This window comes from Peribacillus sp. N1, from assembly GCF_054600815.1.
This window is the reverse complement of sequence record NZ_BAAHZO010000003.1, coordinates 171,495-229,165: the sequence shown is the minus strand read 5'-3', so window position 1 is coordinate 229,165 and position 57,671 is coordinate 171,495. Positions and strand designations below refer to the sequence as shown.

Annotated in this window: 54 protein-coding genes, 1 other RNA gene and 2 riboswitches (1 of these 57 only partly in view); of the genes, 41 read left to right on the top strand and 14 right to left on the bottom strand. The window is 41.8% G+C overall.

The features are described from left to right. The first annotated feature begins 35 nt into the window (after positions 1-35). The 4 genes from ACYP5M_RS14030 to ssrA all read left to right on the top strand — a co-directional run bounded on the left by ACYP5M_RS14030 (position 36) and on the right by ssrA (position 4,189). Complete coding sequence (locus ACYP5M_RS14030) at positions 36-782, top strand: alpha/beta hydrolase (protein ID WP_101223705.1); 747 nt, start codon at positions 36-38, stop codon at positions 780-782. A 30-nt stretch (positions 783-812) separates the two neighbouring features. Then, positions 813-3,170, top strand: a complete 2,358-nt coding sequence (rnr, locus tag ACYP5M_RS14025) for a ribonuclease R (protein WP_101223704.1) — start codon at positions 813-815, stop codon at positions 3,168-3,170. 66 nt (positions 3,171-3,236) lie between these two features. Further along, positions 3,237-3,704: an SsrA-binding protein SmpB gene (gene smpB, locus ACYP5M_RS14020; RefSeq protein ID WP_101223703.1), complete on the top strand. Its 468-nt coding sequence runs from the start codon at positions 3,237-3,239 to the stop codon at positions 3,702-3,704. Positions 3,705-3,827: 123 nt separating this feature from the next. Then, positions 3,828-4,189, top strand: a transfer-messenger RNA (tmRNA) gene (ssrA, locus tag ACYP5M_RS14015). Positions 4,190-4,515: 326 nt separating this feature from the next. On the opposite strand, the gene ACYP5M_RS14010 is transcribed toward ssrA, so the two are convergent. Continuing rightward, positions 4,516-4,842, bottom strand: coding sequence for a winged helix-turn-helix transcriptional regulator (locus tag ACYP5M_RS14010; RefSeq protein WP_434168078.1), 327 nt, complete (start codon positions 4,840-4,842; stop codon positions 4,516-4,518). A 248-nt stretch (positions 4,843-5,090) separates the two neighbouring features. Between ACYP5M_RS14010 and ACYP5M_RS14005 the strand changes: the two genes are divergently transcribed. Further along, positions 5,091-5,429: an LLM class flavin-dependent oxidoreductase gene (locus ACYP5M_RS14005; protein WP_434168077.1), complete on the top strand. Its 339-nt coding sequence runs from the start codon at positions 5,091-5,093 to the stop codon at positions 5,427-5,429. 91 nt (positions 5,430-5,520) lie between these two features. After that, positions 5,521-6,261 carry an NADPH-dependent F420 reductase gene (locus ACYP5M_RS14000; protein WP_434168076.1) on the top strand — a complete coding sequence of 247 codons (741 nt, stop codon included), beginning with the start codon at positions 5,521-5,523 and terminating at the stop codon, positions 6,259-6,261. A gap of 324 nt (positions 6,262-6,585) precedes the next feature. Here the strand turns inward: ACYP5M_RS14000 and ACYP5M_RS13995 are convergent, their stop codons facing one another. The 4 genes from ACYP5M_RS13995 to fdhF all read right to left on the bottom strand — a co-directional run bounded on the left by ACYP5M_RS13995 (position 6,586) and on the right by fdhF (position 11,301). Then, entirely contained in the window at positions 6,586-7,017 is a 432-nt protein-coding gene (locus ACYP5M_RS13995; protein WP_434168075.1) for a hypothetical protein, read from the bottom strand. A gap of 154 nt (positions 7,018-7,171) precedes the next feature. Beyond that, complete coding sequence (locus ACYP5M_RS13990; protein ID WP_434168074.1) at positions 7,172-7,564, bottom strand: hypothetical protein; 393 nt, start codon at positions 7,562-7,564, stop codon at positions 7,172-7,174. Between the two features lie 302 nt (positions 7,565-7,866). Then, a complete protein-coding gene (locus ACYP5M_RS13985; RefSeq protein ID WP_063595796.1) occupies positions 7,867-8,343 on the bottom strand; it encodes a helical membrane plugin domain-containing protein in 477 nt (158 codons plus the stop codon). Between the two features lie 18 nt (positions 8,344-8,361). Next, the gene (gene fdhF / locus ACYP5M_RS13980; protein WP_459735179.1) at positions 8,362-11,301 is read right to left on the bottom strand and encodes a formate dehydrogenase subunit alpha; all 2,940 of its coding nucleotides are present in this window, start codon (positions 11,299-11,301) and stop codon (positions 8,362-8,364) included. Positions 11,302-11,634: 333 nt separating this feature from the next. Between fdhF and ACYP5M_RS13975 the strand changes: the two genes are divergently transcribed. The 17 genes from ACYP5M_RS13975 to ACYP5M_RS13895 all read left to right on the top strand — a co-directional run bounded on the left by ACYP5M_RS13975 (position 11,635) and on the right by ACYP5M_RS13895 (position 28,077). Further along, positions 11,635-11,997 (top strand): Na-translocating system protein MpsC family protein, encoded by a 363-nt coding sequence (locus ACYP5M_RS13975; protein WP_459735178.1) that lies wholly within the window; start codon positions 11,635-11,637, stop codon positions 11,995-11,997. Between the two features lie 54 nt (positions 11,998-12,051). Further along, on the top strand, positions 12,052-12,849 hold the full coding sequence (gene fdhD, locus ACYP5M_RS13970; RefSeq protein ID WP_459735177.1) for a formate dehydrogenase accessory sulfurtransferase FdhD: 798 nt from the start codon (positions 12,052-12,054) through the stop codon (positions 12,847-12,849). A 148-nt stretch (positions 12,850-12,997) separates the two neighbouring features. Beyond that, on the top strand, positions 12,998-13,870 hold the full coding sequence (locus ACYP5M_RS13965; RefSeq protein ID WP_101223699.1) for a LysR family transcriptional regulator: 873 nt from the start codon (positions 12,998-13,000) through the stop codon (positions 13,868-13,870). 158 nt (positions 13,871-14,028) lie between these two features. Continuing rightward, positions 14,029-14,955, top strand: coding sequence for an AEC family transporter (locus ACYP5M_RS13960; RefSeq protein ID WP_101223999.1), 927 nt, complete (start codon positions 14,029-14,031; stop codon positions 14,953-14,955). A gap of 296 nt (positions 14,956-15,251) precedes the next feature. After that, positions 15,252-16,274: a Bug family tripartite tricarboxylate transporter substrate binding protein gene (locus ACYP5M_RS13955; protein WP_101223698.1), complete on the top strand. Its 1,023-nt coding sequence runs from the start codon at positions 15,252-15,254 to the stop codon at positions 16,272-16,274. A gap of 57 nt (positions 16,275-16,331) precedes the next feature. Further along, positions 16,332-16,787: a tripartite tricarboxylate transporter TctB family protein gene (locus ACYP5M_RS13950; protein WP_101223697.1), complete on the top strand. Its 456-nt coding sequence runs from the start codon at positions 16,332-16,334 to the stop codon at positions 16,785-16,787. Positions 16,788-16,805: 18 nt separating this feature from the next. Continuing rightward, on the top strand, positions 16,806-18,332 hold the full coding sequence (locus ACYP5M_RS13945; RefSeq protein ID WP_459735176.1) for a tripartite tricarboxylate transporter permease: 1,527 nt from the start codon (positions 16,806-16,808) through the stop codon (positions 18,330-18,332). 79 nt (positions 18,333-18,411) lie between these two features. Next, a complete protein-coding gene (locus ACYP5M_RS13940; protein WP_459735175.1) occupies positions 18,412-20,004 on the top strand; it encodes an ATP-binding protein in 1,593 nt (530 codons plus the stop codon). Further along, on the top strand, positions 20,001-20,708 hold the full coding sequence (locus tag ACYP5M_RS13935; RefSeq protein WP_402943600.1) for a response regulator: 708 nt from the start codon (positions 20,001-20,003) through the stop codon (positions 20,706-20,708). Before ACYP5M_RS13940 ends, ACYP5M_RS13935 begins: the two co-directional genes overlap by 4 nt. A gap of 290 nt (positions 20,709-20,998) precedes the next feature. Next, positions 20,999-22,051, top strand: coding sequence for a Delta(5) desaturase DesA (desA, locus tag ACYP5M_RS13930; RefSeq protein ID WP_459735174.1), 1,053 nt, complete (start codon positions 20,999-21,001; stop codon positions 22,049-22,051). 94 nt (positions 22,052-22,145) lie between these two features. After that, positions 22,146-23,267, top strand: a complete 1,122-nt coding sequence (locus ACYP5M_RS13925; protein WP_101223692.1) for a sensor histidine kinase — start codon at positions 22,146-22,148, stop codon at positions 23,265-23,267. Positions 23,268-23,279: 12 nt separating this feature from the next. Next, positions 23,280-23,888 carry a response regulator gene (locus ACYP5M_RS13920; protein WP_459735173.1) on the top strand — a complete coding sequence of 203 codons (609 nt, stop codon included), beginning with the start codon at positions 23,280-23,282 and terminating at the stop codon, positions 23,886-23,888. Between the two features lie 100 nt (positions 23,889-23,988). Next, positions 23,989-24,510, top strand: a complete 522-nt coding sequence (msrA, locus tag ACYP5M_RS13915) for a peptide-methionine (S)-S-oxide reductase MsrA (protein WP_101223690.1) — start codon at positions 23,989-23,991, stop codon at positions 24,508-24,510. Positions 24,511-24,667: 157 nt separating this feature from the next. Beyond that, positions 24,668-25,363 carry a response regulator transcription factor gene (locus ACYP5M_RS13910; RefSeq protein ID WP_101223998.1) on the top strand — a complete coding sequence of 232 codons (696 nt, stop codon included), beginning with the start codon at positions 24,668-24,670 and terminating at the stop codon, positions 25,361-25,363. Beyond that, entirely contained in the window at positions 25,360-26,715 is a 1,356-nt protein-coding gene (locus ACYP5M_RS13905; protein WP_452444665.1) for a sensor histidine kinase, read from the top strand. Before ACYP5M_RS13910 ends, ACYP5M_RS13905 begins: the two co-directional genes overlap by 4 nt. 65 nt (positions 26,716-26,780) lie before the next feature. After that, positions 26,781-27,329 carry a PepSY domain-containing protein gene (locus tag ACYP5M_RS13900; protein WP_452444664.1) on the top strand — a complete coding sequence of 183 codons (549 nt, stop codon included), beginning with the start codon at positions 26,781-26,783 and terminating at the stop codon, positions 27,327-27,329. Between the two features lie 265 nt (positions 27,330-27,594). Then, complete coding sequence (locus ACYP5M_RS13895) at positions 27,595-28,077, top strand: tetratricopeptide repeat protein (RefSeq protein ID WP_459735172.1); 483 nt, start codon at positions 27,595-27,597, stop codon at positions 28,075-28,077. Between the two features lie 226 nt (positions 28,078-28,303). Here the strand turns inward: ACYP5M_RS13895 and shc are convergent, their stop codons facing one another. From shc to ACYP5M_RS13880, 3 genes are all read right to left on the bottom strand, one after another. Then, positions 28,304-30,199 carry a squalene--hopene cyclase gene (shc, locus tag ACYP5M_RS13890; protein ID WP_260358727.1) on the bottom strand — a complete coding sequence of 632 codons (1,896 nt, stop codon included), beginning with the start codon at positions 30,197-30,199 and terminating at the stop codon, positions 28,304-28,306. A 142-nt stretch (positions 30,200-30,341) separates the two neighbouring features. Then, entirely contained in the window at positions 30,342-31,991 is a 1,650-nt protein-coding gene (locus ACYP5M_RS13885) for a M14 family metallopeptidase (RefSeq protein WP_260358725.1), read from the bottom strand. A 218-nt stretch (positions 31,992-32,209) separates the two neighbouring features. Then, entirely contained in the window at positions 32,210-32,551 is a 342-nt protein-coding gene (locus ACYP5M_RS13880) for a DUF1450 domain-containing protein (protein WP_157831059.1), read from the bottom strand. A gap of 271 nt (positions 32,552-32,822) precedes the next feature. Between ACYP5M_RS13880 and ACYP5M_RS13875 the strand changes: the two genes are divergently transcribed. From ACYP5M_RS13875 to ACYP5M_RS13855, 5 genes are all read left to right on the top strand, one after another. Next, positions 32,823-33,773, top strand: a complete 951-nt coding sequence (locus tag ACYP5M_RS13875; protein WP_452444661.1) for an ABC transporter permease — start codon at positions 32,823-32,825, stop codon at positions 33,771-33,773. Next, complete coding sequence (locus ACYP5M_RS13870) at positions 33,766-34,713, top strand: iron chelate uptake ABC transporter family permease subunit (protein ID WP_101223683.1); 948 nt, start codon at positions 33,766-33,768, stop codon at positions 34,711-34,713. Before ACYP5M_RS13875 ends, ACYP5M_RS13870 begins: the two co-directional genes overlap by 8 nt. Further along, a complete protein-coding gene (locus tag ACYP5M_RS13865) occupies positions 34,707-35,465 on the top strand; it encodes an iron ABC transporter ATP-binding protein (protein ID WP_101223682.1) in 759 nt (252 codons plus the stop codon). Before ACYP5M_RS13870 ends, ACYP5M_RS13865 begins: the two co-directional genes overlap by 7 nt. A gap of 212 nt (positions 35,466-35,677) precedes the next feature. Then, positions 35,678-36,622, top strand: a complete 945-nt coding sequence (locus ACYP5M_RS13860; protein ID WP_434169740.1) for a siderophore ABC transporter substrate-binding protein — start codon at positions 35,678-35,680, stop codon at positions 36,620-36,622. Positions 36,623-37,719: 1,097 nt separating this feature from the next. Beyond that, complete coding sequence (locus tag ACYP5M_RS13855) at positions 37,720-39,687, top strand: LTA synthase family protein (protein ID WP_101223681.1); 1,968 nt, start codon at positions 37,720-37,722, stop codon at positions 39,685-39,687. Positions 39,688-39,742: 55 nt separating this feature from the next. Here ACYP5M_RS13855 and ACYP5M_RS13850 read toward each other — a convergent pair whose 3' ends face one another. Continuing rightward, positions 39,743-40,363: an RraA family protein gene (locus ACYP5M_RS13850; RefSeq protein WP_459735170.1), complete on the bottom strand. Its 621-nt coding sequence runs from the start codon at positions 40,361-40,363 to the stop codon at positions 39,743-39,745. 377 nt (positions 40,364-40,740) lie between these two features. After that, positions 40,741-40,920, bottom strand: coding sequence for a hypothetical protein (locus ACYP5M_RS13845; protein WP_101223679.1), 180 nt, complete (start codon positions 40,918-40,920; stop codon positions 40,741-40,743). A 118-nt stretch (positions 40,921-41,038) separates the two neighbouring features. Between ACYP5M_RS13845 and ACYP5M_RS13840 the strand changes: the two genes are divergently transcribed. The 7 genes from ACYP5M_RS13840 (at position 41,039) to ACYP5M_RS13810 (ending at position 48,093) form a co-directional block, all read left to right on the top strand. After that, on the top strand, positions 41,039-41,368 hold the full coding sequence (locus ACYP5M_RS13840; protein ID WP_101223678.1) for a DUF948 domain-containing protein: 330 nt from the start codon (positions 41,039-41,041) through the stop codon (positions 41,366-41,368). A gap of 40 nt (positions 41,369-41,408) precedes the next feature. Further along, positions 41,409-41,507, top strand: a riboswitch (guanidine-I (ykkC/yxkD leader). Between the two features lie 48 nt (positions 41,508-41,555). After that, positions 41,556-41,876, top strand: a complete 321-nt coding sequence (gene sugE / locus ACYP5M_RS13835; protein ID WP_459735169.1) for a quaternary ammonium compound efflux SMR transporter SugE — start codon at positions 41,556-41,558, stop codon at positions 41,874-41,876. Between the two features lie 54 nt (positions 41,877-41,930). Then, entirely contained in the window at positions 41,931-42,464 is a 534-nt protein-coding gene (locus ACYP5M_RS13830) for a YhcN/YlaJ family sporulation lipoprotein (protein ID WP_101223676.1), read from the top strand. Between the two features lie 150 nt (positions 42,465-42,614). Beyond that, positions 42,615-44,126 carry a spore germination protein gene (locus ACYP5M_RS13825; protein ID WP_101223675.1) on the top strand — a complete coding sequence of 504 codons (1,512 nt, stop codon included), beginning with the start codon at positions 42,615-42,617 and terminating at the stop codon, positions 44,124-44,126. A 23-nt stretch (positions 44,127-44,149) separates the two neighbouring features. Next, positions 44,150-45,250 carry a GerAB/ArcD/ProY family transporter gene (locus ACYP5M_RS13820; protein WP_459735168.1) on the top strand — a complete coding sequence of 367 codons (1,101 nt, stop codon included), beginning with the start codon at positions 44,150-44,152 and terminating at the stop codon, positions 45,248-45,250. Beyond that, on the top strand, positions 45,247-46,329 hold the full coding sequence (locus ACYP5M_RS13815; RefSeq protein WP_459735167.1) for a Ger(x)C family spore germination protein: 1,083 nt from the start codon (positions 45,247-45,249) through the stop codon (positions 46,327-46,329). Before ACYP5M_RS13820 ends, ACYP5M_RS13815 begins: the two co-directional genes overlap by 4 nt. A gap of 84 nt (positions 46,330-46,413) precedes the next feature. Then, a complete protein-coding gene (locus ACYP5M_RS13810; RefSeq protein WP_459735166.1) occupies positions 46,414-48,093 on the top strand; it encodes a glycoside hydrolase family 13 protein in 1,680 nt (559 codons plus the stop codon). 48 nt (positions 48,094-48,141) lie between these two features. Here the strand turns inward: ACYP5M_RS13810 and ACYP5M_RS13805 are convergent, their stop codons facing one another. Then, positions 48,142-49,593, bottom strand: coding sequence for an amino acid permease (locus ACYP5M_RS13805; protein ID WP_230176186.1), 1,452 nt, complete (start codon positions 49,591-49,593; stop codon positions 48,142-48,144). 96 nt (positions 49,594-49,689) lie between these two features. Beyond that, a riboswitch (Lysine riboswitch) is annotated at positions 49,690-49,875 on the bottom strand. A 254-nt stretch (positions 49,876-50,129) separates the two neighbouring features. Next, a complete protein-coding gene (locus ACYP5M_RS13800; protein ID WP_101223671.1) occupies positions 50,130-51,092 on the bottom strand; it encodes a LacI family DNA-binding transcriptional regulator in 963 nt (320 codons plus the stop codon). Between the two features lie 646 nt (positions 51,093-51,738). On the opposite strand from ACYP5M_RS13800, the gene ACYP5M_RS13795 reads away from it, so the two are divergent. From ACYP5M_RS13795 to ACYP5M_RS13775, 5 genes are all read left to right on the top strand, one after another. Further along, positions 51,739-52,662, top strand: coding sequence for a metal ABC transporter solute-binding protein, Zn/Mn family (locus ACYP5M_RS13795; RefSeq protein WP_101223670.1), 924 nt, complete (start codon positions 51,739-51,741; stop codon positions 52,660-52,662). A gap of 12 nt (positions 52,663-52,674) precedes the next feature. Next, positions 52,675-53,430, top strand: a complete 756-nt coding sequence (locus tag ACYP5M_RS13790; RefSeq protein ID WP_101223669.1) for a metal ABC transporter ATP-binding protein — start codon at positions 52,675-52,677, stop codon at positions 53,428-53,430. Between the two features lie 10 nt (positions 53,431-53,440). Further along, on the top strand, positions 53,441-54,364 hold the full coding sequence (locus tag ACYP5M_RS13785) for a metal ABC transporter permease (RefSeq protein WP_101223668.1): 924 nt from the start codon (positions 53,441-53,443) through the stop codon (positions 54,362-54,364). After that, positions 54,361-55,242 (top strand): metal ABC transporter permease, encoded by an 882-nt coding sequence (locus tag ACYP5M_RS13780; protein ID WP_101223667.1) that lies wholly within the window; start codon positions 54,361-54,363, stop codon positions 55,240-55,242. Before ACYP5M_RS13785 ends, ACYP5M_RS13780 begins: the two co-directional genes overlap by 4 nt. Positions 55,243-55,389: 147 nt before the next feature. Then, a complete protein-coding gene (locus ACYP5M_RS13775; RefSeq protein ID WP_101223666.1) occupies positions 55,390-56,562 on the top strand; it encodes an FtsW/RodA/SpoVE family cell cycle protein in 1,173 nt (390 codons plus the stop codon). Between the two features lie 80 nt (positions 56,563-56,642). Here the strand turns inward: ACYP5M_RS13775 and ACYP5M_RS13770 are convergent, their stop codons facing one another. Continuing rightward, positions 56,643-56,978 carry a spore coat protein gene (locus ACYP5M_RS13770; RefSeq protein ID WP_459735165.1) on the bottom strand — a complete coding sequence of 112 codons (336 nt, stop codon included), beginning with the start codon at positions 56,976-56,978 and terminating at the stop codon, positions 56,643-56,645. Positions 56,979-56,991: 13 nt separating this feature from the next. After that, positions 56,992-57,270 (bottom strand): hypothetical protein, encoded by a 279-nt coding sequence (locus ACYP5M_RS13765; RefSeq protein ID WP_101223664.1) that lies wholly within the window; start codon positions 57,268-57,270, stop codon positions 56,992-56,994. 199 nt (positions 57,271-57,469) lie between these two features. Here ACYP5M_RS13765 and ACYP5M_RS13760 point away from each other — a divergent pair, with 199 nt between their 5' ends. Next, positions 57,470-57,671 carry the start of a proline dehydrogenase family protein gene (locus tag ACYP5M_RS13760; protein ID WP_402944053.1) on the top strand. The gene runs 665 nt beyond the window's last position, so 202 of the gene's 867 nt are visible here — the first part of the coding sequence; it begins with the start codon at positions 57,470-57,472; the stop codon falls past the right edge of the window.

Here is a 57,671-nt window from a genome sequence, read left to right as displayed (position 1 = left end):
TAAAATTCTATTTACTGATAAAGGAGCTTAAGATCATGAAAATAAAGCTGCAGCAGCCCTTTACTTTTGAAGGCGGAAAAAGAGCTGTCTTACTTTTACATGGATTTACGGGGAATTCAGCGGATGTACGGATGCTAGGGCGTTACTTGGAGAAACAGGGATACACCTGCCATGCCCCGCACTATAAAGGGCATGGCGTACCCCCAGAGGAGCTGGTGAAAACGGGTCCGGAAGATTGGTGGAAAGATGTAATGATGGCCTACGATTTCCTGAAAAGCAAAGGCCATGAAGAAATTGCTGTTGCCGGACTATCATTAGGAGGCGTATTTTCTCTTAAATTAGGTTACACTGTACCTATAAAGGGTATCGTATCAATGTGTGCGCCTATGTATATCAAAAGTGAAGAAATGATGTTTAAAGGAGTATTGGAGTACGCCAGAGAATTTAAGAAGTATGAAGGAAAAACTCAAGAGCAAATAGAGCTTGAAATGGACCTCCTTGCCGATAAACCGATGAATACATTGAAAGCCCTTCAGGAATTGATAACGGATGTACGAGAGCACGTCGACCTTATATACGCGCCGACATTTGTGGTGCAGGGCAGGCATGATGATGTTATCAATCCAAAAAGTGCCGATATTATTATTGATGCCATTGAATCACCGGTCAAAAAAATCAAGTGGTATGAAGAATCCGGTCATGTCATAACTCTTGATAAAGAAAAGGACCAGCTGCATGAAGATGTATTGGAATTTTTAGAAAGTCTGGATTGGGCCGAATAACAAAAATATACCCTGAATAGGAGGGTTTTCATGGAAGATAACATTCAAGAACATATTAATAAGCTTCTGACATACATGACGGATGAAGCGTATAAGCCCTTAACGGTACAAGAACTGGAAGAGGCTTTGAAAATCGAAGACTCGGCAGATTTCAAGAATTTCGTTAAGGCTCTAGTAAAGATGGAAGAAAAGGGATTGGTGGTCAGAACGAGGAGCAATCGTTACGGGCTGCCGCAAAAGATGAATTTGTTCCGTGGTAAATTAACAGGACACGCTAAGGGATTCGCCTTTGTCACACCTGAAGATAACCCTGGAATGGATGATATTTTCATTCCGCCGAATGAAACGGGCACAGCGATGCATGGAGATGTCGTCATGGTACGAGTATCTTCGGAAACATCGGGCTCAAGGCAAGAAGGCACGGTCATCAGAATTCTTGAACGCGGTATTACACAAGTGGTCGGTACATACTCCGAAAGTAAAAGTTTTGGTTTCGTCATCCCTGATGATAAAAAGATCGCAAACGATATTTTCATTCCGCAGCATGCTTCACATGGAGCGGTAGAGGGCCATAAGGTTGTCGTCAAGCTTACTTCTTATCCTGAAGGACGCATAAGTGCCGAAGGTGAAGTCATTGAGATTCTTGGACATAAAAATGATCCTGGTGTAGATATTCTTTCCGTGATCCATAAATATGGTTTGCCAATGGAGTTCCCGGATGACGTCATGGAACAAGCCAATGCCGTTTCGGATACCATTGAAGAAAGTGAAATTGGAAGCCGCAGGGATTTGCGCAATGATGTTTTGGTCACGATTGATGGAGCGGATGCAAAGGACCTGGATGATGCCGTCACTGTTTCCAAACTTGAAAATGGCAATTATAAGCTGGGTGTTCATATTGCTGATGTCAGCCATTATGTGAAGGAAGGATCACCAATCGATAAGGAAGCCTTGGAAAGAGGGACGAGCGTTTATTTGGTGGACAGGGTCATCCCGATGATCCCGCATCGTTTATCGAATGGCATTTGTTCCTTGAACCCACAAGTCGATCGCTTTACACTCTCTTGTGAAATGGAAATTACGCCAGATGGCAAAGTCGTCAACCATGAGATTTTTGAAAGTGTCATTAAGACGACGGAACGTATGACATATGGAAATGTGAACAAAATCCTTGTCGATAAAGATGAAGAACAGCTCGAACGCTATGAAGCGTTGGTGCCGATGTTCCAGGACATGGAGAAGTTAGCTGCCATCCTGCGCAAGAACCGGATGAACCGCGGTGCGATTGACTTTGATTTCAATGAAGCTAAAGTCATCGTTGATGAAGAAGGCCATCCGACTGATGTGGTTTTACGTGAAAGGTCGGTTGCCGAAAAGCTGATTGAAGAGTTCATGCTTGCGGCTAATGAAACCGTTGCAGAGCATTTCCACCGTCTTGACGTACCGTTCATTTACCGTATTCATGAAGATCCCAAGCCGGAAAAACTGCAGCGTTTCTTTGAATTCATAACGAACTTCGGATATATTGTCCGGGGATCGGCCAATGACGTTCACCCTAAGGCGTTACAGGAAATCATTGAGGCGGTAGCCGGTAAACCGGAAGAAACGGTCATATCCACCGTCATGCTCCGTTCCATGCAACAGGCGAAATATGATCCGGAGAGCTTAGGTCACTTTGGTTTATCTGCTGAGTTTTATACACATTTCACATCGCCGATTCGCCGTTACCCGGATTTGATCGTGCACAGGTTGATCAGGACCTACTTGGTGGAAGGTAAACTGGATGAAGCTACGAAGGAGAAATGGAATGCCAATTTACCTGAGATTGCCGATCATACATCGAAACGTGAACGTCGCTCAGTCGATGCTGAGCGGGAAACGGATGATCTGAAGAAAGCGGAATATATGCTGGATAAAATCGGCGAAGAGTATACCGGGATCATTGGTTCGGTTACGAATTTCGGGATGTTCGTCGAGCTGCCGAACACCATTGAAGGACTTGTCCATGTCAGCTTCATGACGGATGATTATTACCGCTTCGATGAGCGTCAGCTTGCAATGATCGGGGAACGTACCGGTAATGTGTTCCGGATTGGCGATGAGATCGACGTACGTGTTTCCAACGTCAATAAAGAGGAACGCGCCATCGATTTTGAAATTATCGGCATGAAGGTAAGCCGTCCGCGTCCATCTGGCGAGAAGAAAATATTCAAAGCCAATTCAGGTGAACGTAAACGCGGCCGTGGAGGCAATGGAGGACGTAATGAAGGTAAAGGCGGCGGCCGTAATGGAGATTCGCCTTCTAATGGGAGAAAATCGAAAAAGAAGAAAAAATTCTTTGAAAATGCGCCAGCTGCCAAGCGCAAGAGAAAACCAAAAAAGAGATAAAGATTGAGGCGGGGGATGATCATTTCATCCTCTTGCCGCGATTGGATGTAAAAAGGGGAGAGTTAGATGCCAAAAGGTTCAGGTAAACAACTAGCACAAAATAAAAAGGCTTATCATGATTTTTTTATTGAACAAACGTTTGAAGCCGGAATCGTTTTGAAGGGAACCGAAATCAAGGCCATCCGTGCGGCCCGAGTGAATTTAAAGGATGCCTTCGCTAAAATAGAAAATGGAGAAATCTATCTTTATAATATGCATGTAAGCCCTTATGAGCAGGGAAACCAGTTTAACCATGACCCGTTGCGGACACGGAAGCTTCTTTTGCATAAGAAGGAAATCAGTAAACTGATCGGTGTAACAAAGGAAACAGGCTACACGATCGTACCGTTGAAAATGTATTTGAAAAATGGCTTTGCCAAGGTTTTAATCGGTCTGGGTAAAGGGAAGAAGCAATATGACAAGCGTGAAGACCTGAAGAAGAAGGAAGCGAAGCGTGATATTGAACGTGCATTCCGTGATCGACAGAAGATGTAGAACTGCCAAGACCTTACAATTGATTTTTTGAGCCAATCTGTTATAATTAATCCTGTACCGATGACAATTGAATATCAGCCAACTTGCTGACTATTCTTCTCTCGTACGCTCCATTTATATCATGGGGACGTTACGGATTCGACAGGGATAGTTCGAGCTTAAGTTGCGAGTCGAGGGGATCGGCCTCGTTAAAACGTCAACGCCTATAACTGGCAAACAAAACAACAACCTAGCTTTCGCTGCTTAATAACAGTCGATAGCTGTTCCTCCCTCCATGGCCCACGTGGTAGGGTAAGGGACTCACTCTAAGTGGGATACGCCGGAATCCACCGTCTGAGGATGAAGGAAGAGACCAATCAGACTAGCTGCTCTGCCGCCTGTCGATAGGCTAATGAGTTCGCGAAATGCGAATATATCGACTACACTCGTAGAAGCTTAAGTGCCGTTATGTCTGGACGTGGGTTCGACTCCCACCGTCTCCACCAATACATATATTGGTGGTTTTTTATTTGGTTTTGTAAAATTAAGCATAAATTGTCCAGTTGGACAATTTATGCTTAATTTTTTATATGGACAACTTATGGTTAATTTTTTTAAACAAGGCTTTGTTAAAGATTAATGTTGATTTTTGAACAAATAAAAGAGACCACCTAATAAGTGGTCTTCTTTAGTGCATCCTATGGAACTAACGCACCCGTTAGCTTAATAAATAATGAATAACAAAATATGAGAAACGAATCCCCTAATAGTAACGCTAATCGTGTTTAGCGACTATCAAAAAACAAGTATATCAAGTAATTATCGAATGGGTTTAATCCTTCAAATTCTCTTCCCCCCAATCATGCATTGCCTCTATAATTGGAAAAAATTTTGATCCTAAATCTGTTAATGAATACTCTACTTTTGGCGGAACTACCTTGAATACTTCACGATGGATTAATTTATCCTGCTCCAGTTCCCTCAACTGTTTTGTCAACATGGACTCAGTAATCTCCGGAAAACATCGACGGATCTCTCCAAAACGCCTAGGCTCCTCTGAAAGATACCATAGTAGTAAGAGTTTCCATTTCCCTCCTAACATTTGTTGAACTTTTGATAAAGCACAGTCAGGTGTACGGAACTTAGTATTTTTAGTCATATTGCTCCTCCTAAAATTTCCAATTGAAATCTCATTACTATCAAAAAACATAGTACCTATTAAAAATAACAGTACTTGTGATTATCACTTAAAAGAAATAAGGTAATAGTACCACATTTGCTGTGGTTTTAAAATAATTTGTTTCATGTGAGGAATGGAAATTGAAGGGCTCAACTTTACGTGAGCATTTAGGAGTACCTTATCAATATGGACGTGAAAACAATCAATAGAAAGGATGTAGGCAGAACATGGTTCAACGTTTATCTATATTGGATATGGCTCCAGTCGATCTAGAAACATCAGCCAAACAAGCTTTAATAAATTCGGTTAAACTAGCGAGTAAAGCGGATGAACTAGGTTACGAACGCTTTTGGGTCACGGAGCATCATAATATTTCCTCCGTAGCCAGCGCTTCGCCCGAACTTTTAATCGGTCAAATAGCTGCGAATACGCAGCGCATAAGGGTTGGTTCAGGTGGCGTCATGCTTCCCAATCATTCTCCGTTGAAAGTAGCTGAGAACTTCAAACTACAATTAAGAGGATATGACCATCCTTCAGAGTCGTTGTCTGATGATTCAAACTTATGATGACTAGCAAATCATAATAACGAATGAACAGGAAAACACTAGGTGAGAGGAATTATTAATCTAATACAAAAATTTGGAGGATAGAAATATTATGAAAATTGGATTTATTGGAGTAGGTCAAGTCGGGCAGAAATTAGGTTCACTATTCAACAAACTTGGTCATGAAGTAGCTATTTCGAGTTCGCGCAGTCCTGAAGCCTTGGCAGACACGGCCACGCAAATAGGCGCACAAGCTATGACTGTAAACGAAGTTATGACTTGGGGTGACATTATTGTCCTCTCAACACCGATGAATGTTGTTCCTTCATTTGCTACGAATAACCTGCAAGGGAAAATTCTGGTCGACACGAATAATTATGGCCCCATACGAGATGGGGATATTCAAGAAATATTAGACGGGAAACCAACCACACAGTGGGTTTCTGAACATTTTCCAGGAGCACGTATAGTAAAGGCATTCAACAATATTATGATGAATGAATTTGACGAATACGCTCGTCCAAAGGGTGCTGTACAACGGTTTGCACTACCGGTTTGTAGTGACGATAATGAAGCGAAGGTATTAATCATGAATATAATTGAGGATCTCGGTTATGACGCTTATGATGCAGGCTCAATTGCTGAAAGCTGGAGACAACAGAGCTTTCAGCCTGCCTATTGTATTTTTTCAGAGCTTCCGGAATTGAAACAATTGCTTGCTGAAGCTGAATTACCTATCCCATCAGTTATATTGAAAGCAAATAGCATTGAAGAAACAATAAAGATATTTGCGAATCATAAACGAGATACGCAGCAGAGAGCTGATGCCATGGCTTTGTCACGAAAAGCATAAACGAGTACAGGAACAAGGGATTTGAATATCTCCCATACGCTTCTTGTTGCAATCCATCTATAGCACTTAATTAACAACATTCTGGAGTAGGTGCATAAATTTGAAACCAAAAAACGCGAAGATTGCTTCTTTATTGAATTGATACACCATTAACACGTTAAGCTAACGGGGAACGTTAGTTCAATGACAGAAGGGGAGATTGCCGCGGCAATCTCCCCTTCGTTTCGTTGTCATATCGTTCAAATTTCTTAGCATACGGTTTTCCTGGCGACTACACATGGCAACCAATCAGGTGGCATCAGCAAGTTCGGGCCGATAAGCTACTCAGTCAATGACTCTTAGCGTACGATTATTTCCGTTTCGTGAGGGGACCCCAGTTACTTCATCTAAATTATTACATTTACCGACTATTACCCTAATTTCGGCTTTTCCATTACTATCATCTACACGACCTGTAGTACTTACGGTTAAAGAGTCACTACCACTAAACTCTTTTGAGTCAATAAATTCACTTGGATTTCCAGCCTCATCTTCCTCATAAACTGTAACAAAATAGTCATTATACGAAAGGGCTTGAGTTACTTCAACCTTAATATTTCCACTAGCTGATACAGCTTTATGTATTGAACCTTTTCCTGTATCTAAGAATAAAGGATTTGCATATACAGCATCCCATTCACCAGCGCCCATAGGGTCTACTTTGACTGTCTTTGCAAATGCTGAAGTTTGAATTGCCAAGGTAGCAGCAAGAATCATAAATCCACGTTTTATCTTTTATCAAACCTCCCCTCAGAACCATTATTGGGATGGAAAGAGATGGTTTAAATTGAATGTATGATTATTGTAAGAATCATACATTTAAAAGGCCGCCAATTGGCGGCCTTCTTATGGCCCTAACACACCGGTTAGTTCAAGAAGGATCAGCTTCTATAAACTGTTCATAATACTTTTTAGGGTTACTTATTTTGTTTTTAATGAAAAATTCAGCCTGGTTTTTAACCATATCAATATAGTCACTATCACTTTCACCCTTACGAGTATTCTCGACACTGCCTTCGACGTTAACATAATTTGATTGTACATTTACAATTACCGTCATAATTTTCTTATCTTTAAACGAAACTGTTCCAATAACTTCTTTATTTTCTAAATCAACAGAAGGATAGTCCACTGTTATCCCAGAGGATTTGTACACAGTAAACCCTGGTATTGGTACCATTGGTCTAATATATTTAAATGTAATATAAAGACCAATGCCAACAATCGGTATCAACAAAATTTTCAAGACAAGCGAACCACCCATTACTGTCCTCCTAACAACAATTCTCTTTCCTAAATAATACCATAAAGTTGAAGTTCCTTCTTAAACTAACCTGCCCCGTTAGTTCATCAAGAAAATCAACAACATCGACAACAGCCTTTAACAGAGCCTTAAACAAAGCAATTCGTATTCTAATTCCTTAATTTTTTCTTCTTGATTCATTAAATCATCCACTCCAATGCTAACTTTATCCAATACGCTACACTTTCAGCAGTTTTCAGCAACTAAGCCCAATGATAGAACAAAGACTCAAAAGAAGCTTCTCTTGAGTCTTTGTTCCGAGTCTATTCTTTTAATTCCTTGCCCATCCCCTTAAGGAAGTGGACGCCAAAGCCGATCGCCCGGTTTATGTCTGGATCATTCAATGTTTTCATTAAATCCAAAACGCCGATCTTTTTATCGGCCTGAAGGAACTTGTTTCCTTCATCGATTCCTGCAAGTGCACTGTTAAGCAGTTTCGTGGATTGTGCGGCATCGGCGTTCATCAGGGCTCCTGTTGCCCCCATAAGGGTATTGATCAGGTTTGTGACAGGTTGCCTTGTGATTTGTTGAAGAGCGATTTTGGCAATTTGTTCTTTTCCTTGAAGCATGGAGGTCGCGGCTTCGAATACTCCAGAGTCATTCAGTTCATTGACGATTTTAAACATATTGTTCAAGGCATCTTCATTATCGGTGATCAGCGTTTTCAGTTCCTCCAGTTTTTGAAGCTTTATTTCTTCCTCAGTAATGGGATTATGGATTTCCGTAATAGGAGCTGCCATGATCTTCAACCTCCTTTTTTATTTATCCGTTAAGTGAACATACCCTGGACGTGCCCACTTACGTTCAACCTCGACACCATTTTGAGGATGGCGTTTTTTGTTCCGTGGATTGGTACCCGGTAATGGGATATCCCCGCTTGCGCTTAATACTTCCATGCGGACCATCGTCTGTTTGTAAGCAGGCGTGCTTGTGCGTTGATCATAGATAGGACCGGTCAGAAAGTTAATGGCAGAGTCTTTATCAACGGAGTTCATCGGTAAAAATAGCTCATTATTTTTAACGCGGTCTGTGATCAGGGCTTTTAACTTAACGGCCCCGAATGGAGACACTAAGCGAACGAGTCCGCCATCACTGACTTTACGTTCTTTGGCAAGTTCTGGTGAAACCTCAACGAAAATATCAGGTACTTTCGATTGGATTCCATTGGATTTGTTCGTCATATTTCCTTCATGGAAATGCTCCAGCATGCGTCCATTATTGATATGAAGGTCATATTCTTTCGGGAATTTATGCGGCTCCACCCAGTCAGCCAGTGCAAAGCGCGCTTTCTTATCAGGGAAGTTGAAGCCATCCACATAAAGAAGCGGCGTGCTTGATCCATCATGGCTTCCCCATAGGAAGCTGTTCCATCCTTCCAGCACCTCGTAATTCGCTTGGCTGAATATCGGTGACAGGCTTGCCATTTCATCATAGATTTCACCAGGGTGAGTGTAGTTCCAATTTGCACCTAAGCGGTTTGCGATCTCCTGAGTGATTTCCCAGTCCGCCTTAGAATCTCCCATAGTGGGAAGGGCTTTATATAAGCGCTGTACACGGCGCTCCGTATTGGTGAACGTTCCGTCTTTTTCAAGAGATGGAGCTCCGGGCAATACCACGTCGGCATATTGGGCGGTCCTTGAAAGGAAAATATCCTGGACAACAAAGAAATCCAAGCCGGATAACACTTTATCAACATGGTTTGCATCCGCATCAACAAGTGCCATATCTTCACCTACTAGATACATGGCCTTCATGTCGCCTTTTTCTATCGCTTTAAGCATTTCAATATTGTTCAAGCCTGGTTTGCCATCGATCTTCACTCCATAAGCTTTTTCGAATTTAGCACGTGCCACGTCATCGGTAACATGCTGATATCCCGGAAGCCATGTTGGAAGGGTGCCCATATCGCAAGCGCCCTGTACATTGTTATGGCCGCGAAGCGGATAAGCTCCCGCTCCTGGGCGACGGTAGTTGCCTGTAGCTAATAGCAGGTTGGAAATTGCAGCCGAAGTATCGGAAGCACCGGTGTTTTGTGTAACGCCCATTCCCCAAAGAATGCATGTTCCGTCTGCATCGCGAATGGTTTCAGCTATTTGGATCAATGTTTCTTTTGAAATACCTGTGTGTGTTTCTGCATATTCCAGGGTATATTTTTCAAGTACTTCTTTATAATCGTCGAAGAAGTTAACATTTTCATTGATGAATTCTTGATCATGCCAGCCTTGATCGATCATATATTTTGTAACCGCCATCAACCATACTTGATCCGTTCCTTGTTTTGGACTGATATGGATATCGGAACGCTCTGCCATTTCGTTTTTGCGGATGTCAGCTACGATCAGTTTTTGTCCGTGAAGCTTGTGAGCCCGTTTAACGCGTGTCGCGAGTACGGGATGGCCTTCTGCCGGGTTGGCACCAACGATGATGACAAGACCTGCTGCGGCGATATCTTTGATCGTACCGGCATCTCCGCCCATGCCGACTGTACGGAACAGTCCGTCTGTTGCCGGAGATTGACAGTAACGAGAGCAATTGTCCACGTTATTCGTTTCGAACATTTGCCGTGCCAGTTTTTGAATTACATAGTTTTCTTCATTCGTGATCTTGGAAGAGGAAATGAAGCCTACTGAATTTCCGCCGTATTGCTGTTTGATCGAACCGAGTCTGGATGCAACCAAATCAAGTGCTTCATCCCAGCTTGATTCAACGAATCTTCCATTTTTCCGAATCAGGGGCTTTGTCAAACGTTTTTCCGAGTTTACGAAGTCCCAACCGAATTTCCCTTTGACACATGTGGATATCGCATTGACGGGTGCTTCATGAGTAGGTTGGACTTTAAGGATTTTACGGTCTTTTGTCCAGACTTCGAATGTGCATCCTACCCCACAGAACGTACAGACCGTTTTTGTCTTCTTCGTTCGTGTATCACGCATTGCCGCTTCAATCTCCGAAATGGCAAAAATCCCGCTGTATCCAGGCTCCACTTCTTTGACAAGGTCTATCATTGGTTCAAGCATATCGTTTTTCAAACCTGACATGAAACCGGCCTCGCCCAGCATCGATTTTTCCATTAATGCATTACATGGACAAATGGTTACACACTGTCCGCAGCCTACACAAGATGAGTTATTGATTTCCGTTCCTTCATCCCAGATTACCCGAGGGCGTTCTGCTTCCCAATCGATGGACAGCGTCTCGTTGACCTGAAGGTTTTGGCAGACTTCAACACATTGCCCGCATGCGATGCATTGATTGGCATCATAGCGGTAAAATGGATGGGACATATCGACGGCACCCAATTTCACTTTCGGTGTGTAAGGATATTTTTGGTGTTCAATTTCCATTAATTCTGCCGTGTTATGCAGTTTGCAATTTCCGTTATTATTATCACATACAGTACAGTATAAAGAGTGGTTTTCCAGGATACGGTCCATGGCCTCGGTTTGGGCTTCTTTTGCCTTGCTTGAGTCCAAGGCTATATCCATGCCGCTCACTGCTTTTGTCGAACATGATCGGACGAGTTTCCCATTAACTTCGACGATGCATGTGTCGCATGTTTGGATCGGGTCCACCTCAGGAACATAACAGATCTGTGGATGAGCCATCTCATTTTGGTTGATGACCTCCAGTATTGTCGCTCCTTCATTAGTGGTATAATCCTTCCCGTTGATTTTGATGGTGATGTTTGAATCGCTCATTATATTTCCCCCTTTTATAGCCAAAAAGACGCAAAAAAACCACCATGATTACACCTCCGTCTCTGAACGGAAATGTAGGTCATGGTGGAATAGTTTAATAGCAAAGCTTGCCAATATACCAATCCATACCATAATGGATAATTTTAAAAAAGATAGGACAAAACAGTACACTATTATGCTCCCAACTTTCATCATTGTTATTATACCTTTAATTATTAAAAGAAACAATCCTGGAAAGAGGGTATCATTCCCAAATTCCTTTCGTTTTTCTTCGCGTTGATTTATGATAAGAAAATTGAGAACTTAATTTTCTTGAATTGGAGTGACGCAACGGTGTCAAAAGTTATCCATGAATTCAATGATATGATTCGTAAGCTGCGCAAGGAACTATTCGGTAAAGGACCAGAACGCATACACACGGTTTTCGTGGAAAATATGGCCGTTTCTACGTTATATGGAAATTTGACTCCTACGGAAATGTTCATATCAAGATCGGAGGAAGGAAGGGACATGGTCCATTCTGCACGAACCAAAATGGTTCAGGATGTGTATTCGGAGAGTCCTCCTGATGGAATGGAAGAACTGGTTGGAGCTAAACTGCTTTATTTGTTTTCAGACATAAAAATCAAAGAGAACATAGCGATTTCCGTATTCGTTTTTGATAAGAATATTGCGGACAAACTCAACGGGCATTGACCATGGTCCTACATATTGGTCAATTGGCTCCTGGATATTAAAAGGAGTGGGAACATGAAAGCGATTGAAATCAAGAGGGACATCATCCGGATAACCAAAGGTAACATCGAGCGTACGGAAGATGCGATTGTAACGGAGTATCCCGTTACTGTCAAAGTAAATGGTCAGGAATTCGTCACAATGGTTTGTACACCCGAATACATCGAGGATATGGTGATTGGTTATTTGGCTTCGGAAGGCATCATCAAAAAATATGATGAAATAAAAGAAATCTGGGTCCAGGAAAAAGAAGGCTTTGTTCATGTGAAGACAGATAAAGTGAATCCTTACTTCCAGGATTTTCAAAATAAGCGGTATATTACATCATGCTGCGGAATGAGCAGACAAGGTTTCGTCTTTGTGAATGATGCATTGACTGCCAAGAAAATGGATCATATTTCGGTGAAACTGACTCCTGATGACTGCTTCCGCTTGATGAAGGATTTACAAAATTCTGCCGTCACCTTCCAGAACACAGGTGGAGTCCACAATGCCGCTTTATGTGATGTCGATGGCCTCGTATTAAGCAGGATGGACATCGGACGGCATAACGCATTGGACAAAATATACGGCTATTGCCTGAAAAATGGTATTTCGATAGAAGGAAAAGCTATCGTGTTCAGCGGCCGGATTTCATCGGAAATTCTCTTGAAGGTGGCGAAAATCGGCTGTGAGCTGATACTCTCGAAATCGGCTCCAACCGAATTGGCCTTGGAGTTGGCTGAAGGATTGGGAATCACCACGGTCGGATTCATTCGTAATGATTCACTGAATATCTACACATGCCCTGAAAGAATTCAATTGAATGAATGATCATCATTCGCTTAAAAGGTACTTATCGGAAAGTCCTTGCCAACATGGCTTGGGCTTTTTGTGTACTTGTAAAAGGATATATCCAACAGGCATTTTGTGGTACAGTTTGGATAAAACATTCAAGGAAATGCGTATCGGGGGAAGGGTTATGAACGAAAGGGATTGGCATATTTTAAAGGTGTTGCATGAACACAAGAATATTACTAAAACGGCGCAAAGTTTATATATCTCGCAGCCTTCTTTAACGAAACGGATTCAACAAATAGAGAAGGAATTCAATCTAAAAATTGTGGAGCGGGGAACAAGGGGAGTGCAATTCACGCCTCAAGGGGAATATTTGGCCATCTGTGCAGATGAGATGCTGATCAGGCTCCGGCAGATAAAAGAGACGGCATTCAATATGGGTCAGGAAATCAGTGGAACATTACGGCTGGGTGTTTCCAACTATATTACGCTGCATAAATTGCCAGGCCTGCTGAAATTATTTCGTGAGCGATATCCCAAAGTGGATTTCCATGTGACAACTGGATGGAGTAAAGAAGTGCTGAACCTCATTTACAAGGAGGAAGTGCATGTCGGAATCGTTCGGGGGGACTATCAATGGTCAGGATCAAGGCATCATCTTTTTGAGGAAACGATTTGCATTGCTTCCAAGGAAGAAATCGAAGTCCGGAACCTGCCTTTTTTGCCGAGGATCGATTATGGGACAGATGCTCTTTTGAAAACAATGATCGATAATTGGTGGCGAGACAATTTTTCCGGACCTCCTTTGGTGGGGATGGAAGTGGACAAAGGTGATACATGCAAAGAAATGGTCAGGAATGGCCTGGGATATGGCATCCTTCCCAGTGTTTTATTGGAGAAGGACCAAAATCTCCGTCAAATGGACCTTAAGGATAAGCAAGGTAATCCCCTTATCAGGAATACGTGGATGTTATATCATGAAAAGTCGCTGGAATTAAAGCTGGTCAAGGAGTTTGTCGAATTTGTCAAAGGCGTCGATTTCATGAGGGACATTTAACCGGAAGCGCAGAAACCTCTGTGCTTTTTTGTCATTCCTTTTTTGAATGGATAACGATAATTTATTGGTATTTTAATTATGGTTATCCCGGCATTATGATAAATGGAGATGTAAATGTAAATCATCAGGTATTGCCTAAGGAATGGAGAGGAAGTCAAGTGAGTGTCCTGTTTCTGATCGTATTGAATGTCATTGTGCCGGTCTTTTTCCTCATAGGGGCGGGGGCCATTCTGCATCGTAAATTCAAGTTGGATATGAATACGCTGTCTAAATTGAATCACTTCCTGCTCATGCCGGCCATTAGCTTTATTAATATTTATCAAAGTAAAATGGGCGGGGGGATGATCTTCCAGATATTCAGCTTCCTTGCTCTTCAAGCAGTAAGTCTCATCATCGTGAGTACAGTGATTGCTAAACTTGCCAGGTTTGATCAAAGCCTTTCGGCCACGTTTAAAAATAGTGTAGTCCTGAATAACTCAGCCAATTTCGGATTACCCGTCAGCCAGATGGTTTTTCACGGAAATCCTCTTGGGCTGTCGATACAAGTCATCGTGATCATCTTTCAAAACCTGTTGACCTATACCTATGGATTGATGAATTCCGTTTCCGTCCATACAAAAAGTGCGAAGGGCGCCATTCGCGAGTTCTTGAAGAACCCCGTCATTTATGCTTTATTACTCGGTTTTCTATTACATTCCTTTTCTTTCGACATTCCGCTGTTCTTATGGACCCCGATTGAAAATATCGCGAGTGCCTTCATAGCCATTGCCTTGATTACATTGGGTGCACAGAGTGCCTATTTGAAAATGACGCAATTTCCGCTTCCGCTTATACTTAGCTTGATTGGCCGTTTAATACTCTCGCCATCCATCGCCTTCCTGATCATCCTCATGCTGGGCTTGGAAGGGACTGTCGCCCAAGGGTTGTTTATCGCAAGCTCATTTCCCACATCAAGAAACAGCGCATTATTCGCTTTGGAATATGACAACCATCCGGAGTATGCGGCACAGGCAGTCTTGATGTCGACTTTATTCAGCAGCATAACGGTAACGATGGTCGTATATCTATCAAAAATACTATTCTAGCAGGGCTGCTCAAAAGTGCAGTCTCTAACTGTAAACAAACTCGATGAAAATCGAGTTTGTTTACAGTTTATAGTGTTTGTAAAACCGAACCGTAATTTCCACTCCAATCACTTTGTTTTATTTAAATCTAAAAACTTGGACTGCTCTGAAGGAGCAGTCTTTTCCCCCTTTTCCTGCTATAAAACTTTATGAACAATATGGAAGTTATGGAAGTTATGCATTTTAGTTGGGCAATCAAATAAAAGGAAGATATTTTTGTAGAATTAAGAAAACGCTTTCAAAAAAGGGGGATTATTATGTTTTCTCGTAAAAAGATTTCAGCGGTCATATTGGCGGGTTCGTTAGCTTTAAGTTTAGGTGCATGCAGCAGTTCGGGTACATCAGGAGAAAAGAAAGAAAGTACAGGTTATCCGAAAAAAGCCATAACGGTCGTTGCTCCATCGGGCGCAGGCGGGGGATGGGATTTAACCGCCCGTTCATTTACAAAGGTCTTGGGTGAGACAAAACTGGTTAACCAGCCATTAACCGTCGAAAACAAACCCGGTGGCGGGGGCGCTGTCTTCATGGCGGATTATGCAACACAGCAAGCTGATAACAATGACATGTTGTTCGTGAATTCACCGCCTGTCATCATCAATAACCTCAAAAAAGAAGGCAACAGTCCTTATGGATATAAAAATACGACTCCTTTGGCGCAGCTGACAAAGGATTATGGGGCAATAGTGGTAAAGGCAGATTCTGAATTCAAGGATTTGAAATCAGTGCTGGAAGCAGTGAAAAAAGATCCGCGTAAATTGACCTTCGCAGGAGGATCGGCTCCGGGATCCATGGATCATTTGATTTCCATTCTTCCAGCATATGAATATGGCTTGAATCCAACCGAACTTAAATACGTTTCGTACGACGGTGGAGGGGAAGCGATTACGGCATTGCTTGGCGGAAATGCAGATGTGATCGGAACTGATGCATCCAGTGTCAGGGAATTTTTAAAGGCAGGAAAGATTAGAGTGTTGGCCGTAACCTCGACGGAACGTTTAGGTGGAGATCTAAAAGACATACCGACGGCAAAGGAACAGGGTGTTGATGCTGAATTCACGATTTGGAGAGGCGTTTTTGGACCTCAGAATATGTCTGGTGAAGCGAAAGCCTTTTGGGACGGAACCATTGAGAAGCTAGTTGAAACTTCTGAATGGAAAAAGGAAGTGGAAGTTCAAGGATGGGAACAAGAGTATAAAAATAGTGAAGAATTCAGCAAGTTTTTAGAAGAACAGGAGAAACAGGTGCAGCAATTATTGGAAGCCTTAGGCATGGAAAAATAATCGAGAAGAAGGGGGTGCTTTCACCTTCTTCTTATTTTCTGAAATGGAGGGATTGTGATGGATGTTAAATTTGATCGCTTTGCATCTGTAGCCTTTCTGGCTGTCGGAGTGCTGTTTATGATAGGAAGCAGAAAGCTGGCCAGTTCTTCTTATGGAAGTTCGGTAGGACCGGACATTTTCCCTTTTGTATTGGGACTCGTTCTTGCTGTTTTAAGTATTCGCCTGTTTTATGAGGCATTTCGGAGCAATGTACAGGAATCGGGTAAGGGAAAGCTGGAATATAAACCTTTTATCATCATTCTGCTCTCCACCTTGATTTATATTTTGACATTGGAAACGATAGGATATGTCATTACGACCTTTCTGTTTTTGTTTGTTTGCTTTCAAACGATGGAGCGAAATAAATGGGTGACATCGCTCATCATATCCGCAGGATTTTCCGGAATCATCTATTATTTATTCGTGAATGTTTTAAAGGGAACACTGCCGGGTTGGCCAATCTGGTTTTCATAAAGGGGAGGGGGATGTGAAGTGGGCACTTTTGATTATTTGATGCATGGTTTTGAAACGGCACTAACTTGGTATAATATACTTTTTGCATTTGTCGGAGTATTGATCGGTACGGCTGTCGGCGTTTTGCCGGGGATCGGGCCGATGAGCGGTGTGGCTCTTTTAATTCCGGTAACCGCTTCGATTACAGGGGGACTTCCCCCAGAGCAAGCGGCAACAAGCGCCATCATTTTACTTGCAGGTGTTTATTATGGAGCGATGTATGGAGGATCGACGACTTCAATCCTATTGAATACTCCTGGTGAATCTTCTTCTGTCGTCACCACACTGGATGGATACCAAATGGCCAAGAAGGGAAGAGCCGGGAGTGCTTTATCGATTTCGGCAATCGGTTCCTTCGTCGGAGGGATTGTCACCCTTGTCGCCATGATTGCCTTGGCTCAGCCATTATCGACGATTGCCATTAAATTCGGTCCGGCTGAGTATTTTTCGCTCATGCTTCTAGGGTTGGCGGCAGTCAGCGGCCTCGCGGGAAAATCCGTAACCAAGGCACTGATCATGACGGTTTGCGGTTTGTTGATCGGGACAATAGGCATCGATAATGTATCCGGGATCGCCCGTTTTACATTCCACATTCCTTGGCTGTATCAAGGGGTCGAATTCCTGACGATCGCAGTAGGCCTATTCGCCCTTGGGGAAGTATTCAAGACAATCCTGGAAAAAGACGAGGATGATGGGGAAATTGCAAAGATCAATAATTTGATTCCTTCAAAAGAAGAATTCAAGGAATCTGCAGGGCCGATTGCGAGGGGATCGCTCTTAGGTTTCTTTGTAGGAATCCTGCCAGGTGCAGGGGCCACTCTTGCTTCCTTCTTCTCATACCTTATGGAAAAACGGATATCAAAAAAACCCGGGAGATTTGGTACGGGGGCAATCGCTGGAGTGGCTGGTCCTGAAACGGCCAATAATGCGGCTTCTGGCGGAGCGATGATTCCATTATTGACGCTGGGAATTCCGGGTTCAGGTACAACGGCGATTTTAATGGGTGCGTTGATGATGTACAATGTTCAGCCAGGTCCATTATTATTCGAAGACCATCCCCAGGTGGCCTGGGGACTTATCGCCAGTATGTTCATCGGGAATCTGATGCTCCTCATCCTTAATCTCCCGCTCGTTAAGGTTTTTGCGAAAATCATTGAAACGCCAAAGAAGTATTTGATACCAATCATTATCGCGATCTCCATTTTTGGCGTTTATGCGGTACAAGTATCGACTTATGATTTATTGCTATTACTAGGATGCGGGATCTTGGGATATTTCTTAAGTAAAAATGATTATCCAATCGCCCCGTTGGTCTTAGGACTGGTTTTAGGACCGATGATAGAAAATAATATGCGCAGGGCACTGACGATATCCGATGGTGATTACAGTTTGTTTTTCACTCGGCCGCTTTCGCTGACATTCCTGGTCGTAACGGCATTATGGCTGCTCATTCCGGTTTTACTCAAGAAGAGAGGGAAGGATGTTGTCATCAATATTGAAGGTTAACCAATATTTTCTGAATGTTGTGAAAAAACTCCTTTTTTAAAGGGGTTTTTTTTTATATGATGTAAGTAGAGGTGATTGAATGCGTTTACACACCAAGTTGATGCTGGGCATCTGTACGTTAATCATCTTAATGGGTGGAATCTTTGAAGTTATTTTCATAAATATCCTGGAAAATAACCTGAAGCAGGAAACAGGGGAAAAAGCATTGTCGGTTGCCCAGACCATTTCTTTGCTGCCTGAAATTAAACAAGCTTTTAGAACGGACAATCCTTCTGTAATCATCCAGCCCATCGCGGAAAAAATTCGCAGGCAGATCGATGCGGAATTCATAGTAATAGGGGATGAGAATGAAACAAGGCTGTCCCATCCAGATCCAAACTTGATCGGGAAGAAAATGGTAGGGGGAGATAACGCCGAGGTGTGGGATGGGAAATCCATCATCACGGAGTCCACTGGGACATTGGGACCTTCCATTAGGGGGAAATCCCCGATCATCGCCAATGAAAAGGTCATAGGTGTCGTCTCCGTTGGCTACCTTCAGGACGATATTGAAAAAGAATTGTCCAGTATACAAAGAAAGATCGTCTGGATCATCTCTTTTATATTAGTTGGCGGTTTGTTGGTAGCCTTCTTCATTTCATTCAATATAAAAAAGGCGATATTGGGCCTGGAGCCGAAAGAGATCGCCTGGATGTTTCAAGAGAAGCATGCCATTTTGGAATCCATTCATGAAGGCATCATTGCCATTGATGTTCATGGAAAAATCACGGTCGTCAATGAAACGGCGCATAAAATCCTTCATATTCCTAAAGACGTCATGCTTCGCGGGCAAAAAATCGAAGAAGTCATAACTCATACACATTTGCTTGATGTAGTCAGCACGGCACGGGCCGAGTATGATCAGGAATTCATGATTGACGGTGAAGTTTTTTTGGCTAGCCGGATTCCGATCTTGAATGGACAGGGAGAAATCATTGGTGCAGTTGCAAGTTTGAGAAATAAATCGGAACTATCCAATCTCCTTCAGGAACTATCACATGTAAAGGCGTATGCAGAAGGGCTTAGGGCCCAGACACATGAATATTCGAACCGGCTCTATACACTGCTAGGCTTGATTCAACTCGGTTCATATAAAGAAGCAATGGATTTCATATCGAAGGAAGTCGATGTCACCCAAGGCTTCATTCACTTTCTAATGAAGGAAGTACCTGATCCGATCATTGCTGGGTTCATCTTAGGGAAGGTAAGTTTAGCCAGTGAGCTGAAAATTGATTTTACCATTGATAGAGAAAGCAGTTTTAAAGATATTCCATCTGTAATAGATCGAGATTTATTGGTGACGATCATCGGCAATCTCATCAATAATGCCTTTGAAGCTGTACGGGAAAACGAAAGGGAGGAAAAGAGGGTATCGTTGTTCGTCACGGACTTGGGTAAAGAGTTGATCATAGAGGTTGAAGATAATGGAAAAGGGATGAACTCAAATGTTACCGAATTGATTTTCCAGGACGGTTTTACGACGAAAAGCCATCAAACCAATTCAGGTATAGGTTTGAGCCTTGTTCAGGAAGCGATTGATGGATTAGGGGGATATATCACTTTTTCGACGAAAGAAGAGGAATATACGATTTTTACTGTTGCACTGCCAAAAAATAGAGGGGTGATTAAATGATGGCCATTCGCGATATAGAAGTTTTGATCGTAGAAGATGACCTGCGGATTGCGGAGATACAAAAGCTGTTCATCGAAAAGATTGAGGGGTTTCAAACGATCGGAATCGCGTCAAGCTATGACGAGGCTAAAAGCTTCATCGAAATCATGCAGCCGGATCTATTGCTGCTCGATATGTATTTTCCGGATATGAATGGACTCGATATCCTGAAGGAAATCAAGCAGCAAAGCAAACAAATGGATGTCATCATGATAACGGCGGCTAAAGAAATCGAAAAAGTCCAGGAAGCCATCAAAATCGGCATATTTGATTATATTATCAAGCCTGTCGCATTTGAACGTTTCAAGCAGTCCTTACGCAGGTATCAAGAGTATCACATTAAACTGTCTGAATTGGAAAAGGGCAATTTTCCTGTAACGCAGCAACAGGTGGATAAGCTTTTGCGAAAGGAAATGAATGAAAAAGAGAGGGAACAGACTTTACTGCCAAAAGGGATCGATCGGATGACTTTGGAGAAGGTGATGGTTGTGTTGGGGAAATCCTCCCCGGGTTTAACTGCCGAAATAGTGGCAAAGGAAATCGGTGTGAGCAGGACAACGGCAAGGCGTTATCTGGAGCACTTGATGTCAGAGGAAAAAATTGATGCCGATTTAACATATGGCACGGTAGGACGTCCTGAAAGGGTTTATGCCATCAAGATATAAATGGGTTCGCCAAGCGGCGGATCCTTTTTTATTTGCTCGAATAAATGTAAGGCTATTTCTTGGAATCAGATTGATGGGATTTCATCGTTTTTTTAAGTGTAAAAATGATGAATGAGGAAAAAATACGTGTGAAAAGTTTTGAAGCAGACAAGTATATGACAAGTGTCATGGCAAGGATTTGACGTTTATGACTATAGAAAATCGGTTATTATTCCTATACTTAAAGAAGAGATGCAAGCATAACCGATCCATTTAAACACTTTATTCCTATATTTTTTGAGGAGGAAATCATGAGTAATCATAATCAAAAACAATTGAGAAAAGATGTTGCCCCTTTTGAAAAATCCAATACTAAATCAAGCGTGAAACAGCTCATAAATACATTTCCGCCATTTTTCCTGTTATGGTTTTTAGCTTATCAAAGCTTAACCATTTCATACTGGCTGACACTTGCATTGGCCGTTCTTGCTTCAGGATTCGTAGTCAGGATTTTCATCATTTTCCATGATTGCTGTCATCAATCGTTTTTCAAAAGCAGGAAAGCGAATAGCATCCTGGGTACAATCAGTGGGATCGTTACATTATTTCCGTATGAGCAATGGAAGCATAGCCATTCCATACATCATGCAACAAGCAGTAATTTAAACAAACGCGGTACAGGGGATATTTGGATCATGACCGTTGATGAATATATCGCCGCTACATTCTGGGGGCGTCTTGCTTACCGTTTATATAGAAATCCGATCGTCATGTTTGGATTGGGTCCATTTTATCTATTCCTTGTATCGAACCGTCTGAATAAAAAGGGCGCTAAAAAGAAAGAACGGATGAATACGTATTTGACAAATGCTGCAATCGTGGCAATTTATGGTCTTTTATGCTTGGCTATCGGATGGCAGGCATTCCTGATGATTCAGGTACCGATGCTTTTTGTAACGGGATCACTGGGCATCTGGCTGTTTTATGTACAGCATCAGTTCGAAGATTCTTATTTCGAAGAGGAATCTGAATGGGATTACGTGAAGGCTGCCATTGATGGAAGTTCTTATTATAAACTTCCAAAGGTTTTGCAATGGGTAACTGGTAATATCGGTTTTCATCACGTGCATCACCTTAGTCCAAGAGTGCCGAACTATAATCTGGAAAAAGTCCATGAATCCACCCTGCCTTTGCAGCAGGCAACGACAATCACCCTTAGTTCAAGTTTAAAATCACTTCGCTTCCGCCTTTATGATGGCGAAAACAAGACGTTTGTCAGTTTTAAAGAGATTAAGGACCGTCTAAATGAAACAAAATCAAAAATTGAACTCAATACTGAACGTCCAAGTCTTCAAAAAAAATAAATTGTTCACCAAAAAACCATTCGATTCCCATTGGATGGTTTTTTGATGAAACTCCTTAGTATATACTAGGATAAAAAGAAATAGAGGCGGCGCCATGCAAAGTTGGTATCATATCTTTCCGAAAAACACAGGGCTGAGCCCTTATGTCTGGATCATTTTTTGTATCCTTCCTTTTTATTTCATCTTCAAATCCTCTTCGATGTTGGAGATAGTCTTTGGAATCGTCATGATCATATTGTTTTTCATATCATATGGTCTCTCATTCGTTTCGAAGGGATGGCCCGTATACGTATGGACCGCGATACAAATAATCATTTCGATATCGATGACCATATTTTTCAGCTACATTTACTTTTCACTTTTTTTAGCATTCTTTATTGGGAATGTTCAAAATAAGGTTGGCTTTTTCGTATTATATTCAATCCAGCTATTGGCTACCATCGTGTCTGTCAATATTGGCTTCATCATGAAAGACCCTACCTTCTTTTCGCAATTTCCCTTTATGCTCATTTGTGTGGTAGGTGTGATCCTGCTCCCTTTCAACACGTATAATCGGAATAAACGGGGCATGCTGGAAGAACAATTGGAGGACGCTCATAAAAGAATATCAGAGCTTGGCAAAATGGAAGAACGTCAGCGGATTGCCCGTGACTTACATGATACACTTGGCCAAAAGCTGTCTTTGATTGGCTTGAAAAGTGACCTTGCAGGGAAGTTGATCGATTTGAATCCGGAGACGGCCAAGAAGGAAATCAAGGATATCCGTCAAACGGCGAGGACGGCACTCAAGGAAGTACGTGAAATGGTGTCGGAAATGCGTGGGTCCAAGCTAAGCGATGAAATCATCCGGGTCAAGCAAATATTGAAAGCCGCAGAGATAGAATTCAATTTGGAAGGGACCACGGAATTGCAAGAAACCCCATTGCTTGTTGAAACGGTTTTGAGCATGTGCTTGAAGGAAGCTGTGACCAATATCGTCAAACATAGCGGTGCCGACTGCTGTAATATCGTCATCGAAGAATTACAAACAGGGGTGACGATCACAGTACAGGATAATGGAGTGGGACTTTCACATAGATCAGAGTATATTAAAGGCAATGGACTTCAAGGAATGAAAGAAAGGCTAGAATTTGTTAATGGCAGCCTGGATATTAAATCAACAGAGGGAACGACACTTTATATAAGGGTTCCGAATGCTATAAAAAATAATGGATAGGTGGGATTAACCTTGATTCGAATCGTAATTGCCGAAGATCAGCGGATGCTGCTTGGCGCGTTAGGTTCCATCCTTGATTTGGAAAGTGATCTGGAAGTTGTAGGAAAAGCGAGCAATGGGGAAGAAGCAATGAATCTCGTCAATCAATTAAAGCCGGATATCTGCATAACAGATATTGAAATGCCAGTTAAAACCGGGCTCGATGTAGCGGAGGAGATCAAGGATCAAGGCCACCGATGCAAGGTCATCATTTTAACCACCTTTGCACGTCCTGGGTATTTTGAAAGAGCCAGAAAGGCCGAGGTAGGCGGATATCTTCTGAAGGATAGCCCAAGTGACGAACTGGCGAACTCTATCCGTGTCATCATGGATGGTCGGCGCATTTATGCTCCTGAGCTGGTGGATATGGCTTTCGAAGAAGAAAACCCTTTGACTGAACGAGAGTGCCAAGTGCTCAAATTGATCGCGGATGGTAAGACCACAAAGGAAATCGCAAGCCAGCTTTATCTGACCAATGGAACGGTACGTAATTATATATCGGTCATCCTTGATAAATTGGATGTGAGCAACCGCGTTGAAGCGATTGTAAGATTCAAGGAAAAAGGCTGGTCAAAAGATTGATCAAAGGTAAATCCATGGCGGCTTCGCAAATCAAAAAAGCGCAGTGTCAGAATTGAATATGGTATATTAATTTTTATTACATACGGAGAGGATGACCATTATGCAAAAGGCTACATTTGCTGGAGGCTGTTTTTGGTGCATGGTGACACCATTTGAAGAACAACCGGGGATTGGGGGAATCGTATCCGGTTATACGGGAGGACATGTTGAAAACCCGACTTACGAGGAAGTGAAGACGGGAACTACGGGGCATTATGAAGTCGTGGAAATCACTTTCGATCCTCAGTTATTTCCTTATGAAAGATTGCTGGAGCTATATTGGCAGCAAATCGATCCAACCGACGATGGCGGTCAATTCCATGACAGAGGAAGCCAATATCGGACGGCCATCTTCTATCATGATGAAGCTCAAGAAAAACTGGCTCTTGAAGCGAAAGAAAAGGTAGCAGGCAGCGGGAAGTTCCAGAAACCAATCGTAACGGAAATCCTTCCGGCCCAAACCTTTTATCCTGCCGAGGAATACCATCAAGGCTATCATAAAAAAAACAAAGATGATTATAAAGCGGACCGTGCGAAATCGGGACGTGATGAATTCATTGACCAGCATTGGAACGGTGAATGAAATGGATCGGGTGTGCTTACACATCCGGTTCTTTTTTTGACCTTTTAAAGGTACAAAAATTTAAATCATTATTTCATCGGATTTTTATGCGCAGGGGTCAATTTCTCATGATATTTTCATATTTCTTCAGTACACTAAGGGGTAGGTGGTGATGATCATGAATAAGAGAATTTTAATAATAGAAGATGAAGAAAAAATAGCGAGGATTCTCCAGTTGGAACTTAATCATGAGGGTTATCAAACAGAATCGGCTTTTACCGGAAAGGCTGGTCTGGAAAGGGCAGAAGCCGAAGAGTGGGATTTAATCTTATTGGATGTGATGCTGCCCGAGTTGAATGGCATAGAAGTACTTAGGCGTTACCGGAAAAAGAATGGATCGACACCGGTCATCCTCCTAACCGCAAGGGATGCTGTGCCAGACAAGGTGAATGGCCTGGACCATGGTGCGAATGATTATGTAACGAAACCGTTTGAAATTGAAGAGCTGCTTGCACGGATCCGTGCTTGTTTTCGTACCAATGTACGGGAGAGCCAATCAGAAGTGGAAGTGGATGAACTAAAAATCCATGATCTGAAGTTGAACCTCGGTACAAGGGACATTCACAGGCAAGGCAATAGGATTGAGTTGACTTCCCGCGAGTTCGATTTGCTGGTTTATCTTTTGCAAAATAAAAATCAAGTACTTTCAAGGGAGCAAATCCTGACCCATGTATGGGGATATGACTTTGCAGGGGATACGAATGTGGTTGATGTGTATATCCGTTATTTGCGCAAAAAGATAGATTATCCCTTTGAGGTGCAGCTCATCCATACTTACCGCGGGGTAGGTTACAGCTTGAAGGAGCCAGTATGAAGATTCGGACGAAAATCCAATCGTATTCCAGTCTTTTTTTAAGTGTCATGCTTATCTTGTTGAGTATCATCGTTTTAATCGCCTTCCTTTGGATATCGTTAGAGAGGGAACGGGATCTGCTTGAAGATCAAGCTTCATTAATAGAAGAAAATATCCTGACGAAAGATTTGATTTCCGGTGATTCCGATTTAATGGAGCCATATATCCCGGACGATGGAATGGTGCGGATATTCGACACGGATGGAAGGCTGGTAAAATCATTTACGGATGAAGAGGACCTTAAGGGGCTTGCGGTTAAAGCCATTGACGAGAAAGGATATGATTTTGCCAAAGTTGACGGTGAATATGTATTGACCTACCGTTTTCCTTATCCTGATGAGGGGAAGAAGCTGGGGATGATCGAGGTCACACAGCCGCAGGATACCCTCCTTGATAATTTATCGACGCTTGCCCTCGTTTTGGGCGGTGCATCCTTTTTTGTCATTCTGTTATCGATTCTTGCCGGTAAGTGGCTGGCCAACCTGATCCTCAAACCGATATCGGTCATGAGCGGAACGATGAAGGATATTGAGAAAAGCGGGGAATTCAAACGGATACCGCTATCGGATCAATCAAAGGACGAGCTGCAGGTGATGGGGGCGGCATTCAACAGGATGATGGAAAGGCTGGAAAGGAATTATAACCAACAGCAGCAATTCCTTTCAGATGCTTCACATGAATTGAAAACACCGATTACGGTCATCGAAAGCTACTCCTCTCTATTGAAACGCTGGGGCATGAAGGATGAAGCGATTCAGGAAGAGGCAGTGGAGGCAATCCATCATGAAGCCATCCGGATGAAAAAACTGACGGAGCATCTTTTGCAGTCAGCTTCCCAAATGGAACCTTCAGAAGATGTGGAAGGGAAAATAGAACTCATTTCATTTTGTGAAGGGATTGCCCAAACATTCAGAAGGACGGGAAATCGTGAAATAACGATAGAGTCAGAGTTTAAGGAAATCTATGCAATGACCATTTCCAGTAAGCTTGAACAGGTGATTGTCATCCTATTGGACAATGCAATGAAATACAGTCAATCAAGTATACAAATCATGATAAAGCGGCAGGATAATGAAATTGTCATCGGTGTGAAAGATCACGGTGGAGGGATATCACCAGAACATCTCCCCCATGTATTTGACCGTTTTTATCGCGTTGATTCATCGAGGGCAAGGAAAACGGGAGGCAATGGACTCGGGCTTTCCATCGCCCGGACGCTTGTAGAGTCATTCGACGGTAAATTGGAGATTCAAAGTGAGGTGGGAGAGGGAACGTTGGTGACTCTTACTCTTTCTCATCAAATTCTAATCTAACGCTCATGTTCGTTTCATGAAGGGTGCTTATTATTAAGGTAACAACTTAAAGGAGGAATTCATTCATGAAAAAACAGTGGAGTACGATTAAAGAAGGCATCATTCAAAGGAAAAAGGTAATCATGACGGTGTCCATAGCTTCCGTATTGCTTTTCGGCGGTGCTGCTGGAACGGCAGTATATGCAGTCAATAAGGGGAACCTATCCGAGGATGAGGCTGTCAAAATGATTTCAGAAAAACTAGGCGGGGAAGTTACTCAATTTGAAAAGGATTGGGACCAGCCGATGACATATGAGATGACCGTTAAAACAAAAGAAGGCTATCAAGACGTTGATGTTGATGCTGAAAAGGGAGAGATTCTTTCTCAGGAGATGGAAGAGGATGACGATGAGGATATGAGCACACAACAAGCCGTGGAAACTGCAAAAGTCAGCAGTGATCAAGCTGAAAAGATTGCCTTGAAAGCGGTGGATGGTCAAGTAACGGATATGGAGCTTGATTCAGAGAATGGCACCCTTGTGTACGAGCTGGAAATAAAACAAGGACAAAAGGAATATGATGTTGTGGTGGATGCAACCACAGGTAAAGTATTGAAAAACCAATTGGATGATTAATCAGCAATATTTGATATATGAATGCTCTTGAACTGAATTGTATGAAAGGATTTGCCAAGTGGCAGATCCTTTTTTTAATTGCGATTATGAATCTCAAGCGAAATTAGGCGGAAGGAAGTAGAAACTTCCTTTCGATGAAGAGGCCTATGGGTGGGAGAACCAACATGTAGCTGATGATACTCTGAAAACATCTGCGGTTATAAAGGAATTAAAAAGAAGAAACGCGAATAGAGGCAATAAGAATTTATTCAATGGAGGATTGATTATGGGGAATTTGGAAGAGGCACTGTCATTAAGGAAAAGGAAAGAATTCGAAAAATCCAATCGATTATTGATGGGTCTGGCAAAGCAAAATCCCGGTGATGCAGTCATACAGTATCAGTGTGCCTGGAGTTTGGATATTCTCGGACTTGAGGTAAAGGCGGTGCCCTATTATGAAGCGGCACTCGAATTAGGTTTGCCGGAGGAGGATGCAAAAGGGGCCTACCTCGGGTTGGGCAGTACATATCGCACCATAGGGGAATATGAAAAATCAAGACGGACATTGGAATCCGGGCTGGCGAAGTTTCCTGGGGATAAGGCTTTATTGGTATTCAGGGCCATGGCATTTTATAATTTGGGCCAACATGATCTTGCGATGGAATCTCTATTGAAGATCATTGCCGAAACGTCGAGGGATCGAGAAATACAATCTTATGCTAAGGCCATAAAATTTTATAGTGATAAACTGGATAAAGTTTTCACATAATCGTGATCATCCCCAAACTATCCACAAAGCCTGTATAAACCAAGTCATCCTTACATCGCTGAAATGAATTAATCAACAATATGACGGGGGATTTCTGGCATTTGGCACTTTTACGGATAAATGAATGTGGATAACCCCGGATTGTGGATAACTTTTTGGTATTATCCACTACTTTTCCACAGGTCATCCACATATTCACCTTTAATATGATAATAAACACTCGCGATTAAGTCTTCAGGAACTTTTTATTGTAATGACTTAAGGCTAAAAGGGGATAAATATAGCGATAGCTATGATAATGGATATACAAGAAATCTGCCATTCCCTGGCCTGCAGGATAATCATTGGTCCAGCTTTCTTGTTGACCTGCACGGATGAGATAGTCAATTCCTTTTTCGATCTCGGCTGTCGGCTTTTCTGACGCCGATATCAACGCATCCACAGCCCAGGCTGTATGTGTCAGTGTGCTTGTTCCGAGGGGGATATATCGTTGCTTGATATCACTGTAACAGGATTCACCCCAGCCGCCATCTTCATTTTGGATTTTCTTCAACCAAGTTAGGGCTTTTTGGATGGATGGATGTCCAGTGGATTGCCCTGCTGCCTTCATGCCGGTCAGTGCAGACCAAGTGCCATATAGATAGCAGATGCCCCAGCGCCCATACCAGGAGCCATCACGCTTCTGGTCTTCCAATAGCCAATCCACCGCTCTTTTACTGACTTCTTCCGACTTTTTCATATTTGTATAGTTCCCCAGGAATTCCAGCGTCCTTCCTGTCAGATCAGCGGTAGAAGGGTCAGTCAGGAGATATTTCGAACCCTCAATAGGAAGAAGCTGCAGCCATTTATGGTCGTTATTCCGTTCGAAGGCTGGAAATCCGCCATCATCATTTTGCATGGATATCGTGAAGGAGACACCGCGCTGCCAGCTGTCCCGATTATCCGGTTTTGCTTGAAGTTGTTTAGCCAGCGCCCGCAGGGAGGCGGTCGTATCATCGACATCCGGATTCATGGTATTTAAATCCGAGAACCCCCAGCCGCCTGGAATCGCGTTAGGATTATGGATCAGCCAATCTCCATACATATAATGCTGGCGTGACAGTAAGTACTGATTAGCGGACATTACCGCTTTGTCTTTGGAAGGTATGCCCGCTTCTTGAAGGGCGTAGCTTATTAAGGAGGTATTCCAAACATGGGGCGTAGTGAACTGGATATGTGTATGTCCCTCAATGGAGCAGGCCATCCCCTTCAGACCGGCCATGGCCTTTAGAATCACTGGATCTCTTTTCGAATATCCAATGGAAAGGAGGGCAAAGATCATGAAAAAGGTAGAACCGAAATAATTGTACAGTGTCCCGTCTGGTTCCAGCCTGTCGAGCATGAACCTTTTCGTTGAATCCAATGCTAAGGAATGCAAATAATCCGGATAACCAATCAAGGTTTTAACGCCTGTTTGAAGTTTAGAGAAAAAGGAACGATATTCTTCGGTACGATACTCTTCCCACATACGCTCTTCGGATCGGTCCTCCCTTGTTTGAAATAAATCTTTTAGATTTGGAGTGTCAGGGGTCTTGATTTGAAACCTTTTATGGCCAAGCAATAGCAATGGAATCATGTTGACCCGCCCATATACGGAAAGATCATAAATGCTGACGAAAAAGGTCGGAGGCAGTAAGACCACTTCGAGAGGAATGGGGAATAGGCGAGGCCATTGATATTGTCCGGTGACGGTAAGCATCATTTTCGTTAACATTTTGGCCTGTTTGATGCCGCCCTTGGAAAGAATGAATTGTTTGGCTTTTCTCATATGGGGATGATTCTTATTGCGGAGTCCGCTAAAAAGAAGGCCATAGTAGGCCTCGATCGTAACCGTAACATTGCCGTCCTTCTCGTCTTGGAAAAGTTTCCATGAACCGTTTTCCGTTTGCCTGCTTTCGATTCTTTTTACTAAAGCCTCTATAAGAGGAGTGTCTTCCATATCTAAAATTTTCAATAATATGATCATATAGGCATCTGCCGTTATCCCGGTGTCGAAGGGATAATTCCACGAACCATCAGCGGATTGGTCTTGTTTCAAGCGATGAACAAGGCGGTTGATTTCCAATTGTACATGTTGGTTCAATGACTTTCCTCCTCTAAAAACACATTTTCCGTTAATATGTATATTCAAAACTTGTCGTTGCATTCAAGAAATCAAAGGAGGGGGGAAACTAAAAAACGCTTTGGCAATGAAAGCTGCCAAAGCGTCATTTAGATACTATGCATCATTTAACGGGTAAGGAAGATGGCTGCATATAGCGGTAAATCGGCAATTCTTTTCCCTTGTCAGCCGGGATGAAATTGAATGTCACATAGCTGTCCATGCCTTCAGGTTCGAGGGCAAGGGAGATGAAGTTGGCATCAGGCTGGGCCATGTCGAAAACATAGCTTCCTTTTGGGAAATCCCGGGTTTTTGAAGTAACCGTGGTCGTTACTTCCCTTGTGGAATGTCCGCTTTCCAGTTCAGCGGAAACTTTTAAATCCTTGACCCTATAGCTTTCAACAGCTACTTTCATAGGTTTTTTTAATTTTTTCACTTCCACTCCCAATATCTGAAGTTTCTGGGCGATATTTTTATATTCTGGTGGAAGGATATAAGCTGTCGGACGATCTCTGACAAGGGTAGGGGAGGCATCGGTAGAATCCAGCCAATCGATGGAGGCATCGACCATTTTGGCTTTCGCTAAATCGACTACTGTCAATTTTTGATCCTTAATCAATTTATTTTCGCTGGTGATGACAATTTTATCGTTATCATTTGCTTTTCGCCCTTTTCGCACGACTTCAGTTTCTGCCTGACTAACGGCTTTTTTAACCTTACTGGCCTGTTCGGCTGCCGTTTTGATGAATGCTGCCTGTGCTGTAGCTTGTGCAAAAACACGTCGTTTAAAATCCGTACGGCCGATATTGATCCCCCTTGTTTCAATTAAATAGGTCATTGTATTTTTCAAACCGAGGGCGTTTCGGCCAATCCGGGCTTCTGTGCTTCCTTCTGTGGCGGTAAGGACTCCATCATCAGAAGTGGCCAGTGTATAGTAATCGTGATAGGAAAGCTTTTCTTTTTCCAAAGTTTTAAAAACATTAGGCAAAAGCAGTTCATCGGAAGCTTTTCGAAGCTGTGCGGGAATATTTAAATTCTTGGCTGAGGAGATGAGTAAATCATAGGAAGCGATTGATCCATTTGCTCCCACCTTTTTCAGGGGGGCAGGATTCACTGTATATTCATGTACATCCAGAATGACTTCAGGTTCATAATCATCGATTGACTGATGAATCGTCTGCACTTCAGGATACTCCACTTTTAAGTAGTCCCTATTCGCATCCATGTCATTTGCGGTATATCGTTTGAAATAATAAGAGCCATCAGGATTGACTCGTGGAACGATGGCAACATTCACTTTATCGAGGACATCACCAAGCTTGCCTTCAGCCAGCCATTGTGCAAGGACTAATGTAGATTCACCTGAGGCGGGTTCATTGCCATGGATTTGACCTTGAATCCAAATCAATGGTTTATGGGAATTCTTAATCTGCCTTTTTGAATCCTTGCTGAAAAGAAGCATCGGGATGTCGCGTCCTTCTGTGGATTTACCTATCGTCTTGACCTGGATGTTTTTGTTTTTATGGGAGAGGGACCTGATGGAATCCAACAATTCTTCCTGGCTCGTAAAGGCGACCTTGTTCTGTTTAAAGGCAGGGGTCTTGAAAGAAACATTAGGGTCAGGGAAAAGGTGGGAGAGGTTATCTGGTTGAATGTAGCTTGGACCATTTCCATAATAAGGGGTGAATTCTTCCGCCTTGGCTATAGGGCCAGGCAATCCAGTGACAAGACCTAGTGTTACGACAGATACGATGGTAGGAATGATTTTTTTCATGGACGTCCTCCTGTCTATCTTTTTCCATAAATTATCATATTTCAAGCTGTTTATACAGTGAAAACGTTTGAAATAGTGAAAAACAGGAAGTAACGACTAGATTAATGATTCCATAGCACAATTCGCAATGCCTTTTAATAGATGTTCATCACCTGTATTCTGTATAATTACAGGTGGAAAGTAAAAATGACACGTTCAAGCAATTTGCTTGGCCCGTATCATTTCAATTGATCTTGTAACTTATTTAAAAGATCCTGTGAATCTTCGCCACTCATTATCTGGCCATTCACTTTCGCATAGGGGGTATTCTTACAAAGTTTACACTCACTTAAACATTCATATTCCTTATATTGAATCCTTGGATTCTCTAAGAACTTACCATAATCGGCAACAGTTTGTTCATTAAGGAAGCGGTCAAGATTATTTTGGCAAAATTCAATTTGGATTTTCGCCTTTTTTGAGAACACTTTGGATAACAAGTTTTTCATCATATCGCTTCTTTCATTGGAAGAGTAAATATTTGTTATTTTGATTTTATCATTTCCTGTAACGAAATGCATGATTGGTTCATCCAAATTCTTTACAATCTGACTATCCGGAGAATATCAAACTAATTCACTTGTATATATTGACACATATCTGAGAGATGATAGAATAAGAATGACTGATAATGATAATGAATCTCATTATCACGAATGGAAGAACCTTGTAACTATTGCAACTTCATGATCGCGATTTCATTAGTTGACTTTGCGATAGTCTGTATTCAAATATATTTAATTAAAAATATTATCGCTGTATTAGGTGAGATAGGAAGAGTAGGAAATGTAGATGAAGATAAGATATTTATTCATGGCGTTAATTGTTTTATCATTTACGTCATTATTCATTGGTGTAAAAGATATTACCCCCCTGGATTTATTGGATCTAAGTGATGATAAAGTGCAAATCATGCTGCAAAGCCGTTTCCCCAGAATGGTGACCATAGTCATTGCCGGTATCGTGATGAGTATAAGCGGTCTGATCATGCAGCAATTGAGCCGCAATAAATTTGTATCCCCGACGACTGCCGGTACCATGGACTCTGCAAGGCTGGGACTTCTTCTTGCCATTATAATTTTTCCATCGGCAGCACTTATTGAGAAAATGGCATTCGCTTTCATATTCGCTTTGGCAGGTACATTCTTGTTCATGAAAATTCTTGATCAAGTGAAATATAAGGATACGATTTTCATTCCATTGGTTGGTTTGATGTTTGGTAATATCGTCGGATCCATCTCGACTTTCTTTGCCTATAAATATGATTTGATTCAAAGCCTCAACACATGGATGAATGGGGATTTCTCGATGATCATGTCGGGAAGGTACGAACTTATATATCTAAGTATCCCTCTCGTCATTCTCGCATACTTCTTTGCCAATAAATTCACTGTTGCAGGGATGGGTGAGGAGTTTGCTATCAATCTAGGACTCAATTATAAGCTTATAGTCAATTTTGGGTTGATCATCGTGGCATTATCCTCCACTGTCGTTTTGTTAACGGTGGGAACGATTCCTTTCATAGGGTTGATCGTACCAAATATTGTATCCCTTTACCTTGGTGACAATTTGAAAAAGAGTCTTTCTCATACAGCATTGCTAGGGGCAGTTTTCCTATTGATCTGCGATATTCTGGGCAGGATCCTCATATATCCATTTGAAATCCCGATCGGACTCGTGGTTGGTGTGATAGGAAGCGCCGTATTTATCTATCTGATAATGAGGAGAAAGGCATATGAATAATAAAAGTAGAATCATTATATTGGCTGTTCTTGCAGCTGCTTTAACGGCAGGTTATATCTTTTGGGACCTTGGCCCGAATTGGGATTATGCTCTGCCGAGAAGGGTCATAAAAATCATCGCCATCATCGTGGTAGGCTGTGCAATAGCTTTTTCAACAGTGATTTTCCAAACGGTCACGAATAATAAAATCCTGACACCAAGCATTTTAGGGTTGGACTCCATGTATATGCTGATCCAAACGGGAGTCATTTTCATCTTCGGTTCAACGCATATCATGATCATGAATAAAAATCTCAATTTCCTGATTACACTTGCGGCCATGCTTATTTTTGCAAGCCTGCTGTTCAAGTTCATGTTCAAGAAAAACCGCAATATTTACTTCCTATTGCTGATCGGTATCATCTTCGGAACCTTATTCGGCAGCATGTCTTCATTCATGCAGGTATTGATTGATCCGAATGAATTTCAAATCATTCAAAATAAAATGTTCGCCAGCTTCAATAATGTCAACACGGACCTATTAACGTTAGCTATTATCCTCATGATAGCGGCAATGATATATTTCATGAGATTTTTGAAGTATTTAGATGTCATGTCCCTGGGGAGGGACCAAGCCATAAACTTGGGTGTGGATTATGATTTTGTCACGAAGCGGGTTTTAATCGTCGTTACGGTTTTAATCTCCATTTCGACTGCCCTGATCGGTCCAATCACGTTCCTCGGATTGCTTGTTGCAAATGTGGCTTATCAATTCATTAAGTCCTATCAGCATAAACATATCATCCCGGGTGCAATGCTGATCAGTGTGATTGCCTTGGTCGGCGGCCAATTCATCGTAGAGAGGATCTTTACGTTCTCAACCACATTGAGTGTCATCATCAATTTTGTCGGCGGCGTCTATTTCATCTATCTTCTATTAAAGGAGAATAAATCATGGTAGAAGTGAAAAATTTATTCAAAAAATATAATAATAAAACGGTTGTCGAGGATGTTTCCATTGAAATAAAGAAAGGGAAAATCACATCCTTCATCGGTCCCAATGGAGCGGGGAAAAGTACCGTCCTTTCGATGATCAGCCGTCTCATTACCCGGGATTCAGGAGAAGTCCTGATCGAGGGTAAGGATATGGGGAAATTCAATAGCAATGAACTTGCGAAGAAGATTGCCATCTTAAAACAGGCTAACCATATCAATATCCGTTTAACGATTCGTGAACTCGTCGCCTTTGGCCGTTTTCCTTATTCACAAGGCAAACTGACTAAAGAGGATTGGAGATACGTCGATGAAGCGATTGAATATATGGAACTCGCTGACATGCAGGATAAGTTTCTTGACCAGCTTAGCGGCGGGCAGCAACAGCGGGCCTTCATTGCCATGGTTATTGCTCAGAACACGGAGTATGTACTTCTTGATGAACCCCTGAACAATCTTGACATGAAGCATTCCGTCCAAATCATGAAGGTATTGAGGAGATTGGCCGATGAATTGGGGAAAACGGTCATTATCGTCATTCATGATATTAATTTTGCATCCTGTTATTCCGACTATATAGTCGCATTGAAGGATGGCAAGGTTGTTCATAATGGACCTACCGAACAAGTCATCAATTCCAATGTATTAAAGGAAATCTATGATATGGATATTGAAATCCAAAGCATCAATGACAATAAGATCTGTGTGTACTTCACTTAAGACAATTCCATTTGGTTTTAAATTACTTCAGTATTCGTAGCCGTCCCAGAATATCTCAAACGCACATTAGGCTGTTAAGAGTTGGCGGGCGCCCAGGACTTTAGCCGCCTCCTGTTCATATGGCAGGGAAAGTGATGAAGGTAAACTCTGTGAAGGTGAGGATTCAATATGTAATTTTAAATAAAAAAATACTTTTCGAGGTGACCATAATGATTAAGAAATTATCTTTACTGCTTTTGGTTGCAATGCTGGCTGTAGTGGCTGTGGCTTGTGGATCAGATAAGGAAAAAGAAGAATCAAGCGCGAAAAAAGAAAATGCTAAAAGCGAAGAAATTACAGTTAAGCACCAACTAGGCGAGACGAAAGTAAAAACAAACCCTGAAAAAGTCGTTGTATTCGATATGGGTACTCTTGATACTCTTGATAAATTGGGTGTGGAAGTAGCAGCTGTTCCTCATGATGGCCTTCCAGAATACCTTTCTAAATATGAAGGTACAACTGAAAATGCCGGTGGGTTAAAAGAGCCTGACTTCGAAAAAATCAACGAAATTGCTCCTGACTTAATCCTAATTTCTGGCCGTCAATCTGAAGCATATGAAGAATTAAGCAAAATTGCCCCTACTGTTTTTGTTGGTGTAGATACAACAAAGTATATGGAATCCTTTGAAGAAAACGTAACACTTTTAGGTAAAATCTTCGATAAAAAAGACGAAGCAGCTAAAGAATTGGCAAGTGTTGAAGAAAACATTAATGCTTTGAAGGAAAAAGCTCCAACTGACAAAACTGGTTTAATCGTTCTTTCTAGCGGCGGAAAAGTAAGTGCTTACGGACCGGATTCAAGATTTGGAATCATCCATGATGTATTCGGAGTACCTGCAGTAGATGATAAATTGGAAGTATCGACACACGGTCAAAGTATTTCTTTCGAATATATTGCTGAAAAGAATCCTGACTACCTATTCGTTGTAGATAGAGATGCTGTTGCCGGTGATGGTGCTGCAGCGAAAGAAACGATTGAAAATGACATCGTAAAAAATACAAAGGCATTTAAAGAAGGTAACATCATTTATCTAGACCCTAACTACTGGTACTTATCAGGCGGCGGTTTAGAATCTGTTAACGCTATGGTTAAAGAAGTTTCAGAAGGCGTTAAGTAATATAAATATGATTAAAGAAAATCCTGTCCTCAATCGAGGGCAGGATTTTTTTTTTTTTATAATAAAGCTCGATGAAACCAATATACTAACAAAGGGGACAAAAGAATTCACATATAAAGTTGAGAAACACAGGTAAGCTTATAAGGTCCCCCACGACCAAATTAAGGGGAAATGGGAAAAGGACAAGGTATATTCACACCAGTTGCTTTTTATAGCTTATATAGGCTGAAATCGAAGGAATGTGACCCTACAGCCGATATGAAAAAATTCAGTTTCTTCCTATTATAATGTCAAATCCATGGATACTTGAAGCTTTCCGTTTCCAAGAGGAGTTTTATAAATTGTAATTTAAGTTAATTTTGGTAAATCAAATCTTTTATGGATGATAAAAATTATCCTGAAAGTAAAAATATAAAACTAATATGATCAGGATTTTCAGGAAATATTTTTGAAAAAAGCTAATAAAGAAGCCGGAGGGAATGATGTCGATATTACACGAAATCCATTTGTTATTTTATGGGATTTTGGAGCGGCAGGATGCAATTATGAATGAGTCAAACTTTTGCACGCTTGGGTTTTGAATGGGGTAACAAAAGTGCGGAGGAGAGATGCCATCCATGTATTCGGCAATCCAGTTTAAACTGTCGAATTATCGGGAAAGGAATCCTCGGAATTACAGATATTTTTCAATAATTGAAGATTTATATCCTTACATATTTTGTAATGTACTGGTTTTTTTATAAAGAGTCGTTTATAATGGAAAAGGTTCAAGGACGTGAAACTAAAACAGTGACTGTCATCCGCAGTCACCCCAAAAAGTTACGGTAATATTTATTGGATTAAGACATGGAGTTCCTATATATTTGTTATAGGTGCGCTGAACATTCGAGACGGGCGAACCTCTGTATTTTTTCAAAGGCTTGTTCATAAGCTAAAGAAGTGTTCTGGATTTAGAGTTATGGATGTGACAAAAGGTGGTTTTCACAATCTTGACTATCCAAGTGAAAGAATGCTATTATAAGGTTTCCGTTTTTCCGTCTTTTGTAAGTTTGTAAAAATTTATATAAATAAACCACTAGATTAATAGAGGTGAAAGCATGAATAATTTTCTTAAAAAAAGCCGGCATTTATTTGCAGATAACATACTAGGCTTTTTCTTTATTGCGGTAGTCTTGTTTTGGATAAAAACTTATATTGGATATCGAATTGAATTTAACTTAGGTCTTGAGAATGGACTGCAACAGTTCTTGCTGTTCATAAACCCGATTAGTTCAGCCATATTATTCTTTGGCTTGGCACTATTGGCTAGAGGCAAAAAATCGTTTAAATGGATCATCAGGTTGAATCTATTGATGTCCCTATGGTTATTCTTCAATATTGTATACTACCGGTCATTTACCGATTTCATTACATTGCCAACCCTGACGCAAGTACAAAATGCCGGGGATTTAGGACCGAGTATTTTAGAATTATTTAAAGGTCATGATGTATTTTATTTCCTTGATACGGTTCTTTTGATCGTATTGTACAGATTCAAAGACTTTAAAGTGGAAGACTTCAAAGTCAAACGCCGTACAGTCGGAATGGTTTACCTAGCGGGACTTGCAATTTTCGCGATCAATTTAGGACTTGCTGAAAAGGATCGCCCGCAATTATTATCAAGAACATTCGACCGAAACTATATCGTCAAATATTTGGGCATGTTCAACTATACGGTTTATGATGCCGTTCAGAACACTAAAACATACGCTCAGCGTGCGACTGCTAACAGCACGGATATCGCAGAAGTCGTCAACTATACGAAAGCAACAAGCGCTGAACCGAACCCTGAGTATTTTGGTGCAGCCAAAGGTAAGAATGTCATCTACCTGCATTTGGAATCAATGCAGAATTTCCTGATTGATTATAAGTTGAATGGGGAAGAAGTAACTCCATTTTTGAACTCACTTGCAGCAGATAAGTCAGATTTCATGCACTTTGATAATTTCTTCCATCAAGTAGGCCAAGGTAAAACGGCGGATGCTGAATTCATGCTTGAAAATTCCCTGTTCGGTTTACCACAAGGGGCAGCATTCACAAACCGTTCCCAAAATACGTATCAAGCGGCACCAGCTATTTTAGGACAACAAGGATACACATCTGCTGTGTTCCATGGTAATTACAAATCTTTCTGGAACCGGGATAATATGTATAAGTCGCTTGGTTTTAACCAGTTCTTTGATGCTAACCATTATAATATGGAAAATAAAGAGGAAGTACTAAGTTATGGATTAATGGATAAGCCCTTCTTCAAGGAATCGATTCCAATGTTAGAAACGCTTAAACAACCTTTCTATACAAAATTCATAACGGTGTCTCATCATTTCCCATATTCGATGGACCAGGAAAAAGCAACAATCGGTAAGCATACGACAGGCGATGCTTCCGTTGATAGTTACTTCCAAACTGCACGCTATGCTGATGAGGCGCTTAAAGAGTTTTTCGATTATCTGAAGGAATCCGGTCTATATGATAATTCGGTAATCGTTATGTATGGTGATCACTATGGTATTTCCGAAAACCATAAAGAAGCCATGTCAAAAGTGCTTGGCAAGGATGTTGGCGCATTTGAGAATGCCCAATTGCAACGTGTACCTTTATTGATTCATGTTCCAGGTGTAGAAGGCGGGGAAATGCACCAATACGGAGGACAGATTGACCTTCTCCCGACTTTATTGCATTTGTTAGGAATTGAATCTAAAGATTATGTACAATTCGGTTCAGATTTATTGTCAAAAGATCATAATGAAGTAGTACCTTTCAGGAATGGTGATTTTGTAACACCTGATGTCACTTCCATTAAAGGGAAATACTACGATACTAAAACAGGAGAATTGGTCGAGGAAAATGATGATATCCTCAATTATAAAAAGAGAGCTGAAACGATGCTCAATTTATCCGACCAAGTAGTGAACGGCGACTTACTCCGTTTCTATACTCCAAATGGTTTTAAACCGATAGACCCTGCTGATTATGATTACACATATGATGAAGAGGCTTCTAAGGAAGATAAGACCGATAAATAAGGCTAATGAAAAAACAGGCAGAAAGCCATCGCTTCCTGCCTGTTTTTTATATGTGTCATTCTTTATTTGTCATCATGGCAATATACTTTCTAATTTCATCAGGCTTCCCTGCATATTTTTCAGCACGCTGTTCATCCTTCATGATTTTATCCTTCGCTTTATTCAGGATTTCTTCACCCTTGGCTTGTGGCACGACCACGACTCCATCCATGTCACCTATTATGATGTCACCTGGAAGTACGTTGACACCTCCACAGGAAATGGGGATATTTGTTTGGCCTACACCTGCCTTGCCGCTTGAGGCAACCGTCGTCCCTTTGCTGAAAACAGGGAAATTCAATTCTTTAATCGCTTCAAGATCGCGAATGACTCCATCGATAACGAGACCGCCAACTTCCATGGTCTGCATCATGCCGACGACAAAGTCTCCTGCTATAGCCCGGTATGTATCACCCTTGCTGTCAACGACAATTATATCCCCAGGCTTTGCTTCACCAATTGCTTTTAACACGGCTGAATTATCACCGACGGTCATCTGTACGGTCAAAGCTCGTCCGGCCAGACGAAACTCTTCCTTTAAGGGTTTAATCGCCGATTCCAGATTGCTCAACCCGTCCATTGCATCAGAAATCGCCGTGGTGGGCAAATTTCTGAACTGTTGAATAAGAGTATCCATGACTATGATTCCTCCTTAAGAGTTAATGAATATAGCCTAATTATACACAAATTCTGTAATTTTCTAATAACTTTCCGTTTGATAAAATGGCAAATGTAGTGTAAACAATTTATGAAGGGGGAGGGAAGTTCTTCTGTCGCAAGGGGGTTCAAGTCAAATTCCTTTTTAATCAACCGTTTGATTAAACTTTATAGATTATCGTTATGAAGGAATTGAAATCACTTAGCAGTAAGGGTGAAATCCAACGCGCCGGCCTGTTGCCTGCTTGGTCCCGTATGTACTTCTGAATGTTGCGCATACCCTCGGTGTTTTCCTGATGTGGGTGTCAGCGAAGAAATCCATAACTCAACCAGTGTGCGGGAGGCTACTTACAATCTTCAAAGCAGGAGCAGAATCAAGACGGATGTTGCCAGTGTAAGCCAAAGGGGACTGAAAATTTCTGGATGAATGATTAAAAAAATGATTCCTGCAATAGTGGCAGCCTGCTGTATGGTCATATGTCTGATAAAGTGGATTCCAGCTTTAAAACAGGCTTTAAGCAGAGGCATTTGATTCATTTTCATTCCTCCTTTTTCTTTCAATAATATGACCAGGCATAAAAGAAAATACATAGGGATTCGTTTTCTGCTCAATTATTACGGGTATAGTAAAGGTAAAATAAAAGGAGGAATCTAGGTGGTCATTGTATATATTAGTCTTGCCCTCTTTATCGGAGCGATTATCTATTTAGCGTTTTTTGCTTTTAAAACATTTAAGGATTCCAAACCCACAATTGAAAATGTGACTGAAACCGTTACACGCATCCAGGCCAAAACGGACCAGATTAAATCGGAGACGGACCAACTCGCCATGACACAGCAAGAAATCACTGAAGATGTCCAATATAAAAAAGAGGCCGTGCAATATACGGTTGAGGCGGCTAAAGAAATACCTGAACCCTTTAAAAATATTTGGTTTTCAATTAAAGGTGACAAGTGGAAGCTTAGAAACAGAAGCGATGCATAAGTGTTTGACCGATTTGAAATGTACATGATATAGTATGGAAATAATAAGTTTCTAGGGTTCCTCGGCTGAATTTTACCGGAATGGTCCAAGAGAAACGCGCAGAAACCTGCGTACACGGAGGGAAAAAAGCCCGGGAGGTTATGATTTATGACCTTTCGGGCTTTTTTTGTAATTGGAGGGAAAATAGATGGCATGGGTTCAATTGGTGATTGCAGGATTATTTGAAGTGGTATGGGCGACAAGTTTAAAGTATACCGAGGGTTTTACGAAATTATTACCTTCTATCATTACGATTGCTGGCATGGTTATTAGTTTTTACTTTTTGTCATCGGCTATAAAAACGCTGCCTATGGGGACAGCGTATGCAATTTGGACAGGAATAGGGGCTCTTGGAGCTGTTCTGGTAGGCATCATCGTATTTAACGAGCCTAAGGGTGCGATGCGTTTGGTATTCGTCGGTTTCATTTTGGTGGGAATAATCGGCTTGAAGGTCACTTCTTCTGAATAATCTATCCACTCCTCGCAAATAGTAATGTTAAATGATTTTTGAGGAGTGAAGAATATGAATTATAAAGCGATAGTATCAAGTGCGATGATGGCTTTAGTGATTACAGGTTGTGCGACTAATGATAACGAAGGAGCCAGTGAAAATCTTGGCCTGAATCGTTCCCATCAGGATAATTTAGATAATCCGATGAATGTAAGCGACACAAGGCAAAATGTTAATGATGAAAATAATGCTAATAATAATAATGGTATTAACGGTATGAGAGTCTCCGATGATATCTCAAATCGAGTTGAAGCCATGAAGGAAGTAAGTAATGCGAGTGTCATCGTGACTGAAAATAATGCTTATGTAGGGGCAGTATTAAAAGATGGCGGGGATAAGGATATCTCGAATGACCTTAAAGAAAGGGTTGCTGATACAGTAAGGGGAGCCGATCCATCAGTAGACCAAGTTTATGTGTCGGCAAACCCGGATTTTGTTCAAAGAATGGAAGGGTATGCGAATGATATCGAGAATGGAAAACCCGTTGCAGGATTTGCTGAAGAGTTCCGTGAACTTGTAACACGGATTTTTCCAAGTCAAAGGTAATTGGTTATTATTGAATTAAAGACTTATCCGGTGGATTCCGGATAGGTCTTTTCCTATTTTAAGGATATCGGTGGATCATGACTAACTTTAAATAGGGTGGTTACAATAATCGAATGAACTAAAAAACTTTTGAAAGGTAATGGGGGTGGGATGGTGAGGTTTTTTAAGGGCAGGGGGAAAATGGATGAAGCATCCTTTCAGGTTACTTCCAAGGATTTTCAGGAACTCCTTAAAAAATTTAAGGCATCTGATGATTTTCTTACCTTCCAATTCCCGAATGATGATGGCTATATCATCTCCTACTTCAATTCACTGGTTAGTGCACAACAGCTTCATGAACAAGTATTGGCAGTCATGTCGAATCAACCAAAGAAGGATCTTAAGCAACTAAAAGGCGATATTCCGATGGAAGATATGAAATTGACTGCTGATCTAAAAGACATTCAAAGGTTGGTTTTGGCAGGATCGATCATGATCCAATACAAGCAAGATGATGAAATATGTTTGCTCATTCCATGTGTTCACAGTGTGAAAAGGCAAATTTCCACACCCGAGTCGGAATATACCGTCGTTGGGTCCAAGGAGGCCTTTGTTGAATCGCTTGATTCTAATTTGAATCTGATTCGTAACCGGTTGCCCACTCCTGAATTGCAGTCCAAGGAATTTCGGGTCGGGAGCATCTCGCAAACAAGGATAGCGGTACTCTACATAGATGGGGTGGTAAATCAAAAGATCATTAAGACAGTCATGCAGAGAATTGAAGATATAGAATATGATACAATCGTCGATATTTCGTTTGTAAGCCAGATGATCACGGATAATCGGAATTCGATGTTTCCGCAATTGATTGACACGGAGCGGCCTGATCATCTGGCCAGTGTATTATCGGAAGGGAAAATAGGGATCATGCTGGATGGGTCTCCTCATGCATTGGTTGGTCCAAATACCATCATTTCATTCTTCTCATCATTTGAAGATTATTTTCAAATTTGGAATCTCGGTACTTCATTCCGTTTGATTCGGCTTTTCGCAGTGCTGTTTTCCGTTTTGTCTTCACCTCTGTATGTGGCCGTTTTAACCTATCATTATCAAGTGATTCCAACGGATTTGCTGCCAATCTTAATATCATCCAGGGGAGTGATCCCTTTTCCGCCGATCTTGGAAGCGATCGTGCTGGAAGGGACGATCGAATTGCTGAGGGAAGCGGCGGTCAGGCTGCCTGCTAAGGTTGGCTCTACCATCGGCATTGTTGGCGGTATAGTCATCGGTACAGCCGCTGTGGAAGCGGGATTTGTCAGTAATGTCTTGTTGATGCTTGTCGCTTTGGCTGCCTTGGCTTCATTTACGGTGCCGATTTATCAAATCAGCAATACGATTCGTCTTATCCGCTTCCCCTTTCTAATTGCAGCCCAGTTATACGGGCTGTTTGGAATAGCGTTATGCAGTGCCTTCATCTTAAGTCATTTATTGAAATTGACTTCGCTTGGCAGTCCATATTTAGACCCGCTTTACCCCTTAAGAATTCATGACTTTAAAGATAGTCTGATTCGCCTCCCTTTTTCAAAACAGAAAAAACGCCCGCAGTTTCTGCGGACGGAAAATCCAATAAGGATAAGGAAGGAGGCGGAAACGCGAAACTCCCATAATGATATCGATGAATAAGGTATAGAAAGCGGTGAGAAGGTATGGAAGTCAAACCAAATGAAACTAAACAAATATCTCCATTTTTTGTTTTTTTTCTGATGCCGGGCATGCAGATTGGAGTAGGGATATTGGGGTTTGAACGGATCATAGCGAAAGAGGCTGGCCAAGACGCATGGATATCGGTCCTCATATCAGGGTTGATCATAAATGTTCTGCTTTGGATGTGTTTCAAGCTTTTAGGCAGGGGGCCCCAAACAATTGACTTGGTCGCCATCCACAAGGATTTGTTTGGTAAATGGGTCGGAAATGCTTTCAATATTTTATTCATCCTCTACTTTATAATGATCTCCATCATTCTTATCAGGACTTATTTAGAAGTCATTCAGGTTTGGATGTTCCCTGGTGTCAATGTCCTGATGCTAACAACCATCATTCTTATGCTCGTGTATAGTTTTGTGGAGGGAGGTTTCAGGGTCATTACCGGTTTTTGCATAATCGGGCTTATTATCGGATCGCCATTATTCCTTTTGAATTATTTCCCATTGAAGTTTGCCCACTTTGAAAATTTGGGTCCTTTTCTTGATCATTCCTTTTTGGCAATCATGAAGGCCTGTAAGAAAATGACCCTGAATTACCTTGGCTTTGAATTGCTCCTCATTTATTATCCTTTCATTAAAAATCGTGAAAAATCTCAAAAGTGGGCCCACTTAGGGGCGTTGTTTACTATGTCGATTTATTTAGTATCGATTGTGGTTTCATTAGCCTACTATCATCAAGATCAGCTGAAAGATGTAATTTGGGCAACTTTGACGTTATGGAAAATCGTAGACCTTCCATTCATTGAAAGGTTCGAATACATAGGGATTTCCGTTTGGTTGTTCATGGTGCTGCCGAATGTTTGCATAGGGGTTTGGGCAGCAAGCAGGACAGCAAAAAGAGTATTTGGGTTAAGACAGAAAAAGATGTTGGTTTTCATTCTGATCATCATCTTAGTTTCCTGCATTTTTTTGGATAACCGCTATAGAATCGATAAATTTAACACGATCAGTTCGCAAATTGGTTTCTATATCGTTTATTTGTATCTTCCACTCCTATTCCTATGGCAGTCGATCGTCTATAAAGTCAGGGGGCATAAATTATGAAAATCAAACTACTCTTGATAATATTAGCAGGCTTTTTGATGACGGCGTGCGGCGTGGAAAAGCAAATATTAGAAGATATATTAATTGCTGAAGTCGTAGGTTATGATGATGCTGAAGAGAAAAGAATCAAAGGTACGGTCGTTGTCAGTGTTCCTCAGCCTGGGGAGGAAGCAGATCTGGGTAAAGAAGTATATGAAGCGAACTCCCATGATATAAAGGCGGCCCGCCAGCAAGAAAATGCAAAAACACCATACCCGATTGTCGGCGGGAGACTGTCAGTCATTCTATATGGTGAAGAATTGGCAAGTAAGGGGGTGAATGATTATGTCGATACATATAGGCGTGACCCAATGGTGGGAAGGGATTTGTATTTAGCGGTCGTTCATGGCAAAGCGGAGGATGTAGTTAAAATGGAGCCGAAGTTGATTAAAACTCCAGGAGTTCAAGTGAAAGAGCTGATCGAACAGAATATAAGGACTAATTTGCCTGATGTAGATCTTCACAGGTATTTATATGCGTATCATGGTAAAGGAATCGATCCGGTCATGCCTTTATTGGAAACAACAGGAGACCAAATACGGGTGAGAGGGATCGCCTTGTTTAAAAAGGATCGTTATATCGGTAAATATATCCCTTATGAAGACGGCTTTTTATATAAAGTCCTTAGTGAAAACTTTAAGCTGGGGAGTTATGAAATTAAATGGAAGGAAAATGACTTTACCGATATCAATAACGTGGAGTCACGTGTCCATTATCATATTTCGAATGCCAATCAAGACCCCAAGGTCAGGATTGGAGTGAAAATGAAAGCGAGTCTGCTAGAGGTCCAAGGCTATGACTTGGGCAAAGCGGTCGACCTGAATAGAATAGAGGCCAGGGCCGAGCGGATCATTGGTAAAAAATTAAATGAGATGGTAACCATGTTTCAGGAGAACAATATAGATCCGCTTGCACTCGGTGATCACGCTAAAAGTAAAACAAGAAATTTCGATCAAAAACATTGGGAGGAGGCATATCCCGATATTCCGATCGAGGTCGATCTGGATATTGAAATGATTCAAACGGGAATAGCTGAATAAAAGTAGAATATTCTGGAGTTTCCCCCTTTATAATAGGGTATTGGTGTAATGATTGTGCTAATGCGGCTAAAAAGGGGGAAAAGCATGGACAAAGCATGGTGGAAAGAGGCAGTTGTGTATCAAGTGTATCCAAGGAGTTTTATGGATAGTGATGGTGATGGGATAGGGGATATAAACGGGATATTGATGAAACTCGATTATTTACAAGAACTGGGTGTGAACGTGATATGGCTATCCCCAGTTTATCAATCTCCCAATGATGACAATGGGTACGATATCAGTGATTATAAATCAATCATGACTGAATTCGGGACAATGGCTGACTTCGATAGGTTGTTGAAGGCAGTTCATGAACGTGGAATGAAGATCATGATGGACCTGGTGGTCAACCATTCTTCAGACGAACATCCGTGGTTCGAGGAATCGCGATCCTCAAAAGATAATCCGAAACGTGATTATTATATTTGGAAACCTGGCAGGAATGGGAAGGAGCCAAATAATTGGGAGTCCATTTTTAAAGGTTCGGCATGGGAATATGATGAAGGAACCGATGAATATTATTTACATTTATTCAGCAGGAAACAACCGGATTTAAACTGGGAGAACCCTAAGCTCCGTGAAGAAATCTACAGTATCATGACATGGTGGCTGGATAAGGGTGTCGATGGCTTCCGGATGGATGTCATCAACTTCCTTTCAAAAGATCAAAGCTATTCGGATGGAGCCGTTCGCCATGAGAAGCAGTTTGGTGACGGAAGCCCATTTTTCCTGAATGGCCCGCGCATACATGAGTTTTTACAGGAAATCAATCAACGGGCGCTTTCTGGGTATGACGTGATTACGGTTGGGGAGATGCCAGGCGTCACACCGGAGGACGCACAATTGTTCACAGGTAAAGATCGTGGTGAGCTACATATGGTCTTTCAATTCGAACATATGGATTTGGGGAGAGGGCCTGAAGGAAAGTGGAGTAATGATAAGTGTAAGCTTACCGATTTAAAGCGAATTCTTTCCAAGTGGCAGACTGGTTTGGAGGGGGATGGCTGGAACAGTTTATACTGGAACAACCATGATCAGCCCCGGGTTGTCTCAAGGTTTGGTAATGATGGAAAGTATCATATTGAAAGCGCTAAGATGCTTGCTGCTTGTCTTCATATGCTTCAGGGTACACCTTATATATATCAAGGGGAAGAGCTGGGCATGACCAATGTTGCATTTGAAAGCATCGATGAATACCGGGATATCGAAACATTGAATTCATATGACGAACTAGTCAATTCTCATGGCTGGTCAAAAGAGCGGATGATGTCAGCCATTCACGCCCGCAGCCGAGATAATGCGAGAACACCGATTCAGTGGAATGACTCCCGGAACGCAGGATTCACGCAAGGGACTCCTTGGATTAAGGTTAATCCCAATTTCCCCGAGATTAATGCAGAAAAGGCCTACAATGATCACAATTCCATTTTTCATTTTTATAAAAAGCTTATCCAATTACGCAAGGAACATGATATCGTCGTTTATGGCCGTTTTGAACTGCTGTTCCCGGATGATGAACGAATATTTGCCTACACGAGATCGTTGGAAGAAGAAAAGCTGTTAGTGCTATGCAACTTTAAAGAAGAGCAGGCCTCCTATACTTTGCCTGAAGAGCTGCATGCATATTCTGCCACAAAGCTGATCGGCAATTATGATCAGGAGGAAGAAGGAATCTCCAGCAAACCCCTGCAACCATATGAATGCCGTGTTTATCAATTGAAATGAAAAAAGGACCTGTTCTTCTTCGATTAGGAAGAACAGGTCCTTTGCGTATTATTTTGATTTAAGGTCACATTCCTCTAGGGGAATGATTTTCGTTTTGTGCTTAATTTTATAGCCGAACCATAAGACGAAAAATAGAATCAAGCCAATGTAGGAAACGAACATTGAATTCCAGTCGATCCCATCGCTGCTGAAAGCTTGATAGCCTTGTCCGATAATAATGATAATACAAAGGACAAGTGCGAATATAGGCCCGAATGGGAAGCCTTTTGCCCGGAATGGTAAAGCATTCATATCAAGGCCCTGAGCTGCGTAGGCTTTGCGGAACCGATAATGGGCAATCGCAATCCCTACCCAGGTGACGAATCCCGCCATGCCTGAAGCGTTCAATAACCAGATATAAACGACGCCATCACCGAAAAACGAAGCTAAGAATGCAACGCAGCCAACTAAAGAAGTCACGATAAGGGCATTCACGGGTACTCCTCTTTTATCTAACTTGCCTAGGAATTTCGGTGCTTTACCATCACGTGCCAAGTCCCATAGCATACGGGTTGAAGCGTACATGCCAGAGTTACCGGCTGAGAGTACGGATGATAAAATAATCGCGTTCATGATGGATGCAGCAAATGCAAGGCCGGCCCTTTCAAATACAAGCGTAAATGGACTTACGGCAACATCTTCACTCAATAAACGTGAATCGGTAAACGGAATGATCATGCCAATTACAAAAATGGCTAAGATATAGAATAAGATGATACGCCAGAAAACGGATCTGATCGCTTTTGGGATATTTTTTTCTGGATCCTCACTTTCACCTGCAGTCACTCCAAGCAATTCCGTACCTTGGAATGAAAAGCCGGCAGCCATGAATACGCCTAGAATCGTGAAGAATCCTCCGTTAAAGGGACCTTCGCCCATTGTGAAATTGGAAAAACCGATTGGGTCTTTGCCACCCATGATTCCGAGAATGATCAGAACACCCGTGATCAAGAATATGACGACTGTCACGACCTTGATCATGGCAAACCAGAATTCTGTTTCCCCGAAACCTTTAACTGACATGTAATTGATAAGAAACATAATGATTAACGCAATGGCACTCCAGATAATTGAAGGGCTATCCGGGAACCAGAACTTCATAATTAAGACAACGGCTGCCAATTCGGCAGCAATGGTGATTGCCCAGTTATACCAGTAGTTCCAACCAATCGCAAAACCGAAAGACGGATCGACGAATTTGGATGCATAGACACGGAACGAACCGGCCACTGGCATGAACGCTGCCATTTCTGCAAGACTTGTCATTAAGTAATAAACCATGATGCCGATGATTGCGTATGCCACCAAGGCACCGCCGGGTCCGGCTGAATGAATGGCCCCGCCACTAGCTAAAAATAAACCTGTTCCAATCGTTCCACCTAATGAAATCATCATTAAATGACGCGCTTTCAGGCTCCTTTTCAGTTCAGTAGGGCTTGATGGTGATTGTGAATTTGACAATTGATGTTACACTCCTTTTTATTGGAAGGGAACGAAAAATAAAAAAACAGCAGTCGAAAAAGATCGACGGCTGTTTATAATAAACCCGTTTATCCTTCCGAAGATAGCTCCCCACGCTTTTTTGAAAAAACGTGACAGTGGTGTTCCTGTTCGGTTACACCGCCAGCAAGAATATACATGGAATATACCCTAACTTCGGCAACTTATCCTTTCAAACGGAGTCTTTAATTTTCCAGAATCTCGTCCGTTTTACTTTTATAAGCTGCAGCCTCTAACTCATCGGTAAATGAGGAAGTATTCAATTTTCTAAAATCGTTTGCGTCAGTTTAATAGGTGACGTCGGACGATTGTACTCATGAAATTCATGCAATCTTTAATAGATTGCTAGTAATTGAGTAAACTTTACTATATCAAAATTATAAAATAACTTCTGGGATATCGCAATGATTATTTTATGTGGTTATTTTTTCCTAGTTGAATGATGGCAGTAAGGAAGAATTCAAGTGACGATATACTAAAATAAAGCATCCTGATAACTAAACGGTTTTCCTTTTTATTAGGGCGTAGTCCAGTTTTACATGTTTGACCTCTCCAGGATTCTCAAATAGGTCCACTGCCATTTTCCCAATCCATTCCAGCGGTAAGGAAATGGTCGTGATGTCGAGCATTTCGCCAAGGCTATCATTATTGAAGCCGAGAATGGCCACATCTTCCGGTACCCTTATACCCGATTTCTTAGCGGTAAGAATGAATCCTGCCGCCGTGTCATCATTCGTGATGATGATGGCTTCAGGTTTATCCATCATCGAATTCCATTCCTGAAACAATTGTTCACCGTCTTTGATGTGATAACTGCCTTCAAACAGCCATTCTTTATTGTTTATCAGTTGATGTTTACTCATGATATCGTTAAAGGCTTTTGTGCGGTGGGAACTATTTCTGCTTTTTTTACGGCCGAGGCTGTATCCGATTTTCTTATATCCTTTAGCGATCACGTACTCAAGGGCACAGGAGAAAGCTGCATAATGATCAATGCTGATGGATGAGAATTCAGCCTGAGCTGTATCTTCACATAAAATAATCGGTCCGTATTTTTGATATTCCAAGAGGATTTTCATTTCTGAAATCCTTGAACAAACGATAATGCCATCGAGCTGCTTCATTTGTAGCATATTAAAAGCCTGGATTTCTTTCTCTCTATCATAATTTGTTTGAAAGATGACGATATGACAGCCGATTGCATTTGCCTGTTTAGTGATTCCGTTAACGATTGCCCCGTAATATGGGTGATTGTTGAAGGGGATGATGATGCCGATAAGATTGGTCTTGCCTTTTGAAAGATGAATGGCGTTGATGTTTCTCGTATAATTCAAACGATTGATCGCTTCTAAGACGCTCTTTCTTTTATCGGGGCTTACATATGGATGATCATTCAATACACGAGACACTGTTGAGACAGATACACCAGCACATTGAGCTATTTCTTTAATATTTGTCATGGTATCACCGTTTTTTCTTTTTTTTTATTGTACAGTATGAAACCCATTTCAGGGCAAGGGAACAGTGTGGGACTGCTGAAGATTTCTTCAAATAAGGTCTTGTTCTGGTATTGGTTTCATCCTTTAAGATTTGTTTAAGTCTTAGAGGAGGAGGAAATCATGATGTTCCAAACTTTAATCACCCTGGTTGTGCTTTGCGGAATCGAATTGGGATTTGCGTACTTGGCAATTTCATTGAAACAGGAAAAATGAGTGGCAATGCCAGTCAAGAATTCCGCGGTATTACGCGAGGAAACCACGTTTACTCGTGAATTTCATGTCGTCCAGAAATAGCTCCCCTATTTTATATTCACCATTAAAACTCCACAATATAAATATAACTTCATCGTTACGTTTCATGTACGGAATGACTGGCTGTCAGGGAGCTCCCTAGTGAGATTCCTGACAGTTTTTATTGTGTGTAAAAGTCATTCGCCTTTTTGAAATGTTTAAAAAATAGTTGCACTTTTTTTGTATATTTGTGTATAGTATAAAATAAGTTGTGTAGAGGAAACTTTTTAGCATTTACGACAATGTAAAAAAATTTACACTTAATTTTGCGTTCGGCAAACATTTTTAGGGAAATGAAAAAGAGGAGGGAATATGGATGGGTTTTCTAAAATCTATTGGGGGTGTGCTTGCTGCATTGCTGATTTTAACGGGGTGCGGTAATGATACAGCCGATAGGGATAAAGGCAATGGCAAGCTAAATGTCGTTACAACAACGGGAATGATTGGGGATTTGGTTGAGAATATCGGCGGTAAACATGTCGAGGTCACCAGTTTAATGGGACCGGGAGTCGACCCCCATCTATATAAAGCGACACAGGGTGATGTTAAGACACTGGATTCGGCTGATATGATTTTTTATAACGGATTGCATCTTGAAGGGAAAATGACGGATATATTTGAAATGATGAGTAAGGATAAACCGACGATTGCCGTAACGGAGGACTTTAAGGAGAACCAGCTTCGTAAAGTGAGTGCAACGGACCATGATCCCCACGTATGGTTTGATGTAAAGCTTTGGATCGTTGCGGCGGAGGCAGTTAAGAAAGAATTGATTGCCAATGATCGGGAACATGAAGCAGAGTATCGTGAAAATTATGAGGAGTACGTCCTGCAATTGGAGGAACTTGATAAATATGTTCAAGAGGAAATTAATAAAGTACCGGAAGATCAACGGGTTCTCGTTACAGCACATGATGCTTTTGGATACTACGGGCAGTCATATGGCCTTGATGTAAGAGGGCTCCAAGGGATCAATACTTTATCGGAATATGGATCAAAAGATGTGACGGATATGCGTAATTATCTTGTGGAGAACAAAATAAAAGCGATTTTCATTGAGTCAAGCGTACCAAGGAAGGCTATCGAGGCTGTCATTCAAGGGGCAGGTAAGCAGGGTCACAAAGTGGAAATCGGCGGGGAATTGTTCTCGGATGCAATGGGTGAAAAAGGGACGGAAGAAGGAACGTATATCGGAATGGTCCGTCATAATACAGACACCATCGTCCGTGCATTGAAATAAGGGGGAGAAACTATGAATCAAGCAGCTTTGAAGGTCGAAAATTTAACGATTGCTTATCATAAGAAGCCGGTTGTCGAAGATGTCTCGTTTGAGGTGCCGGAAGGAAATTTAATTGGTATCATAGGCCCCAATGGAGCAGGGAAGTCCACTTTGATAAAGGGAATACTCGAATTGATTCCAAAAATATCGGGGCAAATCACAATAAAAGGATCTACTTATAAATCGATGAGGAAGAGTATCGGTTATGTACCACAGCGGGAGTCAGTGGATTGGGATTTTCCGACCAACGCACTCGATGTCGTGATGATGGGCAGATATGGTCATCTCGGATGGCTGAAGCGGCCAGGGAAGTCCGAAAGGCAGAAGGGGATGGAGTGCCTGGAAAAGGTGGGGATGGCTGAATATGCTAACCGCCAGATCAGCCAGCTATCAGGCGGGCAGCAGCAACGGATATTCCTGGCCCGTGCATTGGCACAGGAAGCGGATATTTATTTTATGGATGAACCGTTCGTAGGGGTGGATGCCGCAACGGAGAAAGCAATCATACAATTGCTTATGGAATTGAAGGAAAAAGGCAAAACCGTCCTGGTTGTGCACCATGATCTATCCACCGTGAAGGAATATTTCGACTGGACGATGTTATTGAATAAAAAGGTGATGAAAATAGGTCCGACAGAGGAAGTGTTCATTCCCGAATACTTACAGGAAACATATGGAGGCCGCCTAGCGATACTATCAGACACAAAATCCGGCCTTTTATTAAAATGAGGTGTACACGATGAACATACTGGATATTATTACTGATCCAAATACAAGGTGGATATTGCTTGGCACGATGTTTCTCGGATTAAGCAGCGGGGTCATCGGCAGCTTTGCATACCTCAGAAAGCAGTCTTTGCTTGGTGACACGCTCGCACATGCAGCATTACCCGGTATCTGTGTGGCCTTTATGTTAACTGGAGTGAAATCCACTTCCTACTTTCTAATAGGTGCCGCACTGGCTGGCTTAGTGGCTGTCTTCTTGATCAGTGTGCTTACGAGATACAGTAAGATCAAGCAGGATGCGGCATTGGGAATCGTCTTATCTTCCTTCTTTGGCTTCGGAATTGTCATGCTTACGCAGATCCAGCAGAGCGAGTATGGAAACCAGAGTGGATTGGATACGTTTTTATTCGGGCAGACGGCGTCAATGGTCATGTCCGATGTGTATATGATGATGACGGTTTCTTTTATTCTCATATTCACTTGTACCGTATTTTTTAAAGAATTCAAATTACTTTCCTTTGACCCTGGGTTTGCTAAGGGGATGGGATTACCAGTTGTTTTTCTGGATTATTTCATCATGATGCTGATCGTGGCAGCTGTAGTGATCGGTATCCAGGCTGTAGGCGTCGTATTGATGGCATCTTTACTGATAACGCCTGCGGTATCCGCGAGATATTGGACGGAGCGCCTGCATATCATGGTCATCCTGTCTGGTATATTCGGAATGTTGAGCGGTGTGTCTGGTACGTTGATCAGTACATCGGTCAATGATTTGCCAACAGGACCGTTAATTGTCTTATCCGCGACGGTATGGTTTTTCTTTTCCATGCTTTTTGCACCTAAACGCGGAGTGCTTTCATCTGTATGGAGAAGGGTTTCGACGAAAAAGAAATATTCTCTCGAACAGGATAGAAGGAAAGGGAGCCACACATCATGAATGATTTTTGGATTATCTTAGTCGGAGCATTAGTGGCGGGTTCTTGCAGTGTATTAGGGTGTTTTTTGATAGTCAGGAAAATGACGTTGATTGGAGATGCAATCAGTCATTCCGTTTTGCCGGGAATCGTATTGGCATTTTTAATAACCGGAACCCGTGATTCCGTTCCAATGCTGATAGGGGCTGCTGCGCTCGGATTGCTTACCGTATTCTTGATCCAGCTTTTCCAATCGTCGGGCGTTCAATCCGACGCAGCGATCGGGATTGTATTCACTTCCCTTTTTGCAACGGGGATCGTACTCGTGAGCCTGTATACGCAACAAATAGATTTTGACCTGGAACATGTCCTATATGGCGAAATAGCCTATACTCCCTGGAATACGATGACAATCGCGGGAATCGAGGCTGGACCAAAAGCTGTTTGGATAGTCGGCAGTTGTTTCATCCTGAATCTCGTACTGATCTTCCTTTTCTTCAAACAGTTTAAACTCGTGTCTTTTGATCCGTCACTTGCTGCAGCAATGGGTATTCCTGTACTGTTCTTCCATTACTTATTGATGAGCCTCATCTCACTGACAACTGTAGCTTCTTTTGATAGTGTAGGTTCCATTTTAGTAGTTGGAATGCTCATCATACCTGCGGCAACAGCATACCTGCTGTCAGACCGTTTAAGCAGCATGATATTGGTCAGTATCGGGGTAGGGGTGCTAAGTTCCGTCATCGGCTACTATTCTGCCACCATTTTGGATGCCTCGATTTCAGGCTGCATGGTGGGGTCGGCCGCCATATTATTCGGAATGGCCTTTCTCTTTTCCCCAAACCATGGATTGGTCAGCTTATTGCTGAAACGGAGAAAATCAAAGGAATCACATGCATAGCTCTCTCTGCATACAGGCTTCATGGAAATAACTCCATGAAGCCTGTAAACTATTCTTCTATATAGTTGTGATTTTATTTGTTTAAAGTATAATGAATAAGTGTATTTATAGATATATCGCAGGAGCCTTTTTAAGGGAGAGTTAAGTATGGAAGAACAAAATAAATTTTCATCACGAATAGATTTTTCTTTGGTCACAATATTGCTGTTATTATGCGTTGGAAGTTGCTTAGCAATCTATAGTGCCCAAACGACTGGACAGTACGCTGAAAACTTCTTAATTAAACAAATTTTTTGGTATATAGTTGGAATCGGAATCGTATTAGGTTTCATCACCTTGGATTCTGATCAGTTGAAAAAAATATCTTGGTACGCCTATGGCTTCGGATTGTTTTTGCTTTTTTTGCTGATCATTATGCCGGAAAGCATCGTTCCTGTCCGGAATGGTGCAAAAAGTTGGTTCATCATTCCGGGAATCGGTTCGATTCAGCCATCGGAATTCATGAAGGTTTTCCTCATCCTGGCTTTAGCGAATGTCATCTCAAATCATCATCTCAAAAACACGCTGAAAACGATTCAAACGGATATCTGGCTGCTTATTAAAATCGGTCTTGTGACCGGTGCCCCCTTATTGTTAATCATGCAACAGCCGGATTTAGGCACCTCGCTTGTCATCATGTCCATCATGCTCGGAATGATTTTCATCTCAGGGGTAACGTGGAAGATCCTGCTGCCAATCGTTTCGGGAGGAATTGTCGTCGCTTCAGCGGTCCTGTACTTTGTACTTTGGAAGCCGGAAATCCTGGAAAAATACCTAGGGGTAAAATCCTATCAATTCGGCCGTATATATTCTTGGCTGGATCCATATAATTATGCCAGCTCCGAAGGATATCACTTAACCAAATCTTTACTGGCCATCGGCTCCGGCCAGACCACAGGCAAGGGAATCGGCTCGAGGGAAGTGTATTTGCCTGAGAGTCATTCGGATTTCATTTTCAGCATCATCGGTGAAGAATTCGGCTTCATCGGATCAAGTATCATTATTTCCTTGTTTTTCCTATTGATTTACCATATAACAAAAACGGGAATGGACACGAAAAATAACTTCTATACATATATCTGTGTTGGCGTTATAAGCATGTTGACGTTTCACGTTTTTCAAAATATCGGCATGACTGTAGGCCTTTTACCAATAACGGGGATTCCGCTTCCATTTGTCAGTTATGGAGGAAGCTCGCTAATGGGGAACATGATGGCAATGGGCTTAATATTCAGCATTCGGTATCACTATAAGAAGTATATGTTTTCAACGGATATCTAAATATAAAGCCGGCCCTCGATGGGCCGGCTTTATTTGTAGCAAAAAAAACAAAAGGAGCAGAATCTCCCCTGAATGTTTGCTTATTGAATGTTCGTTCCAGTTGGAAATTGATTTTTATAACCGGAAAATTGTTGATACGATTGGCTTAAGCTGTTAGCTTGCGCCTTTTCTAAACTATACCAGCCTTTTTCGAACATAAGGTTATAGAGTTCGCGCTGCATCTCTTGATTTTCTTTGGCAACGGAGAAAATGTCTTGGAATAAGGCTTGGTTACTCATTTCATGCAGGGCAACGGAAAGGGAGTTGCAAAAGTACTTTTCAGTTGAAAGCATATCATTTATAAAATCCCTGTCATTCATTTGCGGTGTCTTTGCCACGGGAGATTCTGGATTTTGGACTTTGTTTTCATTGGGCATCAAGAACCCTCCTTTACTGGTATTGTTGTTGACCCTGATTTTGGTCGGGGTTCAAATGTTTCAATATGGTATCGTAATGACGTTGATGCATGAGTCCGCACCGATTTAAAGCATCAATGATTTGCGGGTCCTTGCATTGTGTGGCAAAAAAATGTGCTTTTTTAATTGCATTCAGATTCCATGCAAGCATATCGGTTAAGTATAAGCTATCTTTCACCGTAACCATTTCCGGCGGCTGTTTCATAAAGCCGGTGGACTGCTGTTGGCTGTTAAACGAATTTTGCTGTTCCATCATTGCTACCTCCTTAAGTGTTCTTTAAACGAGCTTAATTTTCCCTTCTTGATTTTTTTTATTCTTGATTCTAAATATCTGGAAAGTGCATTAAATGGTAAAATAATCTTGTGCATCTATTTTCCAAAATGATTTGGAGGGGAATGCAGTGGAAAGAATATTGAAAAATCTATTCCTTTTTTTATCAAAGAACAAGGGCATGACAAAGGCAGCGAAAAAATACGGGCTGCGGTTTGGGGCATCTCGTTTCGTGGCAGGAGAATCCTTGGATATGGCATGTGAAGTGATTGCAGATCTTAACCGGAAAGGGCTTGCCGTCACTATTGATTATTTAGGTGAATTCATTGAAGATGAACAAGAAGCAGGGAAGATGGCAGATGAGTGCATTGAAGCAATCCGCA

Coding starts and splice junctions, on each gene's coding strand:
- ACYP5M_RS14030 (WP_101223705.1), top strand. CDS start 36: ATGAAAATAAAGCTGCAGCAGCCCTTTACTTTTGAAGGCGGAAAAAGA.
- rnr (WP_101223704.1), top strand. CDS start 813: ATGGAAGATAACATTCAAGAACATATTAATAAGCTTCTGACATACATG.
- smpB (WP_101223703.1), top strand. CDS start 3,237: ATGCCAAAAGGTTCAGGTAAACAACTAGCACAAAATAAAAAGGCTTAT.
- ACYP5M_RS14010 (WP_434168078.1), bottom strand. CDS start 4,842: ATGACTAAAAATACTAAGTTCCGTACACCTGACTGTGCTTTATCAAAA.
- ACYP5M_RS14005 (WP_434168077.1), top strand. CDS start 5,091: ATGGTTCAACGTTTATCTATATTGGATATGGCTCCAGTCGATCTAGAA.
- ACYP5M_RS14000 (WP_434168076.1), top strand. CDS start 5,521: ATGAAAATTGGATTTATTGGAGTAGGTCAAGTCGGGCAGAAATTAGGT.
- ACYP5M_RS13995 (WP_434168075.1), bottom strand. CDS start 7,017: ATGATTCTTGCTGCTACCTTGGCAATTCAAACTTCAGCATTTGCAAAG.
- ACYP5M_RS13990 (WP_434168074.1), bottom strand. CDS start 7,564: ATGGGTGGTTCGCTTGTCTTGAAAATTTTGTTGATACCGATTGTTGGC.
- ACYP5M_RS13985 (WP_063595796.1), bottom strand. CDS start 8,343: ATGGCAGCTCCTATTACGGAAATCCATAATCCCATTACTGAGGAAGAA.
- fdhF (WP_459735179.1), bottom strand. CDS start 11,301: ATGAGCGATTCAAACATCACCATCAAAATCAACGGGAAGGATTATACC.
- fdhD (WP_459735177.1), top strand. CDS start 12,052: ATGAAAGCGATTGAAATCAAGAGGGACATCATCCGGATAACCAAAGGT.
- ACYP5M_RS13965 (WP_101223699.1), top strand. CDS start 12,998: ATGAACGAAAGGGATTGGCATATTTTAAAGGTGTTGCATGAACACAAG.
- ACYP5M_RS13955 (WP_101223698.1), top strand. CDS start 15,252: ATGTTTTCTCGTAAAAAGATTTCAGCGGTCATATTGGCGGGTTCGTTA.
- ACYP5M_RS13950 (WP_101223697.1), top strand. CDS start 16,332: ATGGATGTTAAATTTGATCGCTTTGCATCTGTAGCCTTTCTGGCTGTC.
- ACYP5M_RS13940 (WP_459735175.1), top strand. CDS start 18,412: ATGCGTTTACACACCAAGTTGATGCTGGGCATCTGTACGTTAATCATC.
- ACYP5M_RS13935 (WP_402943600.1), top strand. CDS start 20,001: ATGATGGCCATTCGCGATATAGAAGTTTTGATCGTAGAAGATGACCTG.
- desA (WP_459735174.1), top strand. CDS start 20,999: ATGAGTAATCATAATCAAAAACAATTGAGAAAAGATGTTGCCCCTTTT.
- ACYP5M_RS13925 (WP_101223692.1), top strand. CDS start 22,146: ATGCAAAGTTGGTATCATATCTTTCCGAAAAACACAGGGCTGAGCCCT.
- msrA (WP_101223690.1), top strand. CDS start 23,989: ATGCAAAAGGCTACATTTGCTGGAGGCTGTTTTTGGTGCATGGTGACA.
- ACYP5M_RS13910 (WP_101223998.1), top strand. CDS start 24,668: ATGAATAAGAGAATTTTAATAATAGAAGATGAAGAAAAAATAGCGAGG.
- ACYP5M_RS13905 (WP_452444665.1), top strand. CDS start 25,360: ATGAAGATTCGGACGAAAATCCAATCGTATTCCAGTCTTTTTTTAAGT.
- ACYP5M_RS13900 (WP_452444664.1), top strand. CDS start 26,781: ATGAAAAAACAGTGGAGTACGATTAAAGAAGGCATCATTCAAAGGAAA.
- ACYP5M_RS13895 (WP_459735172.1), top strand. CDS start 27,595: ATGGGGAATTTGGAAGAGGCACTGTCATTAAGGAAAAGGAAAGAATTC.
- ACYP5M_RS13885 (WP_260358725.1), bottom strand. CDS start 31,991: ATGAAAAAAATCATTCCTACCATCGTATCTGTCGTAACACTAGGTCTT.
- ACYP5M_RS13880 (WP_157831059.1), bottom strand. CDS start 32,551: ATGCATTTCGTTACAGGAAATGATAAAATCAAAATAACAAATATTTAC.
- ACYP5M_RS13875 (WP_452444661.1), top strand. CDS start 32,823: ATGAAGATAAGATATTTATTCATGGCGTTAATTGTTTTATCATTTACG.
- ACYP5M_RS13870 (WP_101223683.1), top strand. CDS start 33,766: ATGAATAATAAAAGTAGAATCATTATATTGGCTGTTCTTGCAGCTGCT.
- ACYP5M_RS13865 (WP_101223682.1), top strand. CDS start 34,707: ATGGTAGAAGTGAAAAATTTATTCAAAAAATATAATAATAAAACGGTT.
- ACYP5M_RS13855 (WP_101223681.1), top strand. CDS start 37,720: ATGAATAATTTTCTTAAAAAAAGCCGGCATTTATTTGCAGATAACATA.
- ACYP5M_RS13850 (WP_459735170.1), bottom strand. CDS start 40,363: ATGGATACTCTTATTCAACAGTTCAGAAATTTGCCCACCACGGCGATT.
- ACYP5M_RS13845 (WP_101223679.1), bottom strand. CDS start 40,920: ATGAATCAAATGCCTCTGCTTAAAGCCTGTTTTAAAGCTGGAATCCAC.
- sugE (WP_459735169.1), top strand. CDS start 41,556: ATGGCATGGGTTCAATTGGTGATTGCAGGATTATTTGAAGTGGTATGG.
- ACYP5M_RS13830 (WP_101223676.1), top strand. CDS start 41,931: ATGAATTATAAAGCGATAGTATCAAGTGCGATGATGGCTTTAGTGATT.
- ACYP5M_RS13825 (WP_101223675.1), top strand. CDS start 42,615: ATGGTGAGGTTTTTTAAGGGCAGGGGGAAAATGGATGAAGCATCCTTT.
- ACYP5M_RS13820 (WP_459735168.1), top strand. CDS start 44,150: ATGGAAGTCAAACCAAATGAAACTAAACAAATATCTCCATTTTTTGTT.
- ACYP5M_RS13815 (WP_459735167.1), top strand. CDS start 45,247: ATGAAAATCAAACTACTCTTGATAATATTAGCAGGCTTTTTGATGACG.
- ACYP5M_RS13810 (WP_459735166.1), top strand. CDS start 46,414: ATGGACAAAGCATGGTGGAAAGAGGCAGTTGTGTATCAAGTGTATCCA.
- ACYP5M_RS13800 (WP_101223671.1), bottom strand. CDS start 51,092: ATGACAAATATTAAAGAAATAGCTCAATGTGCTGGTGTATCTGTCTCA.
- ACYP5M_RS13795 (WP_101223670.1), top strand. CDS start 51,739: ATGGGTTTTCTAAAATCTATTGGGGGTGTGCTTGCTGCATTGCTGATT.
- ACYP5M_RS13790 (WP_101223669.1), top strand. CDS start 52,675: ATGAATCAAGCAGCTTTGAAGGTCGAAAATTTAACGATTGCTTATCAT.
- ACYP5M_RS13785 (WP_101223668.1), top strand. CDS start 53,441: ATGAACATACTGGATATTATTACTGATCCAAATACAAGGTGGATATTG.
- ACYP5M_RS13780 (WP_101223667.1), top strand. CDS start 54,361: ATGAATGATTTTTGGATTATCTTAGTCGGAGCATTAGTGGCGGGTTCT.
- ACYP5M_RS13775 (WP_101223666.1), top strand. CDS start 55,390: ATGGAAGAACAAAATAAATTTTCATCACGAATAGATTTTTCTTTGGTC.
- ACYP5M_RS13770 (WP_459735165.1), bottom strand. CDS start 56,978: ATGCCCAATGAAAACAAAGTCCAAAATCCAGAATCTCCCGTGGCAAAG.
- ACYP5M_RS13765 (WP_101223664.1), bottom strand. CDS start 57,270: ATGGAACAGCAAAATTCGTTTAACAGCCAACAGCAGTCCACCGGCTTT.